50 protein-coding genes, 3 tRNA genes and 2 pseudogenes (1 of these 55 running past the window's edge) are annotated in these 57,671 nt (G+C 70.4%); 21 read left to right on the top strand and 34 right to left on the bottom strand.

Annotation, left to right across the window (positions count from 1 at the left end; genetic code table 11):
* The 4 genes from AB0B01_RS09050 to AB0B01_RS09035 all read right to left on the bottom strand — a co-directional run.
* Positions 1-787 carry the 5' portion of a DUF2252 domain-containing protein gene (locus AB0B01_RS09050; RefSeq protein WP_361714781.1) on the bottom strand. The gene continues 665 nt to the left of window position 1, outside the view, so only the first 787 of its 1,452 coding nucleotides appear in the window; it begins with the start codon at positions 785-787; the stop codon falls past the left edge of the window.
* 93 nt (positions 788-880) lie between these two features.
* The gene (locus AB0B01_RS09045) at positions 881-1,564 is read right to left on the bottom strand and encodes a response regulator transcription factor (protein ID WP_361714600.1); all 684 of its coding nucleotides are present in this window, start codon (positions 1,562-1,564) and stop codon (positions 881-883) included.
* An 8-nt stretch (positions 1,565-1,572) separates the two neighbouring features.
* Positions 1,573-3,258 (bottom strand): sensor histidine kinase, encoded by a 1,686-nt coding sequence (locus AB0B01_RS09040; RefSeq protein WP_361714598.1) that lies wholly within the window; start codon positions 3,256-3,258, stop codon positions 1,573-1,575.
* 328 nt (positions 3,259-3,586) lie between these two features.
* Positions 3,587-3,669, bottom strand: a tRNA-Leu gene (locus AB0B01_RS09035).
* Positions 3,670-3,962: 293 nt separating this feature from the next.
* Here AB0B01_RS09035 and AB0B01_RS09030 point away from each other — a divergent pair.
* The 6 genes from AB0B01_RS09030 (at position 3,963) to pknB (ending at position 12,014) form a co-directional block, all read left to right on the top strand.
* On the top strand, positions 3,963-4,778 hold the full coding sequence (locus AB0B01_RS09030) for a DUF3662 and FHA domain-containing protein (RefSeq protein ID WP_361714595.1): 816 nt from the start codon (positions 3,963-3,965) through the stop codon (positions 4,776-4,778).
* Positions 4,779-4,788: 10 nt separating this feature from the next.
* On the top strand, positions 4,789-5,289 hold the full coding sequence (locus AB0B01_RS09025; RefSeq protein WP_361714593.1) for an FHA domain-containing protein: 501 nt from the start codon (positions 4,789-4,791) through the stop codon (positions 5,287-5,289).
* A 144-nt stretch (positions 5,290-5,433) separates the two neighbouring features.
* The gene (locus AB0B01_RS09020; protein WP_361714590.1) at positions 5,434-6,897 is read left to right on the top strand and encodes a Stp1/IreP family PP2C-type Ser/Thr phosphatase; all 1,464 of its coding nucleotides are present in this window, start codon (positions 5,434-5,436) and stop codon (positions 6,895-6,897) included.
* 31 nt (positions 6,898-6,928) lie between these two features.
* Entirely contained in the window at positions 6,929-8,353 is a 1,425-nt protein-coding gene (locus tag AB0B01_RS09015) for an FtsW/RodA/SpoVE family cell cycle protein (RefSeq protein WP_361714587.1), read from the top strand.
* Positions 8,350-9,816, top strand: coding sequence for a penicillin-binding protein 2 (locus AB0B01_RS09010; protein WP_361714584.1), 1,467 nt, complete (start codon positions 8,350-8,352; stop codon positions 9,814-9,816). The genes AB0B01_RS09015 and AB0B01_RS09010 overlap by 4 nt, the downstream gene beginning before the upstream one ends.
* A 176-nt stretch (positions 9,817-9,992) precedes the next feature.
* Positions 9,993-12,014 (top strand): Stk1 family PASTA domain-containing Ser/Thr kinase, encoded by a 2,022-nt coding sequence (pknB, locus tag AB0B01_RS09005; RefSeq protein ID WP_361714581.1) that lies wholly within the window; start codon positions 9,993-9,995, stop codon positions 12,012-12,014.
* 105 nt (positions 12,015-12,119) lie between these two features.
* Here the strand turns inward: pknB and AB0B01_RS09000 are convergent, their stop codons facing one another.
* From AB0B01_RS09000 to AB0B01_RS08975, 6 genes and pseudogenes are all read right to left on the bottom strand, one after another.
* Positions 12,120-12,836, bottom strand: a complete 717-nt coding sequence (locus AB0B01_RS09000; RefSeq protein ID WP_361714578.1) for a class E sortase — start codon at positions 12,834-12,836, stop codon at positions 12,120-12,122.
* Between the two features lie 23 nt (positions 12,837-12,859).
* A pseudogene (locus AB0B01_RS08995) lies at positions 12,860-13,543 on the bottom strand (class E sortase); the annotation flags it as partial.
* Between the two features lie 161 nt (positions 13,544-13,704).
* Positions 13,705-14,343: an aminodeoxychorismate/anthranilate synthase component II gene (locus AB0B01_RS08990; protein WP_361714575.1), complete on the bottom strand. Its 639-nt coding sequence runs from the start codon at positions 14,341-14,343 to the stop codon at positions 13,705-13,707.
* The gene (locus tag AB0B01_RS08985; protein ID WP_356845661.1) at positions 14,340-14,516 is read right to left on the bottom strand and encodes a hypothetical protein; all 177 of its coding nucleotides are present in this window, start codon (positions 14,514-14,516) and stop codon (positions 14,340-14,342) included. The genes AB0B01_RS08990 and AB0B01_RS08985 overlap by 4 nt, the downstream gene beginning before the upstream one ends.
* 91 nt (positions 14,517-14,607) lie before the next feature.
* Positions 14,608-15,330, bottom strand: a complete 723-nt coding sequence (locus AB0B01_RS08980) for a class E sortase (RefSeq protein ID WP_361714778.1) — start codon at positions 15,328-15,330, stop codon at positions 14,608-14,610.
* Between the two features lie 7 nt (positions 15,331-15,337).
* On the bottom strand, positions 15,338-16,165 hold the full coding sequence (locus AB0B01_RS08975) for a DUF881 domain-containing protein (protein ID WP_361714571.1): 828 nt from the start codon (positions 16,163-16,165) through the stop codon (positions 15,338-15,340).
* A gap of 91 nt (positions 16,166-16,256) precedes the next feature.
* Between AB0B01_RS08975 and crgA the strand changes: the two genes are divergently transcribed.
* Complete coding sequence (crgA, locus tag AB0B01_RS08970; protein ID WP_361714568.1) at positions 16,257-16,511, top strand: cell division protein CrgA; 255 nt, start codon at positions 16,257-16,259, stop codon at positions 16,509-16,511.
* A 126-nt stretch (positions 16,512-16,637) separates the two neighbouring features.
* Here the strand turns inward: crgA and AB0B01_RS08965 are convergent, their stop codons facing one another.
* Together AB0B01_RS08965 and AB0B01_RS08960 are read right to left on the bottom strand one after the other, a co-directional pair.
* On the bottom strand, positions 16,638-17,513 hold the full coding sequence (locus AB0B01_RS08965; protein ID WP_361714565.1) for a rhomboid family intramembrane serine protease: 876 nt from the start codon (positions 17,511-17,513) through the stop codon (positions 16,638-16,640).
* 95 nt (positions 17,514-17,608) lie between these two features.
* A complete protein-coding gene (locus AB0B01_RS08960) occupies positions 17,609-18,136 on the bottom strand; it encodes a peptidylprolyl isomerase (protein ID WP_361714775.1) in 528 nt (175 codons plus the stop codon).
* Positions 18,137-18,314: 178 nt separating this feature from the next.
* On the opposite strand from AB0B01_RS08960, the gene AB0B01_RS08955 reads away from it, so the two are divergent.
* Complete coding sequence (locus tag AB0B01_RS08955) at positions 18,315-19,007, top strand: DUF5324 family protein (RefSeq protein WP_361714562.1); 693 nt, start codon at positions 18,315-18,317, stop codon at positions 19,005-19,007.
* A gap of 123 nt (positions 19,008-19,130) precedes the next feature.
* Here AB0B01_RS08955 and AB0B01_RS08950 read toward each other — a convergent pair whose 3' ends face one another.
* Positions 19,131-19,580 (bottom strand): LysM domain-containing protein, encoded by a 450-nt coding sequence (locus AB0B01_RS08950; RefSeq protein WP_361714559.1) that lies wholly within the window; start codon positions 19,578-19,580, stop codon positions 19,131-19,133.
* Between the two features lie 109 nt (positions 19,581-19,689).
* A complete protein-coding gene (locus AB0B01_RS08945; RefSeq protein ID WP_361714556.1) occupies positions 19,690-20,169 on the bottom strand; it encodes a MarR family winged helix-turn-helix transcriptional regulator in 480 nt (159 codons plus the stop codon).
* A 118-nt stretch (positions 20,170-20,287) separates the two neighbouring features.
* Between AB0B01_RS08945 and AB0B01_RS08940 the strand changes: the two genes are divergently transcribed.
* Entirely contained in the window at positions 20,288-21,781 is a 1,494-nt protein-coding gene (locus AB0B01_RS08940) for an MFS transporter (protein WP_361714553.1), read from the top strand.
* Positions 21,782-21,840: 59 nt separating this feature from the next.
* Here AB0B01_RS08940 and AB0B01_RS08935 read toward each other — a convergent pair.
* Positions 21,841-21,913, bottom strand: a tRNA-Ala gene (locus AB0B01_RS08935).
* Positions 21,914-22,076: 163 nt separating this feature from the next.
* Here AB0B01_RS08935 and AB0B01_RS08930 point away from each other — a divergent pair.
* The gene (locus AB0B01_RS08930; protein WP_361714550.1) at positions 22,077-22,625 is read left to right on the top strand and encodes a DNA-binding protein; all 549 of its coding nucleotides are present in this window, start codon (positions 22,077-22,079) and stop codon (positions 22,623-22,625) included.
* A 33-nt stretch (positions 22,626-22,658) separates the two neighbouring features.
* Positions 22,659-23,900, top strand: coding sequence for a serine/threonine-protein kinase (locus AB0B01_RS08925; protein WP_361714547.1), 1,242 nt, complete (start codon positions 22,659-22,661; stop codon positions 23,898-23,900).
* Positions 23,901-23,907: 7 nt separating this feature from the next.
* Here the strand turns inward: AB0B01_RS08925 and AB0B01_RS08920 are convergent, their stop codons facing one another.
* From AB0B01_RS08920 to dnaA, 11 genes are all read right to left on the bottom strand, one after another.
* Positions 23,908-25,212 carry a hypothetical protein gene (locus AB0B01_RS08920; protein ID WP_361714772.1) on the bottom strand — a complete coding sequence of 435 codons (1,305 nt, stop codon included), beginning with the start codon at positions 25,210-25,212 and terminating at the stop codon, positions 23,908-23,910.
* 122 nt (positions 25,213-25,334) lie between these two features.
* Positions 25,335-25,469: a DLW-39 family protein gene (locus tag AB0B01_RS08915; RefSeq protein ID WP_208809277.1), complete on the bottom strand. Its 135-nt coding sequence runs from the start codon at positions 25,467-25,469 to the stop codon at positions 25,335-25,337.
* A gap of 143 nt (positions 25,470-25,612) precedes the next feature.
* Positions 25,613-25,686, bottom strand: a tRNA-Ile gene (locus AB0B01_RS08910).
* A 94-nt stretch (positions 25,687-25,780) separates the two neighbouring features.
* Positions 25,781-26,446, bottom strand: coding sequence for a DUF3566 domain-containing protein (locus tag AB0B01_RS08905; protein ID WP_361714544.1), 666 nt, complete (start codon positions 26,444-26,446; stop codon positions 25,781-25,783).
* A gap of 3 nt (positions 26,447-26,449) precedes the next feature.
* Positions 26,450-29,044, bottom strand: a complete 2,595-nt coding sequence (gyrA, locus tag AB0B01_RS08900; RefSeq protein ID WP_361714541.1) for a DNA gyrase subunit A — start codon at positions 29,042-29,044, stop codon at positions 26,450-26,452.
* Positions 29,045-29,085: 41 nt separating this feature from the next.
* Positions 29,086-31,143 carry a DNA topoisomerase (ATP-hydrolyzing) subunit B gene (gene gyrB / locus AB0B01_RS08895; protein ID WP_361714539.1) on the bottom strand — a complete coding sequence of 686 codons (2,058 nt, stop codon included), beginning with the start codon at positions 31,141-31,143 and terminating at the stop codon, positions 29,086-29,088.
* A gap of 296 nt (positions 31,144-31,439) precedes the next feature.
* Entirely contained in the window at positions 31,440-31,928 is a 489-nt protein-coding gene (locus tag AB0B01_RS08890) for a DUF721 domain-containing protein (RefSeq protein WP_361714769.1), read from the bottom strand.
* Positions 31,929-31,987: 59 nt separating this feature from the next.
* Positions 31,988-33,124 carry a DNA replication/repair protein RecF gene (recF, locus tag AB0B01_RS08885; RefSeq protein WP_361714536.1) on the bottom strand — a complete coding sequence of 379 codons (1,137 nt, stop codon included), beginning with the start codon at positions 33,122-33,124 and terminating at the stop codon, positions 31,988-31,990.
* Between the two features lie 120 nt (positions 33,125-33,244).
* On the bottom strand, positions 33,245-34,120 hold the full coding sequence (gene gnd, locus AB0B01_RS08880) for a phosphogluconate dehydrogenase (NAD(+)-dependent, decarboxylating) (protein WP_361714533.1): 876 nt from the start codon (positions 34,118-34,120) through the stop codon (positions 33,245-33,247).
* A 177-nt stretch (positions 34,121-34,297) separates the two neighbouring features.
* Positions 34,298-35,428 carry a DNA polymerase III subunit beta gene (dnaN, locus tag AB0B01_RS08875; RefSeq protein WP_361714530.1) on the bottom strand — a complete coding sequence of 377 codons (1,131 nt, stop codon included), beginning with the start codon at positions 35,426-35,428 and terminating at the stop codon, positions 34,298-34,300.
* 864 nt (positions 35,429-36,292) lie between these two features.
* The gene (dnaA, locus tag AB0B01_RS08870; RefSeq protein ID WP_361714527.1) at positions 36,293-38,041 is read right to left on the bottom strand and encodes a chromosomal replication initiator protein DnaA; all 1,749 of its coding nucleotides are present in this window, start codon (positions 38,039-38,041) and stop codon (positions 36,293-36,295) included.
* A 355-nt stretch (positions 38,042-38,396) separates the two neighbouring features.
* On the opposite strand from dnaA, the gene rpmH reads away from it, so the two are divergent.
* From rpmH to AB0B01_RS08825, 9 genes and pseudogenes are all read left to right on the top strand, one after another.
* Positions 38,397-38,534 (top strand): 50S ribosomal protein L34, encoded by a 138-nt coding sequence (rpmH, locus tag AB0B01_RS08865; protein ID WP_018547628.1) that lies wholly within the window; start codon positions 38,397-38,399, stop codon positions 38,532-38,534.
* A 21-nt stretch (positions 38,535-38,555) separates the two neighbouring features.
* Positions 38,556-38,930: a ribonuclease P protein component gene (gene rnpA / locus AB0B01_RS08860; protein ID WP_361714524.1), complete on the top strand. Its 375-nt coding sequence runs from the start codon at positions 38,556-38,558 to the stop codon at positions 38,928-38,930.
* A pseudogene (gene yidD, locus AB0B01_RS08855) lies at positions 38,927-39,181 on the top strand (membrane protein insertion efficiency factor YidD); the annotation flags it as partial. The gene rnpA and the pseudogene yidD, both read left to right, overlap by 4 nt.
* Before the next feature lie 30 nt (positions 39,182-39,211).
* The gene (yidC, locus tag AB0B01_RS08850) at positions 39,212-40,315 is read left to right on the top strand and encodes a membrane protein insertase YidC (protein ID WP_361714521.1); all 1,104 of its coding nucleotides are present in this window, start codon (positions 39,212-39,214) and stop codon (positions 40,313-40,315) included.
* 15 nt (positions 40,316-40,330) lie between these two features.
* Positions 40,331-40,843, top strand: coding sequence for a R3H domain-containing nucleic acid-binding protein (locus AB0B01_RS08845; protein WP_030153171.1), 513 nt, complete (start codon positions 40,331-40,333; stop codon positions 40,841-40,843).
* A 113-nt stretch (positions 40,844-40,956) separates the two neighbouring features.
* Positions 40,957-41,697 (top strand): 16S rRNA (guanine(527)-N(7))-methyltransferase RsmG, encoded by a 741-nt coding sequence (rsmG, locus tag AB0B01_RS08840; protein ID WP_356845644.1) that lies wholly within the window; start codon positions 40,957-40,959, stop codon positions 41,695-41,697.
* Between the two features lie 288 nt (positions 41,698-41,985).
* Complete coding sequence (locus tag AB0B01_RS08835) at positions 41,986-43,101, top strand: ParA family protein (protein ID WP_361714517.1); 1,116 nt, start codon at positions 41,986-41,988, stop codon at positions 43,099-43,101.
* Positions 43,098-44,204: a ParB/RepB/Spo0J family partition protein gene (locus tag AB0B01_RS08830; RefSeq protein ID WP_361714514.1), complete on the top strand. Its 1,107-nt coding sequence runs from the start codon at positions 43,098-43,100 to the stop codon at positions 44,202-44,204. Before AB0B01_RS08835 ends, AB0B01_RS08830 begins: the two co-directional genes overlap by 4 nt.
* 128 nt (positions 44,205-44,332) lie before the next feature.
* Positions 44,333-44,950, top strand: coding sequence for a GNAT family N-acetyltransferase (locus AB0B01_RS08825; RefSeq protein ID WP_361714766.1), 618 nt, complete (start codon positions 44,333-44,335; stop codon positions 44,948-44,950).
* 91 nt (positions 44,951-45,041) lie between these two features.
* Here the strand turns inward: AB0B01_RS08825 and trxA are convergent, their stop codons facing one another.
* The 7 genes from trxA to AB0B01_RS08790 all read right to left on the bottom strand — a co-directional run bounded on the left by trxA (position 45,042) and on the right by AB0B01_RS08790 (position 54,592).
* Positions 45,042-45,383 carry a thioredoxin gene (trxA, locus tag AB0B01_RS08820; protein WP_356845641.1) on the bottom strand — a complete coding sequence of 114 codons (342 nt, stop codon included), beginning with the start codon at positions 45,381-45,383 and terminating at the stop codon, positions 45,042-45,044.
* Positions 45,384-45,451: 68 nt separating this feature from the next.
* Positions 45,452-46,411, bottom strand: a complete 960-nt coding sequence (trxB, locus tag AB0B01_RS08815; RefSeq protein ID WP_361714512.1) for a thioredoxin-disulfide reductase — start codon at positions 46,409-46,411, stop codon at positions 45,452-45,454.
* 124 nt (positions 46,412-46,535) lie between these two features.
* Complete coding sequence (locus AB0B01_RS08810; RefSeq protein WP_361714510.1) at positions 46,536-47,459, bottom strand: hypothetical protein; 924 nt, start codon at positions 47,457-47,459, stop codon at positions 46,536-46,538.
* A complete protein-coding gene (sigM, locus tag AB0B01_RS08805; RefSeq protein ID WP_361714507.1) occupies positions 47,456-48,157 on the bottom strand; it encodes an RNA polymerase sigma factor SigM in 702 nt (233 codons plus the stop codon). The genes AB0B01_RS08810 and sigM overlap by 4 nt, the downstream gene beginning before the upstream one ends.
* A gap of 101 nt (positions 48,158-48,258) precedes the next feature.
* Positions 48,259-49,980 carry a protein kinase family protein gene (locus AB0B01_RS08800; protein WP_361714504.1) on the bottom strand — a complete coding sequence of 574 codons (1,722 nt, stop codon included), beginning with the start codon at positions 49,978-49,980 and terminating at the stop codon, positions 48,259-48,261.
* A gap of 117 nt (positions 49,981-50,097) precedes the next feature.
* Positions 50,098-52,281 (bottom strand): murein biosynthesis integral membrane protein MurJ, encoded by a 2,184-nt coding sequence (murJ, locus tag AB0B01_RS08795; protein ID WP_361714501.1) that lies wholly within the window; start codon positions 52,279-52,281, stop codon positions 50,098-50,100.
* 46 nt (positions 52,282-52,327) lie between these two features.
* On the bottom strand, positions 52,328-54,592 hold the full coding sequence (locus AB0B01_RS08790; RefSeq protein ID WP_361714499.1) for a DUF6049 family protein: 2,265 nt from the start codon (positions 54,590-54,592) through the stop codon (positions 52,328-52,330).
* Positions 54,593-54,777: 185 nt separating this feature from the next.
* Here AB0B01_RS08790 and AB0B01_RS08785 point away from each other — a divergent pair, with 185 nt between their 5' ends.
* A complete protein-coding gene (locus tag AB0B01_RS08785; protein WP_361714496.1) occupies positions 54,778-56,244 on the top strand; it encodes a CCA tRNA nucleotidyltransferase in 1,467 nt (488 codons plus the stop codon).
* Between the two features lie 44 nt (positions 56,245-56,288).
* On the opposite strand, the gene AB0B01_RS08780 is transcribed toward AB0B01_RS08785, so the two are convergent.
* Positions 56,289-57,581, bottom strand: a complete 1,293-nt coding sequence (locus AB0B01_RS08780; protein ID WP_361714493.1) for an MFS transporter — start codon at positions 57,579-57,581, stop codon at positions 56,289-56,291.
* Positions 57,582-57,671 lie beyond the last annotated feature (90 nt).

The following is a 57,671-nucleotide window of genomic DNA, read 5'->3' as shown; positions in this document are numbered from 1 at the left end:
CGTCGACGAAGCGCCGGCCCCCGTCGGGACCGATCTCGGTCGACTTGGCGGCGAACCGGGCCGAGGTGTTGTTGCGGGCCTTCTCCGAGACCCGCTCCAGGGTGCCCAGCAGATCCCGCGCATCGGTGTGCGAGACGAGCTCCTCGTCCGCGATGGCGTTCCAGGCGTCCAGGGCCGGCAGCTTGGCCAGCAGCCGCATGGTCCGGCGGTACGCACCCACGGCGTCCAGCGCCGCGGCCCGGCAGGTGTCCTCGTCCGCGCCGGCCACCCGCCCTGCCAGGACCAAGGAGGTCGCCAGCCGCTTCAGGTCCCACTCCCAGGGGCCGAACACGGTCTCGTCGAAGTCGTTGAGGTCGATGACGAGCCGGCCGCGCGCATCCCCGTACAGCCCGAAGTTCGCCGCGTGCGCGTCACCGCAGATCTGCGCGCCGACGCCGGTCACCGGCCCGCCGGACAGGTCGTGTGCCATCAGCCCTGCCGAGCCGCGCAGGAACGCGAAGGGGTTCGCCGCCATCCGGCCCACCCGTATCGGCGCCAGCTCGGGGACCCGCCCGACGTTTGACTCCTCCACCGCGCGCACCGCGTCCGGCCGCCCGGCCGGAGCCTCGAAGTGTGCGTGGGCCGAGCGCGGTACCCGGGTGCGCAGCGCCTTGCCCGCCTCCTTGGGCGACCCGGCGACCACCCGGGGCGCGAAACCCTCGACGACGGGTATCCGCCTGCCACCCGCCGGTACCGGTGCCGGCGCCACCGCTCTCGCCGCCGCTGCCGCCACCGCGAGCTCGTCCATCACAGCCGCCATGCCCTGCCGACCCCCACCCTCGTGTTCCCGGCCAACACCGCCTGCATGATGGCCAACATCATCAATGCGGCCCGACGGTACCTAGAGCCCGGCGTCCCTGGCCAGCAGGGCGGCCTGTACCCGGTTCTCGCAGCCCAGCTTCGCCAGGATCCGGCTCACGTAGGTCTTCACCGTCGCCTCGCTCATGTGGAGGCGCCGGCCGGCGTCCGCGTTCGACAGCCCTTCCCCGAGCAGGGCCAGCACCCCGCGCTCGCGCTCGCTCAGCCCGGCGACCCGTGCCCTCGCCTCCGCGGGGGAGATCCCGTGCCGGGCCTCGCCGCGCACCGGGCCGTGCCCCGCGGCGAGCTGGTCCACCACGTGCCGGGTCGCCCCGGGCGAGAGGTACGCGTCGCCGTTCGCGGTGGCCCGGACCGCGCCGATCAGCTCGCCGGGTGCCGAATCCTTGAGCAGGAAGCCCGCACCGCCCTGCCGGAGCGCGCGCAGCACGTTCTCCTTCTCCCCGAACGTGGTGAGGATCAGCGTCCGTACCTCGGGAGCCGCCCGCCGCAACTCGTCGAGCGCGCTCAGCCCGTCCATCACCGGCATCTGGATGTCCAGCAGCACGACGTCCGGCGCGTGTCCGCGGGCCAGCTCGACGGCCTCGCGGCCGTTCGCCGCCTCCGCCACGACCTCGATGTCCGACGCGGAGGTCAGGATCATCCTGATCCCGGCCCGGATCAGCGGCTCGTCGTCCGCGATCACCACTCGGATCGCCTTGGCTGTCATCCGCGCTCCTACTGCTTGACCTCGTACGCCTGCTTGTCGACGAGCTTGCCGCCCTGGAAGCAGAACCGGAAAACGGTATCGGTGGACAGACCCGAGTCCTCGCTCGACAGCAGCGCCAGGCACTGCGCCCCCTGCGGCCGGTCCGGGCCCCGGCGTTCCATGCCGTTGGTCAGGAAGCCCTCGCCCTCGGGCAGCCGGGCGCGAACCGCCTCCTCCGACTCGCCCACCTGCACCCGGTCGTACTCGGCCCTGCTGATCATCGACTCGTTCACCGAGCCCACGAGCAGCACCAGGACCGCCCCGACCACGATCACCAGCAGCACCACCGCCGCCACCGCTATCCCGCAGCCGAGCGCCATCCCCCCGGTCCGGCTGCGCCGGCGTACGGCCAGCTCCCGGTCCACCGCCGCCCAGTCCATCGGCGGCCCGCCCGCATGCCCGGGCACCTGCGCCTGCGCCTGCTGCCCGAAGTCGTCGGCGACCACCTCCGCCCCGGCCGGCTCCGCCCCGTAGGGCAGCACCCCGGCCACCCGGAAGCCGCCGTCCTCGGTCGCGCCCGCGTGCACCATCCCGCCGACGAGCCGCGCCCGCTCCCGCAGCCCCGTCAGCCCCTGCCCGCCCGAGACCACCTCGCAGGGCCCCGTCCCCGGCCCCGGCCCGTTGGCGATCTCCACCACCAGCGAGTCGTCCTCGTACCGCAGCTCCACCGAGATCGACGACCCCGAAGCGTGCTTGTACGCGTTCGTCAGCGCCTCCTGCACGATCCGGTACGCCGCGTGGTCGCACGCGGCGACCAGCGGCCTCGGCTGCCCCGACGTGGTCATCCGTACGTCGGTCCCCGCGCTGCGCGCCGCATCGACGATCCCCGCGATCCCCGCCACACCCCGCGCCGCGGGTTGCGCCTCCTCCACGGGAGCCGGAGCCTCCACCCCGTCACGCAGGATCCCGACCACCTCGCGCAGCTCGTGCATGGCCGCGACCGAGGCCTGCCGCAGCACCCCCACCGCCTCCCGCTGCCGGTCGGTGAGCGCCGGATCCACCTCCAGGGCACCGGTGTGCACGGAGATCAGCGCGAGCTGGTGGCCGAGGCTGTCGTGCATGTCCTGGGCGATGCGCTGGCGCTCCCGCAGCCGGGCCTGCCCGGCGACCATCGCCCGCTCCCGCATCAGTTGGGCGTTGCGTTCCTGGAGCGCCCGCAGCAGGGTCCGGCGCTGCGACCAGTACCGGCTGGCCAGACCCGGCATCACCGCCGTCGCCAGGAACATCAGCGTCGAGAAGACGATCACCAGCACGGGCCGCATCTGCGCCCACTGCTGCACCACGCTGAGACCGACCTCTGCGAGGAAGGCCGCGGTGAAGGCCCCCAGCGCCCGGCCCACCCCGATGATCCGGCGCCCGGCCGACCAGCCCAACAGGCTCGTGACCAGCAGCGTCCCGGGCAGGAACGGGAACACTGCCGCGCCCACCACCAAGGTCACCACGGGCAGTCGGCGCCGCAGCAGCGTCAGCGCCGCCACGACCCCGGCGCTGGCCAGCATCCGCCGCACACCGCCGTGGTCGAGCTCCTCCACCCCCAGGCCGAGCAGCGCCAGCAGCCCGGCGATCGCCAGGTCCCCCGCCAGCATCCGCCGGGTCCAGGGCTCGGGCCCCCTCAGCCAGTCCCAGCCGGCCCGCGCTCTCGCCTTCGCATCCACGCGCCCGACCCTAGACACCAACCGTCCGACCCGGACACCTCTCTTTCGTCGCGGGCCTGCCGACGAAAGTCGTCCGGATGAGACCCACCTCACACCGGCGAACACGCCAACTCCGGGTCCGGCGCCCATGATCGGCGCCCCGGGCCGTCCGGCCGGGGTCAACCACCGCAGCCACAGCGGGGGATGACAGGGGACCGGCATCACGGAAGGAAAGAAAAAATCGCGGCCGGCCCCTGCGGGAACAGCACGGGAACGCCACGGCAAGGCGCGGGAACGCCAAAGCGAAACGGCCGCCACCGCTTTCGCGATGACGACCGTTTCGCCGATGTGGGCGAGGGGGGATTTGAACCCCCACGTCCCGAAGGACACTGGCACCTGAAGCCAGCGCGTCTGCCGTTCCGCCACTCGCCCGAGCAGCGTCCCAGTGGTTCTTCCCTTTCGGGCCGTTCCCCTGGCGACGTCGAAACATTAGCACGTCGCAGGGGGTGGAATCACATCGCTTTCCCCGCACTCCCCGGCCCCTCCCCGACAGGCCCCTCCCGCACCGCACTCCCGGTGCGGGACACTGTCCCCCGGGCGCCCCTACGATCCCTTGTGAGGACCAACACTCCTGCACACAGGACCTGTGGGGAACCAGCCGAATCCGCCACGCGTGGATACGATCAGTAAGCAGTACAGGGCGACAACGACGGAGGAGGTGCCCCATGGGAGTCCTGAAGCGTTTCGAGCAGCGACTCGAAGGTCTGGTGAACGGCACCTTCGCCAAGGTGTTCAAGTCCGAGGTCCAGCCCGTCGAGATCGCCGGCGCCCTCCAGCGCGAGTGCGACAACAACGCCACGATCTGGAACCGCGAGCGGACGGTCGTTCCCAACGACTTCATCGTCGAGCTCAGCACCGGTGACTACGAACGCCTCAGCCCGTACTCCGGCCAGCTCGGCGACGAGCTCGCGGGCCTCGTCCGCGACTACGCCAAGCAGCAGCGCTACAGCTTCATGGGCCCGATCAAGGTGCACCTGGAGAAGGCCGAGGACCTCGACACCGGTCTCTACCGGGTCCGCAGCCGCACCCTCGCCTCCAGCACCTCCCAGCCGCAGCCCCAGGCTCCCCCGGCCCCGCAGGGCCAGCAGGGCGGCTACGGATACCCGCCGGTCGCCGCTCCGCCCATGCCCGCCGGGCCGCCCCCGGGTCCGCCCGTGCGCCGGCCTGCCGGCAGCGGGCCGGCCCCGGCCGGCGGCGGCTCCCGGCGCCACTGGATCGAGATCAACGGCACCCGCCACCAGATTTCCCGCCCCACGCTCGTCCTCGGTCGAAGCACCGAGGCCGACGTGCGGATCGACGACCCCGGCGTATCCCGCCGGCACTGTGAGATCCGGACCGGAACGCCCTCGACGATCCAGGATCTCGGGTCCACCAACGGCATCGTGGTGGACGGGCAGCACACCACCCGCGCTACGCTCCGCGACGGCTCGCGGATCGTCGTGGGCAGCACCACCATCATTTACCGGCAAGCCGAAGGGTGAAGCGGGGGCAATGTCAGAGCTGACCCTGACGGTCATGCGGTTGGGTTTCCTGGCCGTTCTGTGGCTGTTCGTCATCGTGGCCGTCCAGGTCATCCGCAGCGACCTGTTCGGGACGCGCGTCACGCAGCGCGGCTCCCGCCGCGGCGGTGCCACCGGCACCCCGCAGCAGGGCGGCCGCCAGCAGGCCGCGCCCCCGCAGCAGCGACAGCGCCGCGGAGCGCCCACCAAGCTCGTGGTCTCCGAGGGCACCCTCACCGGCACGACGGTGGCCCTCGCCGGGCAGACGATCACGCTGGGACGCGCCCACGACTCCACGATCGTGCTGGACGACGACTACGCCTCCAGCCGCCATGCCAGGATCTACCCCGACCGTGACGGCCAGTGGATCGTCGAGGATCTCGGGTCCACCAACGGCACGTATCTCGACCGGACCCGGCTGACCACCCCGACGCCCATTCCGCCGGGCGCCCCGATCCGCATCGGCAAGACCGTCATCGAGCTGCGGAAGTAGTACGAGAATGAGCGAGCGGAGCGAGCGAGCCGCGGCAGTCCGTCCCCACCGGGAAACGGACCCGAGCGCGCTCCCGACCGGAGGGTGGGCAGTGTGGCTCGAGACCGGTTGTACCCGGAGTCAGCGGCGACAGGGCAGGTGCGCATGAGTCTGTCCCTGCGGTTCGCCGCCGGATCCCACAAGGGCATGATCCGGGAGGGCAACGAGGACTCCGGCTATGCCGGCCCCCGTCTCCTCGCGGTCGCCGACGGCATGGGCGGCCAGGCCGCAGGCGAGGTCGCCAGCTCCGAGGTGATCTCCTCGCTCGTGCAGCTCGACGACGACGTCCCGGGCTCCGACATCCTGACCTCCCTCGCCACCGCCGTGCAGCGCGCCAACGACCAGCTGCGCGTGATGGTCGAGGAGGACGCCCAGCTCGAAGGCATGGGCACCACCCTGACCGCCCTCCTGTGGACGGGCCAGCGCCTCGGCCTCGTGCACGTCGGCGACTCCCGCGCCTACCTGCTCCGCGACGGCGTCCTCACCCAGATCACCCAGGACCACACCTGGGTGCAGCGGCTCGTCGACGAGGGCCGCATCACCGAAGAGGAAGCCACCACCCACCCGCAGCGCTCCCTGCTGATGCGCGCGCTGGGCAGCGGCGACACCGTCGAGCCCGACCTCTCGATCCGCGAGGTCCGCGCCGGCGACCGTTACCTGATCTGCTCCGACGGGCTCTCCGGCGTGGTCTCCCACCAGACCCTGGAGGAGACCCTCGCCGACTACCACGGCCCGCACGAGACCGTGCAGGCCCTGATCCAGCTCGCCCTGCGCGGCGGCGGACCCGACAACATCACCTGCATCGTCGCCGACGTCCTCGACACCGACAGCGGGGACACCCTCGCCGCCCAGCTGAGCGACACCCCGGTCGTCGTCGGCGCGGTCGCCGAGAACCAGCACCAGCTCTTCGACGGCGGCAACGCCATGCAGACCCCGGCCGGCCGCGCCGCGGGTCTGGGCCGCCAGGTTCCCCCGCCCGCCGGTGCCTTCGGGCCCCCGGGCAGCGGCGAGGCCCCCGGCTACGGATACCCCGACCAGAGCCAGGGGGGCGGCGCGTACGGCAACTTCGGCGAACCCGACCCGTACGACGACGAGGCCCGCTTCGACGACACGTACGACAACCCCCGCAGGCGCCGCAGCAAAGGGCGCAAGTGGACCACCCGCACGCTGATCCTGCTGCTGGTGGCAGGGGTCGTCGGCGGCGGCCTCTACGCCGCCCACCGGTGGACCCAGACGCAGTACTACATCGGCGTCAAGGACAACCACGTCGCACTGTTCCGCGGCATCAGCCAGAAGCTCGGCCCGCTGGAGCTCTCCCAGGTGGAGACCGACCGCCCCGAGATCGAACTGAAGTACCTGCCGCCCTTCAAGCGCAAGCAGGTCGAGGCCACCATCAGCGAAACCAGCCTCGCCAACGCCCGCCAGAAGATCGACGAACTCGGCGTCCAGGTCTCGGCCTGCAAGAAGGACGAGGAGCGCCGGAACGCCGAGGCGCAGAACAGCCAGACACCCGGCCCCAGCCTGACTGCCGCAGAGCAGCAGCTGGTAGGCCAGTGCGAAAAGCAGTAGTCACACGCGGGCACAGGGGGCCTGCCACACCATGAGCGTTGTCACCAACACGACCACCATCGGCGCCATCGAGCTGCCGAGCCGGCGGAACACCGAGCTCCTGCTGCTCTGTTTCGCCGTGGTCATCCCGATCTTCGCCTACGCCAACGTGGGCCTGTCGATCCACGGCGAGCTGCCGCCCGGCATGGTCGCCTACGGCGGCGGCCTCGCCGTCCTCGCCGGCATCGCCCACCTCGTCGTACGGCGCTACGCCAAGTACGCCGACCCGCTGCTGCTGCCGATCGCCACCCTCCTGAACGGGCTCGGCTGCGTCCTGATCTGGCGGCTCGACCAGTCGCAGCGGCTCCAGAACCTGGCGAAGCGGCAGTTCGGCACGTTCTCCGAGTCCGCGCCCCGCCAGATGATGTACACGGCGCTGGCCATCGCCCTGTTCGCCGCCGTGCTGCTGCTGCTCAAGGACCACCGCACGCTCCAGCGGTTCACGTACATCTCCATGGCCGCCGCCCTGGTCCTGCTGATCCTCCCGGTGATCCCGGGCCTGGGTGCGGACGTCTTCGGCGCCAAGATCTGGATCAGCGTCGCCGGCTTCTCCATCCAGCCCGGCGAGTTCGCGAAGATCGTGATCGCGATCTTCTTCGCCGGCTACCTGATGGTGAAGCGCGACGCCCTGGCCCTGGCCAGCCGCCGCTTCATGGGCCTCTACCTGCCGCGCGGCCGCGACCTCGGCCCGATCCTGATGATCTGGGCGATGAGCCTGCTCGTCCTGGTCTTCGAGAACGACCTCGGCACCTCGCTGCTCTTCTTCGGCATGTTCGTGATCATGCTGTACGTGGCCACCGAGCGCACCAGCTGGATCGTCATCGGCCTGCTCATGAGCGTCGGCGGCGCGGCCGTCGTCGGCGCCACCGCCAGCCACGTCAAGGCCCGTGTCACCGCCTGGCTCGACCCCTTCGCCTGCTACTCCAAGTCGGGCGCCTGCGAGCAGGTCGGCCAGTCGATCATGAGCTTCGGTTCCGGCGGTGTCCTCGGCACCGGTTGGGGCCAGGGCAACTCCGACCTCATCGGCTTCGCCGCCAACTCCGACTTCATCTTCTCCACCGTCGGCGAAGAGCTCGGCCTCGCCGGGGTCATGGCCTTCCTGCTGCTCTACGGCCTGATCATCGAGCGCGGCGTGCGCACCGCCCTCGCCGCCCGCGACCCCTTCGGCAAACTGTTCGCGATCGGCCTCTCCGGCGCCTTCGCCCTCCAGATCTTCGTCGTCGCCGGCGGAGTCATGGGCCTCATCCCGCTCACCGGCATGACCATGCCCTTCCTCGCGTCCGGCGGCTCCTCCGTCCTCGCCAACTGGGCCCTCATCGGGATCCTCATCCGGATCAGCGACACCGCACGCCGCCCCGCACCGGCCCCGGCACCGTCCCCCGACTCCGAGATGACCCAGGTGGTCCGCCCGTCATGAACAAGCCCCTGCGCCGCATCTCTGTCTTCTGCGGGCTGCTCATCCTCGCGCTGCTGATCCGGACCAACTGGCTCCAGTACGTCCAGGCCCAGGAGCTCAGCACCCGCAAGGAGAACCGCCGGGTCCAGATCGCCCAGTACGCGACCCAGCGCGGCAACATCATCGTCGCCGGCGGGCAGGCCATCACGGGTTCCGCCGTCACCAACGGCAGCGACTACAAGTACAAGCGGACCTACGTCGACGGCCCCCTGTGGGCACCGGTGACGGGCTACGCCTCCCAGGCGTTCGGCTCCACCCAGCTCGAATCGCTCGAAGACCAGATCCTCACCGGCAACGACGACCGGCTCTTCTTCGACCGCACCATCGGCATGTTCACCGGCGAGAAGAAGGCCGGCGGCAACGTCGTCACCACGCTGATGCCCGAGGTACAGAAGGCCGCGTACGAGAACCTCGGCACCCGGAAGGGCGCCGTCGCGGCGATCGACCCGCGCACCGGCGCCATCCTCGCCCTGGTCAGCACCCCCTCGTACGACCCCTCCACCTTCGCCGGCAACTCCAAGACGGACGAGAAGGCCTGGGTCGCCCTGAAGGACAGCGAGGACAAGCAGCTCGTCAACCGCGCCCTGCGCGAGACCTACCCGCCCGGCTCCACCTTCAAGGTGGTCACCTCCGCGGCGGCCCTGGAGAACGGCGTCGTCACCGACATCAACGCGCCGACGGACACCCCCGAGCCGTACATCCTCCCGGGCACCAAGACGCCGATGGTCAACCACGCCAGCGGGTGCGAGAAGGCCAGCCTCAACGAGGCGCTGCGGGTCTCCTGCAACTCCGTCTTCGCGAACCTGGGCGACAAGGTGGGGCGGGACAACATGGTGAAGACCGCCGAGAAGTTCGGCTTCAACAACGACAAGATCGACACCCCGGTCCGCGCGTTCGCCAGCGTCTACGACAAGACGATGGGCAAGGACGGCAACGCCCAGAGCGCCATCGGCCAGTTCAACACCGCGGCCACCCCGCTCCAGATGGCCATGGTCACCGCCGCCATCGCCAACGACGGCAAGCTGATGAAGCCGTACATGGTCGACCAGCTGACGGCGCCCAACCTCGACGTGATCGAGAAACACGAGCCGCAGGAGATGAGCCGGCCGCTCTCCGCCGCCAACGCGCAGAAGATCCAGCAGATGATGGTCAACGTCGTCGAGAAGGGCACCGGCGCCAACGCCAAGATCAAGAACGTCACCGTCGGCGGCAAGACCGGCACCGCCCAGCACGGCGAGAAGAACGCCAAGCGTCCGTACGCCTGGTTCATCTCGTACGCCGAGAACCCCGACGGCACGTCCCCCGTCGCCGTCGCCGTCGTCATCGAGGACAGCAGCGCCGACCGCGAGGACATCAGCGGCGGCGGGCTCGCCGCCCCGGTCGCCAAGGCCGTGATGGAAGCCGTACTGAAGAACAAGGGCTGACGCGCACGTGACCCAGACCACTGTTCCCGCCCGGATCCGAGCGTACGGTACCGGTCCGGTATCAGGCTGTGGTCACGAACCGATCACCGACGATCGGCCGGTAGCCTTTGCGCGAACAGCACACCGCCGGACCACACACGGGTGCGGTCGGGACTGACGGAGAGGGCTGCAACGTTATGGAAGAGCCGCGTCGCCTCGGCGGCCGGTACGAGCTGAGCCACGTGCTCGGCCGCGGTGGCATGGCCGAGGTCTACCTCGCCCACGACACCCGGCTCGGCCGTACCGTCGCCGTCAAGACCCTGCGCGCCGACCTCGCCCGCGACCCGTCCTTCCAGGCCCGGTTCCGGCGCGAGGCCCAGTCGGCCGCCTCGCTCAACCACCCGGCGATCGTCGCGGTCTACGACACCGGCGAGGACTACGTCGACAACATCTCCATCCCGTACATCGTGATGGAGTACGTCGACGGCTCGACCCTGCGCGAGCTGCTGCACTCGGGCCGCAAGCTGCTGCCCGAGCGCACCCTGGAAATGACCATCGGCATCCTCCAGGCCCTTGAGTACTCGCACCGCGCCGGCATCGTGCACCGTGACATCAAGCCCGCCAACGTCATGCTCACGCGCACGGGCCAGGTCAAGGTCATGGACTTCGGCATCGCCCGCGCCATGGGCGACTCCGGCATGACCATGACGCAGACCGCGGCCGTCATCGGCACCGCCCAGTACCTCTCCCCGGAGCAGGCCAAGGGCGAGCAGGTCGACGCGCGCTCCGACCTCTACTCCGCGGGCTGCCTGCTGTACGAGCTCCTCTGCGTCCGGCCGCCGTTCATCGGCGACTCCCCGGTCGCCGTGGCGTACCAGCACGTGCGGGAAGAGCCCCAGCCGCCGTCGAACTTCGACCCCGAGATCACGCCCGAGATGGACGCGATCGTGCTGAAGGCCCTGGTCAAGGACCCGGACTACCGCTACCAGTCGGCCGACGAGATGCGCGCCGACATCGAGGCCTGCCTTGAGGGCCAGCCCGTCGCCGCGACCGCCGCCATGGGCGCCGCCGGCTACGGCTACCCCGACCAGGGCCACGGCTACGGCCACCCCGGCTACGACCAGCCCACCACCGCCCTGCGCGCCGCCGATTCCGGCGGCCAGACCTCCATGCTCCCGCCGATGCCCCCGGGCGACGGCGGATACGGGTACGGGGACCAGGGCCACGGCGGCTACGACCAGGGCCACGGCCGCCGCCAGAAGAAGAGCCGGGCCTCCACCATCCTGCTCGTCACGGCCGGCATCCTCGTGCTGGTGGGCGCGATCCTCATCGGCCGCTCCCTCTTCAGCGGCAGCGCCGACAACCGGCCCAACGTGCCGAGGCTCATCGGCCAGACCTTCGAGCAGGCGCAGAAGAGCGCCGACAACGTCGAGCTCAAGGTCACGAAGGGGCCGGACGAGCCCTGCGAGGACCAGCCCAAGGGCAACGTCTGCAAGCAGGACCCGGCGCCGGACACCAAGCTCGACAAGGGCTCCACGATCACGCTCACGATCTCCTCGGGCGCCCCCAGCGTGCCCATGATCAACGTGCTCAACCTGCAGTTCGACGAGGCGGAGAAGGCCCTCAAGGACAAGGGCTTCCAGGTCGAGCGGAAGAACCAGGAGTCCGACCGCCCGGCCGGCATCGTCCTCGACCAGAACCCCAAGAGCGGCCAGCAGGCCCAGAAGGGCTCCCTGGTCACCCTGACCGTCGCCAAGGAGCAGACCAAGGCCGAGGTCCCCAGCCTCCTCGGGAAGACCAAGGAGGAGGCGGTCAAGCTCCTCAACGACGCCAAGCTCAAGCTGGGCAGCACCACGGAGGTCGACTCCCCCGGCGCCCCGCCGAAGACGATCGTCCAGCAGCAGTACCAGCCGGGGGAGCAGGTCGCCCCGGGCACCACGGTCAACGTCTCCGTCGCCAAGGCCTCGCAGCAGACCCAGGTCCCGCAGCTGGCCACCAAGACGGTCGCCCAGGCCAAGGCCGAACTCGCCGCCAGAGGCCTGGTCTTCGGCGCGGTGCTGGGCGGCCCGACGGACGACAACGCGATCGTCATCGCCAGCGACCCGACCGCGAACTCGCCCGTCCCGACGGGCACGGTCGTCAACGTCCAGACGATCGCCAACCAGCAGGGCGGCCAGCAGGGCGGCATCTTCGGCGGCCTCACCGGCGGCCGCCGCTAGCCGCCGGCTGCAGCCGCCGCAGCCGCAGCCGCAGAGCACGGACAGGGCCCGGCTCCTCTCACCGAGAGGAGCCGGGCCCCGCCGTCTGCCCCGCAGGGACGACCGTCAGCGCAGCTCCGCCGGCGGCGTCCGCTTCGTGTCCACCTGCTGGGTGCGCACCAGCTCGCCCCACACGACGTAGCGGAACTTGGACGTGTAGACCGGGGTGCAGGTCGTCAGCGTGATGTAGCGGCCGGGTGTCGTCCGCCCCGACTCCTTCGGGACCGGGGCGAGCACGTCCACGTCGTACTTCGACGTCTGGCGCAGCTCCGCGAAGACCTTGTACACGTACCAGGTGTCCCGCGTCTCGAAGACGACGGCGTCGCCGTTCTTCACCTTGTCGATGTCGTGGAACTTCGCCCCGTGGCCGTCGCGGTGCGCGGCCAGCGAGAAGTTCCCCTGCCGGTCCCAGGGCAGGGCCGACTTCACGGGCTCCGTGTAGTACCCGGCCACGCCGTCGTTCAGGACCTCCGGCGTCGTGCCCCGCTTCACGAGCACCTCGCCGTTCTTCATCGCCGGTACGTGCAGGAAGCCGATGCCGCCCTGGGTGTCCAGCGCACCGGGCCCGGCCGACGCCCCCGGTGCCGGAGCCGTCAGCCACTGGCGGCGGACCTCGTCGCCCCGCGCCGACGCCTGCCGGTCCGCGAGCACGTTCGTCCACCACAGCGAGTACGCGACGAACAGGGCCAGCACCAGACCGGACGTGATCAGGACTTCGCCCAGCAGGCTCAGGAACCCGGCGAGCACACGGCTGTTGCGGGGCGGCGGCGCGGCACGTGACACTGCTGGTTCGTCCTTACGGCGGCTTACGGGCTGGCGAGCGCGGGCGGAACGCCCTGGCTGCGGGGGCGTTCGTCGATCATCCTGCCCCATACGATCATCCGGTACGTGCTCGTGAACTCCGGCGTGCAGGTCGTCAGCGTGATGTACCGGCCCGGGGAGGTGAAGCCCGACCCCTCCGGCACCGGCTTGATCACCGACACGTTCGTGGGGGACGTCTGCGGCAGCACCGAGGTCATCTCGTACGTGTAGTACGCGTCCCGCGTCTCGACCACGATCGGGTCGCCGGGCACCAGCCGGTTGATGTAGCGGAACGGTTCGCCGTGGGTGTTGCGGTGGCCCGCCAGGGCGAAGTTGCCCTGTTTGTCGGCCGGCATCGCCGTCTTCAGCGCCCCGTCCCCGTAGTGCCCGACCATTCCCTTGTCGAGCACCTTGGGCTTGCTGATCCCCTCGGCCACCGGCACCTTCACGTCCAGCTTGGGGATGTACAGGATCGCGAACCCCTGCCCCGGCTCGAAGGCCGAGACGGGCGGCGCGGCGGCCCCGCCCTGGTCGCTCTCCCAGGTCTGGCGCAGTGAGCCCGCCGCCCCGTCCGCCGTGCGCTGCGCCAGCACGTTCGTGTACCAGAGCTGGTAGGCGACGAAGAGCAGCATCACCACGCCCAGCGTGATGAACAGCTCGCCGGCCAGCCGGCTCGCCACGACCAGCGGGCCGCCCGACGCGGGCCGCCTGCGCCGCCGCCCGCCCGCCCGGCCCCCGGGCCGGCCTCCGGCCCGCCCGCCGCCTCGTCTCCGCGTGCGCTTCGCGGCCTCCTGAGCTGCCCTGCGCCGCGCGGCCCGGCCCTCCGTGGGCACGGACGGCGCGAGCGCCGTCACGCGACGGCCTTGCCCACCACCGGGGCCAGCCCCACCGACCGCTCGACCGCTCCCGCGTCGCCGCAGCGCACCAGCCAGTTCGCGAGCATCCGGTGCCCCCACTCGGTCAGCACGGACTCGGGGTGGAACTGCACACCCTCCACGTCGTGCTCCCGGTGCCGCAGGCCCATGATGATCCCGTCCTCGGTCCGCGCCGTGACCTGCAGGACGTCCGGCAGCGTCTGCGGTTCGGCCGCGAGCGAGTGGTAGCGGGTCGCGGTGAAGGGCGACGGCAGCCCCTCGAAGACGCCGAGGCCCTCGTGGACCACCGGCGAGGTCTTGCCGTGCAGCAGCTCCGGCGCCCGGCCCACCACCCCGCCGTACGCCACCGCCATCGACTGCATGCCCAGGCACACCCCGAAGACCGGGACGCCGGTGTCGGCGCAGTGGCGGACCATGTCGATGCAGACGCCCGCCTCTTCCGGGGTTCCCGGGCCCGGCGACAGCAGGACGCCGTCGAAGCCGTCCTGCGCGTGTGCGAGCTCGACCTCGTCGTTGCGCAGCACCTCGCACTCGGCACCGAGCTGGTACAGGTACTGGACCAGGTTGAAGACAAAGCTGTCGTAGTTGTCGACCACCAGAATGCGCGCGCTCACGGAGTGGCTCCCGATCCCTCGTCCACCGTCACGTCGTTGAAGGGAAGCAGCGGTTCGGCCCACGGGAAGACGTACTGGAACAGTACGAAGACCACCGCGAGGACCAGTACGAGACAGATCAGCCCGCGTACCCACGCGTTGCCCGGCAGATGCCGCCAGATCCAGCCGTACATGCCGCCCTGTTTCCTTTTCGTCCCACGTTCGTCCCATGCACCGCAAGGGCGGTACGCGAACAGACTAAAGCCAGCGGCCCGGCACGGAGGGTCAGCTCGGCAATCCCTCCGGCCGGCCCTGCCCGGCGGCGCGGGTCCCGGTCAGCTCCGCCCAGACGATCAGGCGGTGGCTGTGGCCCCATTCCGGATCGCAGGTCGTCAGCGTCAGGTACCGGCCCGAAGCCGTGAACGGCGACCGGGCGGGGACCGGGTCGATCACGCCGACCTCGGTGGGCAGGGTCCGCAGCGGCTCGGCCCGGACGGTGTACGTGTACCAGTGCGCCGCGTCCTTGAGGATCACGGCGTCCCCGGGGCGCAGCCGCGGGATGTCCTTGAAGGGGTCCCCGTACGTCCGCCGGTGGCCCGCCACCGCGAAGTTGCCGGGGCCGCCGAGCCGGGCCGTGCCCGCGTAGTGGCCCAGGCCCTTCTTCAGCAGCTCCGCGTCGGTGCCCTCCAGGACCGGCTTGTTCCAGTCCGGGCCGAAGCGCGGGATGTACATCTCGGCGAAGGCCTGCCCGGGCGGGTGTCCGGGGTCCGCCCCGGGGGCCGCTGAGGGGGCGGGGGAGGCCCCAGGAGGCCGTGTGGGCCGCGCCTCGGGCGCGGGGGCAGCGGCGGCCGCCCCGGCCGTCCAGCGGTCGCGCAGGCGGGCCACCTCGCCGTCCATGGCCCGGTCGGCCTTGACCCCCGTCCACAGCAGCACGTAGGCCACGAACAGGACGATCAGCGTGCCCGCGGTCAGGCACAGCTCGCTGAACGTCCGCAGCACCAGGCGCAGGACGGCGTCAGCGCGCGGTCGGCCCCGAGCCGGAGCTCGCACTTGAGCTTGAGCTCGGGGTCGTCGGGGATCCGTCCACCGGCTTCGCATAGTGGAGGTCCACTGTGCCGGAGTAGCCGGGGAGTTTCAGCTCCTTGTGCTCGTCCACTTTCCAGCCGAGGCCGTACGCCGCGACGTACAGCTGGTAGTTCTGCAGCGCGGGCGAGGCGCCGAGGGCCTTGCGCAGCGCGCCCGGGTCGCCGACCGCCGTCACCTTGTACGGGGGCGAGTACACCCGGCCCTGGAGGATCAGGGTGTTGCCCACGCAGCGCACCGCGCTGGTCGAGATCAGCCGCTGGTCCATGACCTGGATGCCCTGGGCGCCGCCCTGCCACAGGGCGTTCACCACGGCCTGGAGGTCCTGCTGGTGGATCACCAGGTCGTTGGGCTGCGGTTCGGGCACGTTGGGGATGCGGGCGGTGGCGTTGGGCGGGGCGTCGTTCAGGGTGACGGTGAGGCCCTTGCCGGACAGCTCGTCCGTGCCGGACGCGGTGCGCAGGGCGGCCAGCTTGGCGTCCTCGGCCTTGGTGCTGCCGTCGTCGCGCTCGGCGAGGGCGTCGACGCGGCTGCGCACGGCCGCGGTGCTCTGTTCCAGCTGCGCGTTGTTCTGGCTGCGCTCGTGGATCAGGTCGGACAGCTTGAGCAGCGAGGCGTCCGTGCGGATGTTCGTACCCTTGGACGTGTTGAAACTGGTGACGAAGATCAGGCCGGCCAGGGCGAAAACGGCGGCCGTCAGCAGCCGGACGGCACCGGCCCGGGGACGGGGACCCGCGGAGGAGTCGTCGGAATTGCTCAACGTACCCTTCTCCTTCAACGCCACAGGTCCACTACGCTAACGGACGCCCGGGGCAGGCAAGGTCCCCAGCGCATCGACAGGAGAGCCCCTCGTGCCGAAGTCACGTATCCGCAAGAAGGACGACTACACGCCGCCGCCGGCGAAGCAGGCGCAGGCCATCAGGCTGACGAACCGCAGCTGGGTCGCCCCGGTCATGCTGGCGTTGTTCCTGATCGGTCTCGCGTGGATCGTCGTCTTCTACGTGACCGACACGCAGCTGCCCGTGGAGTCCCTGGGCAACTGGAACATCGTGGTCGGATTCGGATTCATCGCGGCGGGATTCGGCGTTTCCACGCAGTGGAAGTAGGGGCTGCGTAGCGGGGCGGCCTCCGCCCCGCAAGCTCTCCCCATGAGTTATCCACAGCGTCATCCACACCTGAGGAAAAGACAGAAGATCTGTGGATAACCCTGTGGAGTGTTGACGCCGGTGTGATCAGGTGAGTTCGGCCGTACGCAGCAGGATCAGCCCCGCAGCCAGCAGGAATGCGGCCGCACAGGCCCCCCACTGGACCACCGCGCGGGCGCGGCCCGCCGGGGGCGCCACCATGCCCAGGCCGACCAGCACGCCGGTCACCAGACCGCCGACATGCGCCTGCCAGGACACCGACAGGCTCCCGCCGAAGGGCACGAAGGTCAGCACCAGCATGAGCACGACCATGGTCATCACCGGCCGCATGTCGTAGCGCAGGCGGCGCATCAGCACGACCGTGGCACCCAGCAGGCCGAAGACGGCGCCGGACGCCCCGAGGGTCGGCACGTTGGGCGGGGTCAGCAGGTAGACGAGGGCGCTTCCGCCCAGGCCGGACAGCAGGTACACGGCGAGATAGCGGACGCGGCCCAGAGCCGCCTCCAGGGGCCCGCCGATCACCCACACCGCCAGCAGGTTGCCCGCGATGTGCCACCACTCGGCATGCAGGAACACCGACGTCAGGAGCCGGTAAAACTCGCCGGTGGCCACCCCCTGGACCGGTGCGCCGAAGTACGCGGCGTACCGCCCGAGCAGCTCCAGCTGCACCACGAGCGGGGGCGCGAGCAGGCAGGCCAGGAACACCGCCGCATTGATCCCGATCAGGATCTTGGTGACGAGGTGCGGATCGCCGGAGACGACGCCGCCCGCGACCGTGCGCGGGGCGTTCGCCGCCGGGGCGTGGCCGGTGCCCGAGCCGCCGCGGACGCACTCCGGGCACTGGAAGCCGACCGAGGCGCTGATCATGCACTCGGGGCAGATGGGGCGCTCGCAGCGGGTGCAGCGGATGCCCGTGTCGCGGTCCGGGTGGCGGTAGCAGCCCGGCAGACGGTCGGTGTCCATCGGTCCCCTCGATCAGCGGCGGGGCCGGGGATGCGCCCCGCCGGTCCGGTACGTATCGAGGACGGACGGACGGGGCGGAAGGTTCCCGGGCCGGATCAGCGCCGCTCGACGACGACGGACTGGATGATCACGTCGTCCAGGGGCCGCTCGGTGCGCGGGTTGGTCGGCAGGCCCGCGATCGTGTCCACGACCTTCTGGCTGGCCTTGTCGGCGACCTCGCCGAAGATGGTGTGCTTGCGCGTCAGCCACGCGGTGGGGGCGACGGTGATGAAGAACTGGCAGCCGTTGGTGCCCGGGCCGGCGTTGGCCATGGCGAGCAGATAGGGCTTGGTGAAGGCGAGGTCGGGGTGGAACTCGTCGGCGAACTGGTAGCCGGGGCCGCCGGTGCCGTTCCCCAGCGGGTCGCCGCCCTGGATCATGAAGCCGCTGATGACGCGGTGGAAGACGGTGCCGTCGTACAGCGGGTCCGTGGTCTTCTGACCGTCCGTGGGACGGGTCCACTCGCGGGCCCCGGTGGCGAGCTCCACGAAATTGCGGACGGTCTTCGGCGCGTGGTTCGGCAGCAGCTCGATCTCGATGTCGCCGTGGTTCGTCTTCAGGGTGGCGTAGAGCTTCTCGGCCACGTCGGATCTGCCTTCCATAGTCATCACTGTCGGTTCCGAATCCTCCCACGCAGGGCTGTACACGGCTGAAATCCTCCACCCGTATGCCCTGTCGCGCATGCCGCGCGGCCCGGTGACAGGCATGATCCGAGAAAGGGTGGAAAGGTGAACTGTGTCCGCCACCGAGGAGGAGGATCCCGTGACCCGCAAGGACAGCGTGCGCCTGGCCGCCGAGAGCGCCAGGGACAGTGCCCGGCACGCAGCGGAAGTGGTGGCGCCGTACGCAGGTAACGCCAAGGACGCGATGGTGCATTACGCACACGAGGCGAATGTACGGCTCGCACCGAAGGTCTCCCATGCCGCCGGCCAGGCCTCGCGTCAGGCCCGCACGGCGTACGACGCGCATCTGCACCCCCGCATGAGGGCCGCCCGTCTGCACGTGCCGCCGAACGTCGACCGTGCGGCGACCACCGCGGCCAAGCAGACCCGGCGCGTGGCACGCCAGGCGGCGGACTACACCGGACCGCGGATCGAGAGCGCGCTCGCGGCGGCCCAGCCGATGGCGGAGGAGGCCGCGTCGCGGTCGGCCGCGGCGCTGGCGGCCCTGCGCGGCCAGGTGACGGCGAAGGAAGTGCAGAAGCTGGTGCGCCGCCACGAGCGGCGGGCCCGCACGGGCCGGTTCTTCAAGGGCGTCGCGGTGATCGGCCTCCTGGCGGGCGGCGCGTTCGCGGCCTGGAAGTGGTGGGACCAGCAGTCGAACCCGGACTGGCTGGTCGAGCCGCCGACGGCCACGGAGGTGTCGCGGGAGAGCGCCGCGGCCAGCTTCGACGACGAGCTGGCGGCGAAGGAGCGCGAGGCCTCGGACTCCGCCGCGGAGGACCAGCAGCCCTGACGCGCACCGGCCGATACGGCGAGGGCCCGGATCCGGTGGATCCGGGCCCTCGCCGTATCGCTCGCCGTGTCGGCCGCCGTCGGTGAGTGCGTCGGCGCCGGCGCCGGCGTCAGTGGGGCGGCGTCAGTGGGGGAGGGTGAGGACCTGGCCCGGCTGGATGAGCTCCGGGTTGGCGCCGACCACGCTCCGGTTCATGGCGTAGAGCTCGCGCCAGCGGGCCTCGTTGCCCAGTTCCCGGCGGGCGATCGAGGACAGCGTGTCACCGGCCTGGACGGTGTACGTACGCTTCACGGCGCTGATCGGCGGCTCGTACGTGGGCGCCGAGGGAACGGCCTTGTGGGCCGCGGACGCCGGGGTGGGGGTGCGGTGCGGCGGGTGGCCGGCCTCCGGGGGCTTCGGCGGCGCGGACGCGGCCTTGGGCGGGGCCATGGCGGCCATGCGCTCGGCGGCCGCCTTGGTGGCCGAGACGGCATCGGCGTACTTCGCCGCGTAGTCGGCGGACGCGCGCCCTGCCGCCTTCTCGGCGGCCGCGTGCTTCTTCTTGTCGGACTTCAGGAAGTTGAAGAGACCCATGTCTGTACGCCTCCGGCGTGGTGTCGCCCCCTGGCTCGCTGCCTCTACCCACTCTCGGCCAGCCGACGCCGCCCGGCCCCGCGACGGACCCGTCCGGGCGACGGGCGGCTCACTGACGGGCCCTGCGGGCCGGACGCGGGCTCTCCGCGGGCTCGGCCAACTCCCCCTCCGCGAGCTGCTTCAGGGCGCTCAGGAGGGCTTCGCGGTCAGCGGCGGCCAGGGAGGCGAGGGCCTCCGCGTGGACCCGGTCGACGATGCGCCGGCTCCGGGCGGCCACGGCCGCACCTTCCTCGGTGACGGCGATGACGCGGGCCCGCCGGTCCTTCGAGGACGGCCGGCGCTCGGCCAGTCCCGCCTTCTCCAGGGCGTCGACCGTGACGACCATCGTCGTCTTGTCCATGTCGCCGATCTCGGCGAGCTGGATCTGGGTGCGTTCCTCCTCCAACGCGTGCACGAGGACGCAGTGCATACGGGCGGTCAGCCCGATCTCGGCGAGGGCGGCCGCCATCCGGGTGCGCAGCACGTGGCTGGTGCGGTCCAGGAGGAAGGAGAGGTCGGGCTCGGTCCGGGTCGGTGCCATCGCAGTCATGGCCCCAGCGTACAACTCGATCCGAAATAAATCGTCTGTAACAAAACTATCTGCTACGGTCACATCAGTCGCCCCGCACGGAGCATGTCCTGCCCGTCCTCACCGACTGGAGAGACCGATGCCTGCCGCCACCCGCCCCGTACCCCCCTCGCCGCCCGCACCCCCTTCCGACCCCTCGGACCGGGCCCCCTCCGGGCAGCGCGGCCCTGCCGTCCGGCATCCGCGCTCCCGCTGGACCGCCCTCGCCGTGCTCTCCACCGGCATGCTGATGACGGTCCTCGACGGCAGCATCGTCACCGTTGCGATGCCCGCCATCCAGGGCGACCTCGGCTTCTCGCCCGCCGGCCTCAGCTGGGTCGTCAACGCCTACCTGATCGCCTTCGGCAGCCTGCTGCTCCTCGCGGGCAGGCTGGGCGACCTGATCGGCCGCAAGCGGATGTTCCTCGCCGGCGTCGCCGTCTTCACCATCGCCTCGGTGCTCGCGGGGTTCGCCACCTCTCCGGCGCTGCTGATCACCGCCCGCTTCCTCCAGGGCCTGGGCAGTGCCATGTCCTCGGCGGTGAGCCTCGGCATCCTGGTCACCCTGTTCACCGGGGCGCGGGAACGCGCCAGGGCGATCGCCGTGTTCTCCTTCACCGGCGCGGCCGGCGCCTCCCTCGGTCAGGTGCTCGGCGGCGTCCTCACCGACGCCCTCGACTGGCACTGGATCTTCTTCATCAACCTGCCCATCGGGCTCGCCGCGCTGCTGCTGGCCCTGGCCGTCCTCCCGGCCGACCGGGGACCGGGTCCGGGCGCGGGCGCCGACGTCTGGGGCGCCCTCCTGGTCACCGCCGGGTTGATGCTGGGCATCTCCACCGTGGTCGGGGTCGGGGAGCACGGCTGGACCTCCCTGCGGACCCTCGGCCTCGGGGCGCTCTCCCTGGTCCTGCTCGCCGGCTTCACCGTGCGCCAGGCCACGGCCCGTACCCCGCTGGTGCCGCTGCGGATCTTCCGGTCCCGCACCGTGGTCGGCGCGAACCTGGTCCAGGTGCTCATGGTGGCCGCGCTGTTCTCGTTCCAGGTCCTGATCGCCCTCTACCTCCAGAAGGTGCAGGGATACGGAGCCGCCGCGACCGGGCTGGCCATGCTCCCGGCCGCCGTGGCGATCGGCGCCGTCTCCCTCGGGGTCTCGGCCCGCCTGAACGCCCGCTTCGGGGAGCGCGCGGTCCTCCTGGCCGGACTCGCCCTGCTGGTCCTGGCGTTGGGCCTGCTGGTCCGGCTGCCGCTGCACGCCGCGTACGTCACCGACCTGCTCCCCGTCATGCTGCTGGCCTCCGGCTTCGGCCTGGCCCTGCCGGCCCTGACCACGCTGGCCATGTCCGGCGCCGGCGAGCAGGACGCGGGACTCGCCTCGGGCCTTTTCAACACCACCCAGCAGATCGGCATGGCGCTCGGGGTGGCCGCCCTGTCCACCCTCGCCGCGTCCCGGACCCGCTCCCTGGGCCTCGCGGGCCGCTCCACCGCCGAGGCGCTCACCGGCGGCTACCACCTGGCCTTCGCCGCCGGCGCCGGCCTGCTCCTGGCCGCCGCCGTGCTCGCCGCCGCCTTGCCGCAAAGCCCCCTCAGCCGCTGAGGCGCGTACGCAAAAAGCTCCCCTGACCCGCGTTTCCGCAGGTCAGGGGAGCTTCGATGTGGAGCTTAGGAGATTCGAACTCCTGACATCTGCCTTGCAAAGGCAGCGCTCTACCAACTGAGCTAAAGCCCCGAAAAGGTGGACGCGGCCGTCCCTCCGTGAAGGAGTGGCCGTTCCGCAGAACAGAGTACCGGGTGTACCCCCTCATCCCGCAAAAATGATAGGGACTCCCGCCCCGCGACCACTCTCCGTAAGATGCTCGCGAGGTTCGCACCAGCGAAGGGGAGTAGTGAGCGTGGACGCAGTACAGCAAGAGGCCACGGCCAGAGCCAGAGAACTTCAGCGCAGTTGGTACGGGGAGCCGCTCGGCGCGCTCTTCCGTCGGCTCATAGATGACCTCGGCTTGAACCAGGCCCGCCTCGCTGCCGTCCTCGGACTGTCGGCGCCCATGCTCTCCCAGCTGATGAGCGGCCAGCGCGCCAAGATCGGGAACCCGGCCGTGGTCCAGCGGGTCCAAGCCCTGCAGGACCTGGCGGGCCAGGTGGCGGACGGCAGTGTCAGCGCCGCCGAGGCCACCGACCGGATGGACGAGATCAAGAAGACCCAGGGAGGCTCCGTCCTCAGCAACAGCGGCCAGTCCACCACCACCTCGGGCGCACCCACCGTCAAGCGCGTCGTCCGCGAGATCCAGTCGCTGCTGCGCTCGGTCTCGGCGGCCGGCGACATCATCGACGCGGCGGACTCCCTCGCCCCGAGCCATCCCGAGCTGGCAGAGTTCCTCCGGGTGTACGGCGCGGGCCGCACCGCCGACGCGGTGGCCCACTACGAGGCCCACCAGAACTGATGGTGTGACGGGGGACGGGGGACGGGCACAGCGATGGGTGAGGTCTTCGCCGGTCGGTACGAGCTGATCGACCCGATCGGGCGCGGGGGTGCGGGAGCGGTCTGGCGGGCCTGGGACCACCGCCGCCGCCGCTACGTCGCCGCCAAGGTCCTGCTCCAGAGCGACGCCCACATGCTCCTGCGGTTCGTGCGCGAGCAGGCGCTGCGCATCGACCATCCGCACGTACTGGCCCCCGCCAGCTGGGCGGCGGACGACGACAAGGTCCTGTTCACCATGGACCTCGTCGCCGGGGGCTCCCTCGGTCACGTGATCGGGGACTACGGGCCGCTGCCGCCCCGCTTCGTGTGCACCCTGCTCGACCAGCTCCTGTCGGGGCTGGCGGCGGTGCACGCGGAGGGTGTCGTCCACCGCGACATCAAACCGGCCAACCTCCTGATGGAGGCCACCGGTAAAGGGCGGCCGCACCTGCGGCTGTCCGACTTCGGCATCGCGATGCGCAAGGGCGAGCCCCGCCTCACCGAGACCGACCACGTGATGGGCACGCCCGGTTATTTCGCCCCGGAGCAACTACTCGGTGCCGAACCCGACTTCCCCGCCGACCTCTTCGCCGTGGGGCTCGTCGCCCTGTACCTGCTGCAGGGCCGCAAACCCGACTCCCGGGCCCTGGTGGAGCACTTCCTCGCCCACGGCACCCCCGGCGCCCCCGAGGGCGTCCCTGCGCCCCTGTGGGGCGTCATCGCGAACCTCCTCCAGCCCGACCCGCAGAGCCGGTTCAAGACGGCCACGGGGGCCCGCAAGGCCCTTGCCGAGGCCGTGGAGCTGCTGCCGCCGCCCGCCCCGGACGAGGAGCCCGTGGAGGTCTTCGACCAAATCGGCCCGCTCCCCCCGACCTTCGGCCCCCAGGGCCCCCGGAACCCCCGGGACACGGCAGCGGCGGCCCCGCCGGCGACCGCCTCCCGGACCGGGAGCTTCCACCTGGCACCCCCCGCGCAGCCCGCCCCCGTCTCCGTCACGCAGCCCGGGCATCCCGGGCATCCCGCCGCGGCGGAGCCGGCCACCTCGCCGGGTCCGGCCGCCTCCCCGTACGCGGCCGCCTCGCCGTACCCGGGCGCCTCGCCGTACGGGCCCACCTCCCCGTACCCGGTGACGCCGCCCCCGCCGCCGCCCGTCCGTACGGGCGGGCTCGCCCCGCCGCCGCCGAAGGTCACCGCCGCCTTGCTCGTCGCCGCGCTGCTGTGCTTCGCCGTGGGCGTCTGGGCCCTGACCCGGACCTGACCCGGCCTCAAGGCCCCGGGCGGCGCCGGGTCAGCAGCATCCAGCCGCCGAGCACCAGCAGCAGCACGGTCCCCGTGCCGAAGCCCGCGCCGGCCACCCCCTGCATCACGGAGCGGGTCTCGGCCGCCTCGGCGGCCTCCGGGGCGGTGAGCCCTGCCCTGGCCGCGGTCCGGTCGTCGGCGCCGACCCCGAAGCCCGCCGCGGTCAGACTCTCCTTGTACACCGGCGCCTTGGCCGTCGTACCGCCCACGTCCACGCGCAGGGTCAGCGGCACCGGGCTGGCGTCCTGGGTGAACTCGCCGACCTTCCGTCCCATGGTCACCGCGATGTAGTACCAGCCCGCCACGCCGGTGGCCTGCACGTCCTTGGCGTGCGAGAAGCGGTTCCCGTACGCCACCGGCGCCGTCTGCGGCAGGGCGGCCCCGGCCTGCTTCCCGTCGTACGGGACGCCCTTGGACCCGATCAGGCCCCGGTAGGGGCTGTAGAGGGAGACGGTGAGTCCGTCCGAGGCGCTGCCGTACTGCTTGGTCAGCACCGCCGCGGAGAGCTCCGCGCCGACGGCGAGTTGCTGCCCCCAGTCGAGCGGGACCCGGTAGTAGCGGGTCTGGCCGGGCCGCAGGTCGTCGCTCCACACGCCCCCGCCCAGGGCCCGTGCGTCGTTGAAGCCGGTCCCGCCGGAGCGGGCCGCCGGCTCGGTGCCGGGGAGGGTCGGGGAGGCCGAGGGAGCCGCGCTCGGCGCGGGGCCGGCGGCGCTGCCGGCGACGAGGCCGGGCTCGCGCTGGACCCGTAGCTCCAGCGGCCAGGCGGCCGGGCCCGAGTCCTTGGGCGCCTCGCGGGTGACCTTGGCGTAGTAGACGCCGGCCTGCTGGCACTCGGCGTCCTCCTGCAGCTGGCGGACGCCGACCGCGCTGATCGGGACGGGGTCGTCACCGAAGCGGGCCCGGCCGGGGTTGCCGGGACAGGGCCGCCCGTCGGTGGTCATGATCTCGACTTCGAGGTCGTCGCTGTAGGAGACCTTGGCTCCGGCCGGGGGCTGGACGACGGCCGAGACGTACACGGTGGACTTCTCGTCGAGGACGAGCCGGTAGACGCGTTCTCCGGGGGCGAGGTCGTCCCGGTAGACCGAGCCGGCCTCCAGCAGCGGGGCCCCGGCCGTGGAGGGCTTGCCCTCGATCCTCTTCGCGCCCTCGGCTCCGCGGTACGCAGGCACCGGCTGCGGAGCGCCCGTGGCGGCGTGCCCGACCCCGGTCAGCCCGGCCGCCACGAGCAGGGCCGCCGCCCCCGCCGGCACCGCTTTCCCCACCCGCACCATCACGCCCACCCCGATTTTGCTAGCGCAAGCCAAATCTTTGCATAACGCAACTTTTTGTCACAGAACAGCACAAAGCCCCGGCCGCAGCGGCAGCCGGGGCTTCATGGATCAGCCTTCGGGTCTCACACGCCGGAACCAGAGGGCACGGAGTCGGTTGCCTCCGTCCACAGGTCCTGCTCGGCGCGGTCCGCCTGGATCTGGCGGTACACGAGGAGCCCGCCGATGGCGGCCAGTGCGACCAGGAGCAGCTTCTTCACCGCGCGACCTCGTCTTTCGTTGACGTTGGGTACTTCTGACGGCCAACAATACACACGGACCGATACCGTTCGGTGACCTGGGAACCCCCGACCGGGCCCACGACAAAGACCCCCAGGCCGTGGCCTGGGGGTCTTCGACACTGTGGGGCTAACAGGATTTGAACCTGTGGCCTCATCCTTATCAGGGATGCGCTCTAACCAACTGAGCTATAGCCCCATCCGCGCTGCGCGCTGACTCCTGAAGATTAGCGCACAGACACGGTCACGCCAAAATCCGTTCCCCGCGGGCGTCCCCGCAGGTCATCCGTCGGTCATTCGTCCTCGGCGAGCGTGAGCTCCACACCGCCGACGAAGCCCGCCGACAGGTTGTAGATGAACGCGCCCAGCGTCGCCAGCGCAGTCGCCAGCACCACGTCGATGACCGCGATCACCGAAGTGAAGATCAGCACGCGCGGCAGCGACAGGAACGACTGGAGGTCGAACCCGTTGCTCTCGTTCGAGCCCGTCGCCTCGCTGATCGTGCCGCCGACGGTCGAGAAGACGCCCATGGCGTCCATGACCATCCACAGCACCGCCGCCGCCACGATCGTGCACACGCCGAGCGCGATCGACAGCAGGAAGCTCACCTTCATCACCGACCACGGGTCGGCCTTGGCCACCCGCAGCCGCGCCTTGCGGGTCCTCGGCGTCGTACGGACCGGCGTACGCGGCTTGCGCTGCGTACCGGCCTCCGCAGACCCCCGGGGGGCACCCGGGCCCGCCGGGGCCGCGTAGGCCTGCGGCGGGTGGTAGGGCCCCGGGCCGGGCTGGCCGGCGGCCGGCGCCGTCGCGGGCGCCTGCGCGGCGGCCTGCGGGGCGCCCTGCTGCGGCTGTGGGTCGCGGTCGTCCGTCACAGTGCTCCCCTGGGAGTCCGCGGCGGGGCCACGGGCACCGCTGTCTCCAGTCTTGGCCGGTCCGGCGCCCGTGGCTCCACTCACGACTTACTCCTCGCGCTCCCCAGCCGAGGGCTGCGTGCCCTCGGCGGCCTCGGCGGCCTGTCCTTCGGCTGCTTCGGTCTCATCGACCTCGTCGGCTTCCGGGCCGGCCTCGGCGTTACGGGCGATGCCTACCACGGCATCGCGCTTGCCCAGGTTGATCAGCTGGACGCCCATGGTGTCACGGCCGGTCTCCCTGACTTCATTGACGCGCGTACGAATCACACCACCGCCGAGCGTGATGGCGAGAATCTCGTCCGTTTCGTGCACCACGAGCGCCCCGACGAGCGACCCGCGGTCCTCGACGATCTTCGCGGCCTTGATGCCCAGGCCACCGCGGCCCTGGACGCGGTACTCGTCCACCGCCGTGCGCTTGGCGTAGCCGCCGTCGGTGGCGGTGAAGACGAACGTACCGGGCCGGACCACGCTCATGGAGAGCAGTTCGTCGCCCTCGCGGAAGCTCATGCCCTTCACGCCCGAGGTCGCGCGGCCCATCGGCCGCAGTGCCTCGTCGGTTGCCGTGAAGCGGATCGACTGCGCCTTCTTGCTGATCAGCAGCAGGTCGTCCTCGGCGGACACCAGCTCCGCGCCGATCAGCTCGTCGTCGCTGCCGTCCTCCGTCTCCCGGAGGTTGATGGCGATGACACCACCCGAACGGGGCGAGTCGTAGTCCTTGAGCGCCGTCTTCTTCACCAGGCCGCCCTTGGTGGCCAGGATCAGGTACGGCGCGGCCTCGTAGTCGCGGATCGCGAGGATCTGGGCGATCTTCTCGTCCGGCTGGAAGGCCAGCAGGTTCGCGACGTGCTGCCCGCGCGCGTCGCGCCCGGCGTCCGGGAGCTCGTACGCCTTGGACCGGTAGACGCGGCCCTTGTTCGTGAAGAACAGCAGCCAGTGGTGGGTGGTGGACACGAAGAAGTGGTCGACCAGGTCGTCCTGCTTCAGCTTCGTGCCGCGCACGCCCTTGCCGCCGCGCTTCTGCGAGCGGTAGTCCTCGGTCTTGGTGCGCTTGACGTACCCGCCGTGGGTGATCGTGACGACGATGTCCTCTTCGGCGATCAGGTCCTCCATGGACATGTCGCCGTCGAAGGGCACCAGCTTGGAACGCCGGTCGTCGCCGAACTTCTCGACGATCGCGCCCAGTTCCTCGCTGACGATCGAGCGCTGCTTCTCCGGCGAGGCCAGGATCGCGTTGTACTCGTCGATCTTGGCCTGGAGCTCGTCGTGCTCGGCGACGATCTTCTGCCGCTCCAGGGCCGCCAGGCGACGCAGCTGCATCTCCAGGATCGCGTTCGCCTGGATCTCGTCGATCTCCAGCAGGCCCATCAGGCCCTCGCGCGCGATCTCGACCGTGTTGCTGCGCCGGATCAGCGCGATGACCTCGTCGATCGCGTCCAGCGCCTTGAGCAGACCGCGCAGGATGTGCGCGCGCTCCTCCGCCTTGCGCAGGCGGAACTTCGTACGCCGGACGATGACCTCGATCTGGTGCTGCACCCAGTGGCGGATGAACGCGTCGATCGACAGCGTCCGCGGCACGCCGTCCACCAGCGCCAGCATGTTCGCGCCGAAGTTCGTCTGCAGGTCGGTGTGCTTGTACAGGTTGTTCAGCACGACCTTGGCGACCGCGTCGCGCTTGAGCACGATCACCAGGCGCTGCCCGGTCCGGGACGAGGTCTCGTCACGGACGTCGGCGATGCCGCCGATCTTGCCGTCCTTCACCAGGTCGGCGATCTTCTGCGCCAGGTTGTCCGGGTTGGTCTGGTACGGGAGCTCCGTGACCACCAGGCACTGGCGGTTCTGGATCTCCTCGACCTCGACCACCGCGCGCATCGTGATCGAGCCGCGACCGGTCCGGTACGCCTCCTCGATGCCCTTGCGGCCCACGACGAGCGCGCCGGAGGGGAAGTCGGGGCCCTTGATCCGCTCCAGGAGCGCCTCCAGGAGCTCGTCGTGCGAGGCCTCCGGGTGCTCCAGCGCCCACTGCGCGCCCGCCGCGACCTCGCGGAGGTTGTGCGGCGGGATGTTGGTGGCCATACCGACGGCGATACCGGCACTGCCGTTGACCAGCAGGTTCGGGAAGCGCGCCGGCAGGACCGTCGGCTCCTGGTTGCGGCCGTCGTAGTTGTCCGTGAAGTCGACGGTCTCCTCGTCGATGTCGCGGAGCATCTCCATGGCCTGCGGCATCAGCTTGCACTCGGTGTAACGCATCGCGGCGGCCGGGTCGTTGCCCGGGGAGCCGAAGTTGCCGTTCGAGTCCACCAGCGGCATGCGCATCGACCACGGCTGGGCCAGGCGCACCAGGGCGTCGTAGATCGAGCTGTCACCGTGCGGGTGGTAGGTGCCCATGACGTCGCCGACGACACGGGCACACTTGTAGAAGCCCTTCTCGGGCCGGTAACCGCCGTCGTACATCGCGTACAGCACGCGCCGGTGGACCGGCTTGAGGCCGTCCCGCACGTCCGGCAGGGCACGCGAGACGATGACGGACATCGCGTAGTCGAGGTACGAACGCTGCATCTCCGTCTCAAGCCCCACGGGCTCGATGCGCAGCTGCGGACCTTCTTCTTCGATGTTCTCGGCGGTGGGAGTGGTTTCGTCGGCCATTGCTGGTCAGAAGTCCTTTCAGGCGGTCAGCGGAGGCCGACTCAGATGTCGAGGAAGCGAACGTCCTTGGCGTTGCGCTGGATGAAGGAGCGCCGCGCCTCGACGTCCTCACCCATCAGCACCGAGAACAGGTCGTCGGCCTGAGCCGCGTCGTCCAGCGTGACCTGGCCGAGCACGCGGTGGTCCACGTCCATGGTGGTGACGCGCAGTTCCTCGGCGTTCATCTCGCCCAGACCCTTGAAGCGCTGGATCGAGTCTTCCTTGATCCGCTTGCCGTTCTGCTTGCCGAGCTCCACGAGGGCGTCGCGCTCGCGGTCGGAGTACGCGTACTCGAAGTCGTCCCGGCCCCACTTGATCTTGTACAGCGGCGGGCGGGACAGGTACACGTGCCCGGCCTCGACCAGCGGCCGCATGAAACGGAACAGGAAGGTCAGCAGCAGGGTGTTGATGTGCTGGCCGTCGACGTCGGCGTCCGCCATCAGGATGATCTTGTGATAGCGGAGCTTCTCGATGTCGAAGTCCTCGTGCACGCCCGTGCCGAAGGCGCTGATCAGCGCCTGGACCTCGGTGTTCTGGAGGATCTTGTCGATCCGGGCCTTCTCGACGTTCAGGATCTTGCCGCGGATGGGCAGGATGGCCTGGTACATGGGGTTGCGGCCGGACTTGGCCGAGCCGCCGGCGGAGTCGCCCTCGACGATGAAGATCTCGCACTTGGTCGGGTCGTTCGACTGGCAGTCGGAGAGCTTGCCCGGCAGCGAGGCGCTCTCCAGCAGGCCCTTGCGGCGGGTCAGGTCACGGGCCTTGCGGGCCGCGACGCGCGCCGTGGCCGCTTGGATGGCCTTGCGGACGATGTCCGCCGCCTCGACCGGGTTGCGGTCGAACCAGTCGTTGAGGTGCTCGTGGACGACCTTCTGCACGAAGGTCTTGGCCTCCGTGTTGCCCAGCTTGGTCTTGGTCTGGCCCTCGAACTGCGGCTCGCCCAGCTTCACCGAGATGATCGCGGTCAGACCCTCGCGGATGTCCTCGCCCGCGAGGTTGTCGTCCTTCTCGCGCAGCAGCTTCTTGTCGCGCGCGTAGCGGTTGACCAGACCGGTCAGCGCCGCACGGAAGCCCTCCTCGTGCGTACCGCCCTCGTGCGTGTGGATCGTGTTCGCGAAGGAGTAGACGCCCTCCGTGTACTGCGAGTTCCACTGCATCGCGATCTCGACCGAGAGCATCCGCTCCTTGTCCTCGGCCTCGATGTCGATGACGGTCGGGTGGATCAGCTCGCCCTTGCGCGAGTTCAGGTACTTCACGAAGTCGACGATGCCGCCCTCGTAGTAGTACTTGACCGTCCGCGCCGGGGGCTCCTCGACCTCTTCCGCGCTGTCCGCGCCCATGGTCGCCTTCGCCGACTCGCGCTCGTCGGTCAGCGAGATCGTGAGGCCCTTGTTGAGGAAGGCCATCTCCTGGAAGCGGCGCGACAGCGTCTCGAAGGAGTACTCGGTCGTCTCGAAGATGTCCCCGTCGGCCCAGAACGTCACCGACGTGCCGTGCTCGTCGGTCTCCTCGTTCTGCGCCAGCGGGGCCGTCGGCACGCCCAGCTTGTAGTCCTGGGTCCAGCGGTGGCCGTCCGTCTTGACCTCGACCGCGACCTTGGTCGACAGGGCGTTCACTACGGACACACCGACGCCGTGCAGACCGCCGGAGACGGCGTAGCCGCCGCCACCGAACTTGCCGCCCGCGTGCAGGACCGTCAGGACGACCTCGACGGCCGGCTTCCCCTCGGACGGCACGATGCCGACCGGGATACCGCGGCCGTTGTCGACCACGCGCACCCCGCCGTCGGCGAGGATCGTCACGTCGATGGTGTCCGCGTGCCCGGCCAGGGCCTCGTCGACGGAGTTGTCGACGACCTCGTACACGAGGTGGTGCAGACCGCGCTCACCGGTCGACCCGATGTACATGCCGGGCCGCTTGCGGACCGCGTCCAGGCCCTCCAGGACCTGGATCGCACTGGCGTCGTACGAGGAGGTGGCCTCGCCGTTCTCGCCGGCTGTGGACTGGTTGTCGTTGGGGTTGCCGGAATCGGCCACGAAGCGCCCTTTCTGGCACAGCACAGGCCGAACTCCGGGCCAGCAGGCATGCAAGCAGGAGCGGCTGCGTCGATCTGCGTTGTCAGCGTTTGTCAGCGTGATCCCGCGAGCGGGCGGGATTCGCTTCAGTCTACCGGTACCACGGACATGAATGGGGGTTTGCCGGTACCTGAGTCCGCATGTGCCGCCCTGAACCCGCACTCTCCGACTCCCCATATCCGGGAAGGGGCTCAAAGAGGCTCACGCGGGCATTGAGCGCTTCGGCCTGTCAACCTCCCGCTACCGTGAGGGACGCCACCCGCGACCACGCGCCGGAAGGGCTACCCGTAGGTATCCCCGGGGCCCGTGCTGCCCGGCGCACGCCAGGGCCCGTACCCCTTGGGCCGGCCGCCCGGCCCCTGCACCTTGATCAACCGGACGGTGCCCTGCCCCAGGTCCGCGTTCAGCCGCGCCACCAGCTGCGGGGCCAGCAGCTTGAGCTGCGCCGCCCAGGCCGAGGAATCGCACCGCACGACCAGTTCACGGTCCTCGTAGCGCTCCGGTTCACAGTGCGCCGCGATCTCCGGCCCGACGATCTGCGGCCAGCGCTCCATCACACCGGCCACCGCCATCGGCATCTCCCAGCCGCGTTCCGTGCGCAGCCGGTCCAGCGCAGCCATGAGCGGCATCGGATCCCGTCCGTCGGCGCGCGCGCCCGAGCGCAGCCCGGGGTGCCGGGCGCCCTTCCGGCCGCCCGCGGCGTTGCCGCGCGCCCGGGCCTGCTCCCGCGCCGCCGCCAGGGCCTGGCGGGCGAGGTCCACGCCGGACATCTCGGGTGCCTTGCGCGGCGCGGACGCCTCGCGCGGCTCCTTCCCCTGGTCCTGTTCGCTCACAGCCGGGTCACCTCACCGCCGGAGACCCCGAACCGCGCACCCGCCAACACATCCGGAACGTCATCGTCCACAGCCGCGGTCACGAGCACCTGCTCGCCCGGGGCCACCAGCTCCGCCAGCCGCTCCCGGCGCCGCGCGTCCAGCTCCGCGAAGACGTCGTCCAGGATCAGCACCGGCTCGCTGCCCTCCGAGCGCAGCAGCTCGTACGAGGCCAGCCGCAGGGCCAGCGCGTACGACCAGGATTCGCCGTGGCTCGCGTACCCCTTCGCCGGCAGCTCCCCCAGCCGCAGCAGGACGTCGTCCCGGTGCGGGCCCACCAGGGTCACGCCCCGCTCGATCTCCTGCTTGCGCACCCCGCCGAGCGCCGCCAGCAGCGCCTCGTACAGTGCCTCGCGGGTGCGCGCCGCGCCGCTGTCCACCGCCTCGCCCGCCGAGGAGCGGTACGCCAGCCCCAGCGGGCCGCCGCCGGGCGCGAGCTGCTCGTACGCCTTGTCCGCCAAGGGCAGCAGCGCCGCGATCAGGTCGAGACGCTGAGCCAGCAGCTCCGCGCCCGCACGCGCGAGGTGCTGGTCCCACACGTCGAGGGTGGACAGGTCCATCGAGCGGCCGCCGTGCCGGCGCGCCATCGCCGCCGACTTCAGCAGGGTGTTGCGCTGCTTGAGCACCCGCTCGTAGTCCGAGCGGACCCCCGCCATCCGCGGGGAACGGGCGGTGACGAGCTCGTCCAGGAAGCGCCGGCGCTCGCCCGGGTCGCCCTTCACCAAGGCCAGGTCCTCCGGCGCGAACAGCACGGTCCGTACGATGCCCAGCACGTCCCGGGGCCTGACCTGCGAGGACCGGTTGATCCGGGCCCGGTTGGCCCGGCCGGGATTGAGTTCCAGCTCCACCAGCTGCCGGCGCTCGCCCTGCGTGACGGCGGCCCGGATGACGGCCCGTTCCGCTCCCATGCGGACCAGCGGGGCGTCGGAGGAGACCCGGTGGCTGCCCAGGGTCGCCAGGTAGCCGATGGCCTCGACCAGGTTCGTCTTGCCCTGGCCGTTGGGACCCACGAAAGCCGTGACGCCCGGGTCGAGGGGAACCTCGGCCCGGGCGTACGAGCGGAAGTCGGCCAACGAGAGATGCGTAACGTGCATACGGCGCCGACCTCCCCCGGCTTCCTGCTGTTTTCGTCCTGCTGTCGTGCTGCTTGCTGTTTGCTCTGCCCGGAGAGCCGTCCTGCTCTGCTGCGGTCCTGCCCGTGCTGCTGTGGGCGGCTACTTCTTCTCCACCGCGTGGCCGCCGAACTGGTTGCGCAGCGCGGCGATCATCTTCATCTGCGGCGAGTCGTCCTGCCGGGACGCGAACCGCGCGAAGAGGGAAGCGGTGATCGCGGGCAGCGGCACGGCGTTGTCGATCGCCGCCTCCACCGTCCAGCGGCCCTCGCCCGAGTCCTGCGCGAAGCCCTTCAGCTGCTCCAGGTGCTCGTCCTCGTCGAGGGCGTTCACCGCGAGGTCCAGCAGCCAGGAGCGGATGACCGTGCCCTCCTGCCAGGACCGGAACACCTCGCGGACGTCGGTGACCGAGTCCACCTTCTCCAGCAGCTCCCAGCCCTCGGCGTAGGCCTGCATCATGGCGTACTCGATGCCGTTGTGGACCATCTTCGCGAAGTGGCCCGCCCCGACCTTGCCGGCGTGCACCGCGCCGAACTCGCCCTCCGGCTTCAGTGCGTCGAAGATCGGCTGGACAGCGGCGACGTGCTCCTTCTCGCCGCCGTACATCAGCGCGTAGCCGTTCTCCAGGCCCCAGACCCCGCCGGAGACACCGCAGTCGACGAAGCCGATGCCCTTGGCCGCCAGCTCCTCGGCGTGCTTCTCGTCGTCCGTCCAGCGCGAGTTGCCGCCGTCCACGACGATGTCGCCGGGTGCGAGCAGCTCCCCGAGCTCGTCGACGGTGGACTGGGTCGCCGCACCGGCCGGAACCATCACCCACACCACGCGGGGGGCCTGCAGGCTGTCCACAAGTTCCGAGAGGCTGTGGACATCGGCGAGGTCCGGGTTGCGGTCGTATCCGATGACGGTGTGGCCTGCGCGGCGAATGCGCTCGCGCATGTTGCCGCCCATCTTGCCGAGACCGACGAGACCAAGCTCCATCAGGTGCTTCCTTAAGCGTTGTGGCCGTCTGTGCCGGGCCCCCGACTGCCGGGGCGCCCAGCCTCCGAGCCTACGCCGGGCCGTGCCGCACGGCCCAAGGGCGCTCCGCTCACGGGACGGGCGAACGCCGTCGGGCCCGGCCCGCAGTCTGCGAGACCGGGCCCGGTGCAGACGGTGTCAGCCGGACAGCCGGACCGGCATGATCAGGTACTTGTACGCCTCGTCGGCCTCGGCGTCGACCGCGGGGCGGCCGCTGAGCAGCGCCGGCTTGGTCGAGGTGGTGAAGCTCAGCTGCGCGGCCGGGGAGTCGATCGCGCTCAGGCCGTCCAGCAGGAAGGTCGGGTTGAAGGCGATCGAGATGTCGTCGCCCTCCAGCGTCGCGTCGACACGTTCCACAGCCTGTGCATCGTCGCTGGAGCCGGCCTCCAGGATCAGCACGCCCTGCTCGAAGCTGAGGCGGACCGGGGTGTTGCGCTCGGCGACGAGGGCCACGCGCTTGACGGCCTCGACGAACGGGGCCGTCTCGATCACGGCGATGGAGTTGAACTCCGTCGGGAACAGCGTGCGGTACTTCGGCAGGTCGCCTTCGAGCAGACGGGTCGTGGTGCGGCGGCCGGCGCCCTCGAAGCCGATGAGGCCCTCGCCCGCGCCGGACCCCGACAGCGCCAGGGTGACGGTGTCACCGCTGGTCAGGGACTTGGCGGTGTCCAGGAGCGTCTTGGCGGGCACCAGGGCCACGGCCGAGGCGTCCGGGTTCTCCGGCTTCCACAGGAACTCGCGGACCGCGAAGCGGTAGCGGTCGGTCGAGGCCAGGGTGACGCGGTCGCCCTCGATCTCGATGCGGACACCGGTCAGCACGGGCAGCGTGTCGTCGCGGCCGGCGGCGATGGCGACCTGGGCGGCGGCCGAGGCGAAGACCTCGCCGGGCACGGTGCCGGTCGCGGTCGGCATCTGGGGCAGCGCCGGGTACTCCTCCACAGGCAGGGTGTGGAGGGTGAACCGGGAGGAGCCGCAGACCACGGTCGCCCGTACACCGTCTGTGGAAATCTCCACGGGGCGGTTGGGGAGGGCGCGGCAGATGTCGGCCAGCAGGCGGCCGGAGACCAGGACGGTGCCGTCCTCCTCGACGTCCGCCTCGACCGAGACGCGGGCCGAGACCTCGTAGTCGAAGCCGGAGAGGGACAGCATCCCGTCCTCCGCCTTCAGCAGCAGGCCCGCGAGGACGGGCACCGGCGGCCGGGCCGGGAGGCTGCGGGCCGCCCAAGCCACCGCCTCCGCGAGTACGTCGCGTTCCACCCGGATCTTCACCGGAACCGCCTCCTGCTGTCGCTCGCTCGTCTGCCGGCCTGTCGTCGTCGGCCTCGGTGTCTCGATGGCTCGCTGCCGTCGGGGCCTCGATGCCGGGGACCAGTCTGACGTACGGCGCCGACAGTCGGTGCTGCTGGCGGTCAAATCGGGAGCAGGGCTTCGGGGCGGGCTTCCGGCGAGTTGTGCACAGGACCCGCTTGAAAACCGAAACCGGCCTCTCTCTCCATGGGGGTAGTAGTAGGGCCTGTGGAAACGGTGGATAACCCCGTTCCCGCAGGTCAGACCCCGTTTTTTATCCACCGGCCCTGTGGGCGGCACCGGTGGACAACCCAGGGGTGCTGTGGAGAAACAAAAGTTCTGCACAGGCCGTCCCCAGGTGACCCGCACTACTCCACAGGTGTGTCCCCAGCTTTCCCCAAGTACTCCACAGCCCAAACGTCGACTTCCGTGTGACCGCTTTCACTCGGGGCGGTGAGAGGGGGTGGCCGGTTGCCGAACAGTGGACAAGGGTGTGGGTAAGTCGTCGCATCCTGTGCACAGGATGCGGGAACCTGTGGGTCGACGGTGGACAACGGCGTGGACAGCCCTGTGGACGGAAGTTCTGTCCACAGGCTGTGGATAGTGGTTGCGCACAAATACACAGCCGACTGACCAGGGCTGATGGTGCCTCAACCGGCAGCCCTGTGGACAGATTGTGGGTGACGGAACCCGTCCCCAGGGTGTGGACGGAAGAAAGTCCGTGAATCTGTGGATGAGTTGCTCTCCAGGGGGCGTATTCGAACAGGTCAGGGGCGCGCGAACGAAAGAGGGCGCCCCCGGAGTGACCCGGGAGCGCCCTCTGAAAGCGTGCGGAGGAGCGGTGGCTCAGCCGTTCTTGATGCGGTTGGTGAGCTCGGTGACCTGGTTGTAGATGGAGCGCCGCTCCGCCATCAGGGCCCGGATCTTGCGGTCCGCGTGCATGACGGTGGTGTGGTCGCGGCCGCCGAACTGCGCCCCGATCTTGGGCAGGGACAGGTCCGTGAGCTCCCGGCACAGGTACATGGCGATCTGCCGGGCGGTGACCAGCACACGGCTGCGTGAGGAGCCGCACAGGTCGTCCACGGTGAGGCCGAAGTAGTCGGCGGTGGCCGCCATGATGTCCGAGGCGGTGATCTCGGGTGCGGAGTCCTCGCCGCCCGGGATCAGGTTCTTGAGGACGTCCTCGGTCAGGCCGAGGTCGACCGGCTGCCGGTTCAGGCTCGCGAAGGCGGTGACCCGGATCAGCGCCCCCTCCAGCTCCCGGATGTTGCGGGAGATCCGGGAGGCGATGAACTCCAGTACCTCCGGCGGGGCGTTGAGCTGCTCCTGGACGGCCTTCTTGCGCAGGATCGCGATACGGGTCTCCAGCTCGGGCGGCTGGACGTCGGTGATCAGGCCCCACTCGAAGCGGTTGCGGAGCCGGTCCTCCAGGGTGACGAGCTGCTTGGGCGGCCGGTCGGAGGACAGCACGATCTGCTTGTTGGCGTTGTGGAGCGTGTTGAAGGTGTGGAAGAACTCCTCCTGCGTCGACTCCTTGCTCGCGAGGAACTGGATGTCGTCGACCAGCAGGATGTCCATCTCGCGGTAGCGCTTGCGGAAGGCGTCGCCCTTGCCGTCGCGGATCGAGTTGATGAACTCGTTGGTGAACTCCTCGGAGCTCACGTAGCGCACGCGGGTGCCGGGGTACAGGCTCCGCGCGTAGTGCCCGATGGCGTGCAGCAGATGCGTTTTGCCAAGTCCCGACTCCCCATAGATGAAGAGGGGGTTGTACGCCTTCGCGGGCGCCTCGGCGACGGCCACCGCGGCGGCGTGCGCGAAGCGGTTGGACGCGCCGATGACGAAGGTGTCGAAGAGGTACTTGGGGTTGAGCCGCGCGGTCGGCTCCAGTGGGCCCGAGGTCGAGCCGCCGGAGGGGGCGGGCGGCGACGGCCGGCCGGGGGCCGGGCGCGGGGCGGACTGCTGCTCGTACTGGTGGGTCTTCTGGGAGTCGTACGGGGACTGCTCGTACTGCTGCTGCTCGTAGGAGCCCTGGTCGTAGCCGCCGCTCTCGGGCTGCTGGAGGTACCCGGGCTGCGGGGAGGCGTACGGATCGCGTTCGGGGAAGCCGCCGAGGCGCTGCTGCTGCCAGCCGTAGTCCTCCTGCTGGCCGCCGCGGGGCCAGGAGCCGGGCTCGGGGCGCGACTGCTGGTAGTCCGGGTAGGCGGGGCGGGCCGAAGGGAGCTGGTCGTCGGGGCCGCCGTGGCCGCCGGGACGCTGGCCGCCGTAGCCGTCGTACGCGTCGCCGCCGCGCTGCGGGGCGGGGGCGGGCGGGGCGGGCTCGCCGGCGGAGTCGTCGACGGTGATGGCGATACGGATCGGGCGGCCGCACTCACGGCTGAGCGCGTCGCTGATCAGGGGCGCGAGGCGGCCTTCGAGGACTCGCTTGCCGTACTCGTTGGGGACGGCAAGGAGCGCCGTGTCGGCGACGAGGGCCAGCGGCTGGCAGCGCTCGACCCACTGCTTGTCCTTCGGCTCGATGGCCTGCTGCCCCTCCCCGAGGAGCTTTTCGAGCACCCTTGGCCACACTGCGGCAAGATCGGCAGGTACGTCAGCCACAGAGCACGCTCTCTCACAGGGGTCCCACGAATGTGTGGTTCTTTGGGACGGTCGGGACAAAAAATCCAGGGTCAGACAACGGTAGTCAGCCCAACGGGTACGGTTCAAGTCGTTGTCCACAGCCTGTGCACAGCGCGGGGCGCTGCCGCCTCGGTTTGACCGGATGGCGTAGCCGCGCGTACCGTAACGAGGTCGAGTTGTCGATGGCTGCTGCCGCCTGCCTACCGATGGGCGAAGATCACTGATCGTGATCGTTTAGCGGTGCCACTCGGGCGAACACGCGAGTTTCCTCGTGGGCGCACGGTGACAGCCAGGCGATGTCCCGCCACAACGATTCATTCTCTGGAGCCCCCGAGTGAGCAAGCGCACCTTCCAGCCGAACAACCGCCGTCGTGCCAAGACCCACGGCTTCCGCCTGCGGATGCGTACCCGTGCCGGTCGCGCGATCCTGGCGAACCGCCGCAGCAAGGGCCGCGCCGCCCTCTCCGCGTAACAACGCGCAGGTCGTGACGTCGTGCTGTCTCCCGAAAATCGGCTGAGGCGGCGCGAGGACTTCGCGAGCGCGGTGCGCCGAGGGCGCCGGGCCGGTCGCCCGCTCCTCGTCGTCCACCTACGTACAAGCGGTGCAACGGACCCGCACGGGCCGGGGGAGACTCATCCCTCGACGCGTGCGGGTTTCGTCGTCAGCAAGGCTGTCGGCGGCGCGGTTGTACGCAACCGGGTCAAGCGTCGTCTGCGTCACCTCGTACGCGAGCGGCTCTCCGGGCTGCCCGCCGGTAGCCTGGTGGTGGTGCGGGCGTTGCCCGGTGCGGGTGAGGCCGGCGTCGACGAATTGGCCCGGGACCTGGACGCCGCTTTGCTGCGGCTCCTGGGAGGCGCGGCTCGATGAAGTACCCGCTGCTCGCTTTGATCAAGCTGTACCAGTGGACGATCAGTCCGCTGCTCGGGCCGGTGTGCCGTTATTACCCCTCGTGCTCGCACTACGGGTTCACGGCCATCGACCGGCATGGTGCGGTGAAGGGGACGGTTCTGACCGCCTGGCGGATCCTGCGGTGCAATCCGTGGTCCGCCGGTGGGGTTGATCATGTCCCACCTCGTAAACGCCCGCGTTGGCACGAGCAGCTGCGCAGTGCGTTGCGTAGATCTCGCAATGCTCAAGGAGCCTGATTAGTGGACACGATTGCCAGTCTGTTCAGCTTTATCACCACGCCCGTCTCGTGGATCATCGTCCAGTTCCACAGCCTGTACGGCGCGATCTTCGGCGCGGACAGCGGGTGGGCCTGGGGCCTGTCCATCGTGTCCCTGGTGATCTTGATCCGTATCTGCCTGATCCCGCTCTTCGTGAAGCAGATCAAGGCGACGCGCGGCATGCAGGCGCTCCAGCCGAAGATGAAGGCGATCCAGGAGCGCTACAAGAACGACAAGCAGCGTCAGTCCGAAGAGATGATGAAGCTGTACAAGGAGACGGGTACCAACCCGCTGTCCTCGTGCCTTCCCATCCTGGCGCAGTCCCCGTTCTTCTTCGCGCTGTACCACGTGCTCGCCGGCATCGCGAACGGCAAGCCGATCGGTGAGATCGACGGCCCACTGCTGGAGAGCGCGCGCAAGGCGCACATCTTCGGCGCCCCGCTGGCCGCGAAGTTCATGGACAGCGAGGAGAAGGTCGCGGCGCTCAACGCCTCGCTGACCGACGTCCGGATCGTGACCGCGGTCATGATCATCCTGATGTCGCTGTCGCAGTTCTACACCCAGCGTCAGCTGATGCAGAAGAACGTCGACCTCTCGGTCAAGACGCCGTTCATGCAGCAGCAGAAGATGCTGATGTACATCTTCCCGCTGATCTTCGCGTTCATGGGCATCAACTTCCCCGTGGGTGTCCTCGTCTACTGGCTGACCACCAACGTGTGGACCATGGGCCAGCAGATGTACGTGATCAACCAGAACCCGACGCCGGGCAGCAAGGCGCAGGACCAGTACCTGACCCGCCTGCTGAAGCACGTCAGCACGCACGGCGACGTCAAGGGGCGGGGCAAGAAGAAGATCGTCGCGGCGATCGTGGCCAAGGGTCCGGACCGCAACGACAACGAGCGCAAGTTCATCACGTCTCTGACGAAGCAGGGGCTGGCCGCCCAGCCGGACGGTTCTGTGATCAAGAGCGTCGTGGCCACGGCCGACGCGGACTCGGCGAGCGGCAGTGCGCCCAAGCGGCAGCAGCCGAAGCGGCAGACGAAGGCGCAGCGCCAGACGCCCCCCAAGCCCTCTTCCAAGAAGTAAGAAGGAGTCCCTCCCGTGACGGAAGGCACCACCACCGCCGCCGCTGAGAGTGGCGACACCCTGACCCGCCTTGAGCAGGAGGGTGAGATCGCGGCCGACTACCTTGAGGGTCTGCTGGACATCGCCGACCTGGACGGTGACATCGACATGGACGTCGAGGCCGACCGGGCCGCGGTGTCGATCGTCAGCGACTCCGCCAGCCGTGATCTCCAGAAGCTCGTGGGTCGCGACGGAGAGGTGCTGGAGGCTCTGCAGGAGCTGACGCGCCTCGCCGTGCACCGCGAGACCGGGGACCGCAGCAGGCTGATGCTGGACATCGCCGGCTTCCGGGCGAAGAAGCGCGAGGAGCTGGCGGCCCTGGGCGCCCAGGCCGCGGCGGACGTGAAGGCGTCCGGCGAGCCGCTGAAGCTGGCGCCGATGACGCCGTTCGAGCGCAAGGTCGTCCACGACGCCGTGGCGGCCGCCGGTCTGAAGAGCGAGTCCGAGGGCGAGGAGCCGCAGCGCTTCGTCGTTGTGCTCCCGGCCTGACCGCACGTCTGAGTGTTCGGCCCCGTCTGTCTCGCAGGCGGGGCCGATGTTTGTCAGCCTGACAGTGCCGGTTCGGGCGGTGTCAGGCAGAGCAGTGCCCTTTTTCACGATCCATGCGGTACGGAAGGACGGTCCCCGTGACGGAGGCAGCGGAGCTTCCCCCGGCGCCTGAGGAGGCGCGCGCGGTATTCGGCGAGTTTTTCCCGGAAGCTGTGCGGTACGCGGAGCTGCTGGCGGACGCGGGGGTCAAGCGCGGCCTGATCGGGCCGCGTGAGGTACCGCGACTGTGGGAGCGGCACCTGTTGAACTGTGCGGTGCTCTCGGAGGTGGTGCCCGAGGGCGTCACCGTGTGCGATGTGGGTTCGGGCGCCGGCCTGCCCGGTATTCCGCTGGCCCTGGTGCGTCGGGATCTGAAGATCACGCTGCTGGAGCCGCTGCTCCGGCGGACGACGTTCCTCCAGGAGGCTGTGGAACTGCTCGGGCTGGACCATGTCACGGTGGTGCGTGGTCGGGCCGAGGAGGTACTCGGCAAGGTGCAGCCGGTGCACGTGGTGACGGCGCGGGCGGTGGCCCCGCTGGACCGGCTGGCCGGCTGGGGTGTACCGCTGCTGCGTCCCTACGGGGAGATGCTGGCGCTGAAGGGCGACACCGCCGAGGAGGAGCTGGTGGCGGCGAAGGTCGCTCTGGCGAAGCTCGGTGTGGTGAAGACCTCGGTCCTCCAGGTGGGCGAGGGTGTGGTGGATCCGCTGTCCACCGTGGTCCGCGTGGAGGTCGGGGAGAGCCCCGGCGGGGTGCGGTTCGCGGCGAAGCGTGCCAAGGCGGCCAGGGTGGGGCGTACGCGCAGGCGTCGTTGATCCTCGGCTCTTCGGTCTTCGGCCCTTCGCCTCCAGTGATCCCCGGCCTGCCTTTTCGGGGGCGTTGGGCCCTATAGGTATGGATTTCGGAGTGTCGTAGCGGCCCCGAGACCCCGTCCGGGCATCGTGTTTCACGTGAAACGTCGCTCTCTGCTGCACGGAATCATCAGCCGCGGTCGTGCGGCTGCGTCCCCGCTTCACCGGAAGGAGGAAGGGGGGACGGAGTTGTCCACATCGGTGGATTCATCCACAGGAGTACGGGCCCCGCTGGTTCGCGACCCCGGTGCCATGGCAGGCTCTGTTCATCGCGAGCCTGATGTCGAGGAGAGTGACACCGTGCGGTCCGACGCCAACCTCGCGGGGCCGATGGCCGACCCGGTCCCCGGTCCCCGCTCTGCATTGACGGATGTGGACGTCCCACCAGGGGCATCCCCAGCGGTGGCTGGGGGAGAAACACCGCCCCCGCCCCTAGTGGACAACGACACGCCCATCGGCCGTGCCGCCCAGATGGCGGTGGAAGCCCTCGGACGCGCCGGTGACGGGCTGCCCCGACCGGCCCAGACGCGGGTCATCGTGGTGGCCAACCAGAAGGGCGGCGTAGGGAAGACCACGACGACCGTGAACCTGGCGGCCTCCCTGGCCCTGCACGGCGCTCGGGTCCTCGTGATCGACCTGGATCCGCAGGGCAATGCCTCGACGGCCCTGGGCATCGATCACCACGCGGATGTCCCGTCGATCTATGACGTGCTCGTGGACAGCCGACCGCTGCTGGAGGTCGTCCAGCCTGTGGTGGACGTGGAGGGGCTCTTCTGTGCGCCGGCCACGATCGATCTGGCCGGCGCGGAGATCGAGCTGGTGTCGCTGGTGGCGCGTGAGAGCAGGCTCCAGCGAGCGATCCAGGCGTACGAGCAGCCGCTGGACTACATCCTGATCGACTGCCCGCCCTCGCTGGGACTGCTCACGGTGAACGCCCTGGTGGCCGGAGCCGAGGTACTGATCCCCATCCAGTGCGAGTACTACGCCCTGGAGGGGCTGGGCCAGCTGCTGCGTAATGTGGACCTGGTCCGGGCCCACCTGAATCCGACGCTGCACGTCTCGACGATCTTGCTGACGATGTACGACGGCAGGACCAGGCTGGCCTCGCAGGTGGCCGAGGAGGTGCGCACGCACTTCGGCAACGAGGTGCTGCGGACGAGCATCCCGAGGTCGGTGCGGATTTCCGAGGCACCGAGCTACGGGCAGACGGTGCTCACCTATGACCCGGGTTCCAGCGGTTCCCTCTCCTACCTGGAAGCGGCACGGGAGATCGCGCTGCGAGGGGCCGGAATTCATTACGACGCCCAGCGCGCCCACACGGGCGCGGGCATGAACAGCACGCAGAGCATGGCGGAGGGGATCCAGTGAGTGAGCGACGTAGGGGTCTGGGGCGGGGGCTCGGCGCGTTGATCCCCGCGGCGCCGCAGGAGAAGACGCCGGCGGTGGCCGTTTCGGGGTCGACGTCCCCGTCGGCGGTGCCCGTGTTGACGTCGGAGCGAGGGATCGCGGCGGCGAAGCTGGCTGCGCTCGCGCAGGCCGGATCGGCGGTAGCGGGCGATGTTTCACGTGAAACATCGGCGGTTGCGGTGGTGGCCGAGCCGGAGAAGGCCGAGTCCGACACCAACAGCGTGGCGGGAGCGACCTTCGCCGAGCTGCCCATGGACGCGATCACGCCCAACCCGCGGCAGCCCCGAGAAGTGTTCGACGAGGACGCACTGGCGGAGCTGGTCACCTCCATTCAGGAAGTCGGTCTGCTCCAGCCGGTGGTGGTGCGGCAGTCGTCTCCCGGCCGCTATGAACTGATCATGGGTGAGCGCCGGTGGCGGGCGTGCCGGGAGGCCGGACTGGAGCGCATCCCGGCGATCATCCGGGCGACGGACGACGAGAAGCTGCTGCTGGACGCCCTGCTGGAGAACCTGCACCGGGCCCAGCTGAACCCCCTGGAGGAGGCGGCCGCCTACGACCAGCTGCTCCAGGACTTCAATTGCACCCACGACCAGCTGGCAGACCGGATCGGGCGATCGCGTCCGCAGGTGTCGAACACCCTGCGCCTGCTGAAGCTGTCGCCGTCGGTGCAGCGGCGGGTGGCTGCCGGTGTCCTGTCGGCGGGGCACGCGCGGGCGCTGCTGTCGGTGGAGGAGTCCGAGGTCCAGGATCGCCTGGCACACCGGATCGTCGCCGAGGGACTGTCGGTGCGGGCGGTCGAGGAGATCGTCTCCCTGATGGGCTCCGAGAACTCGGTGGCGGTCAAGCCGAGGGGCCCTCGGGCCGGAGCCCGCGTGGCCCCGGCGCTCAGTGAGCTCGCAACCCGGTTGTCGGACCGCTTCGAAACCAGGGTGAAGGTGGACCTGGGTCAGAAGAAGGGCAAGATCACCGTCGAGTTCGCCTCGATGGAGGACCTGGAGCGGATTCTGGGAACCCTGGCACCGGGTGAGGGCCGGGTGCTGGAACAGGGACTGTCCGGGGAGTAGAGCCCAGGGGCACCGAGGGGCGGGTCATGCCGGTGGAAGCCGGCGCGGCCCGCCTCCTCGTTTGCAGGGGGCCGGCACCGTCTCATTGTGCGCTCGAAGAACGAATCGCCTGTGGATACCATGCGGTCATGGGGCGTCGGTTGGTACCACTCACGCTGGACAACCTCCAAGACCTGCCTCCGCGTTGCAGGTCCTGTGTGTTCTGGGAGCTGGATCCGGTCACCGGGGAAACCGCCGTCAAGGCGGGGAACTCGGCGCTGGAAAAGGAGGCGTGGATCTCGGCCGTCCTGCTGGAGTGGGGTTCATGCGGCCGGGTGGTCTACGTGGACGACGTCCCCGTGGGGTTCGTCTTGTACGCACCGCCCGCTTATGTGCCGCGGTCCACGGCCTTTCCCACCAGCCCGGTGTCTCCGGATGCGGTGCAGCTGATCACTGCGTGGATCATGCCCGGATACCAGGGTCAGGGGCTGGGACGGGTGATGGTCCAGACGGTGGCGAAGGATCTGCTGCGGCGGGGTTTCCGTGCCATCGAGGCGTTCGGTGATGCCCGGTGGGAGCGGCCGGCCTGTCTGCTGCCGGCGGATCACCTGCTCGCGGTCGGCTTCAAGACGGTGCGTCCGCATCCGGTGCACCCACGGCTGCGGCTCGAACTGCGTTCGACGCTGTCGTGGAAGGAAGACGTGGAGATGGCGCTGGACCGGCTGCTGGGTGCGGCGCGGAAGGAGCCCGCGCTGCGACCGCTGTGAGCTGCCGGGTACGGGAACGGGGCCGCCCCTTGAAGGGGCGGCCCCGTTTCACGTGAAACATTCCCGGCCACCGCCGGGTGGGCTCCGACCGTCAGGCGGTCTTGACCTCGATGAAGCCGTCCAGGTCGCGCAGGATGGCAGCCTTCGGCTTGGCGCCGACGATGGTCTTCGCGACCTCGCCGCCCTGGTAGACGTTCAGCGTCGGGATGGACATGACGCCGTACTTGGCAGCCGTGGCCGGGTTCTCGTCGATGTTGAGCTTGACGATCTCGATCTGGTCGCCGTACTCGGCCGCAATGGCCTCAAGCGAGGGAGCGATCTGGCGGCACGGACCGCACCAGGCTGCCCAGAAGTCCACCAGTACGGGCTTCTCGCTCCTGAGGACTTCGGCGTCGAAGTCGGCGTCGGTCACGTTCTTGAGGGTGCCGGCCACAGCGGCCTCCTAATTCTTCCTGCGGGGTGTGGGGTTGTGCGGTGGGGGGGGTGTCTGAGGGTCTCGGATCAGACCGTCGCGTGGGCCTTCTCGGCGTCCGCGAGGGCGGCGAGGAAGCGCTCGGCGTCGAGGGCAGAGGCGCAGCCGGTGCCCGCAGCGGTGATGGCCTGACGGTACGTGTGGTCCACGACGTCGCCGGCGCCAAACACGCCGGTGAGGTTGGTCCGCGTGGAGGGTGCCTCGACCTTGAGGTAGCCCTCCTCGTCCAGCGCGAGCTGGTCCTTGAACAGCTCGGTGCGCGGGTCGTGGCCGACGGCGATGAAGAGGCCGGTCACGGGCAGCTCGGAGGTCTCACCGGTCTTGGTGTTGCGCAGGGTGAGGCCGGTGAGCTTCTGCTCGCCGTGGATCTCGGCGACCTCGCTGTCCCAGGCGAACTTGATCTTCGGGTCGGCGAAGGCGCGGTCCTGCATGGCCTTGGAGGCGCGCAGCGTGTCGCGGCGGTGGACGATGGTGACGGACTTGGCGAACCGGGAGAGGAAGGTGGCTTCCTCGATCGCGGTGTCGCCACCGCCGACGACGGCGATGTCCTGGTCCTTGAAGAAGAACCCGTCACAGGTCGCGCACCAGGAGACGCCGCGGCCGGAGAGCGCGTCCTCGTTGGGCAGCCCCAGCTTGCGGTGCTGCGAACCGGTGGCCACGATGACGGCCTTGGCGTGGTGGACGGTGCCCGCGGTGTCCGTGACGGTCTTGATCTCACCGGTGAGGTCCACGGCCACGATGTCGTCGGGGACGAGCTCGGCGCCGAAGCGCTCGGCCTGGCCGCGCATGTTGTCCATGAGGTCGGGGCCCATGATGCCGTCCTGGAAGCCGGGGAAGTTCTCGACTTCGGTGGTGTTCATCAGCGCGCCACCGGCGGTGACGGCGCCTTCGAAGACCAGCGGCTTGAGCGAAGCGCGTGCGGTGTACAGGGCGGCGGTGTAACCGGCCGGCCCGGAGCCGATGATGATCACGTTTCGTACGTCGCTCACGGGTTTCTTCCTCGTCTCTGTGGACTGCGCGCTGCTTGCCGGGGGCCGGTGTGGAGTCCCACCCGACCCAACGGATCCTACGGCGCATGCATTCCCGGCCCGTCCCGGTACGGACCCCAAGCTGTCAGCTTCGGGGGTAGGTCCTGGTCAGCAGCAGCTTGCCGGGGGCGGCCGCCGCCGAGTCCCGGCAGCCTGCGTCCACGAGGTAGGCGTCGACCCGGGCGGGCTCGCCGGGGTGCGGCAGAACGAGCAGATAGACGGGCGTGCCTTGGTAGTTGCCCTGTTCGGTGGCGAGTGGGTGGTCCGGGCGGCCGGTGGCGTCCTGGACACAGGACGGGACCGGTTCGGCGGCGGCCCGGTCGCCGGGGGCGAGCCCCGGGCCGGGGCTGGTGGTGTCCGTCCCGTACGTGTTGTTCTCGCCGGGTGCCGTCTTCGCGGTCTGCCCGGGCGTGAGGAGGCGGTGGACGCTCTCCTTCAGGCTCTGGGCGGTATAGCCACCGCCGACGGGAGCCTCCGCGGATGAACTGGTGCCGGAGTTGCGTGCGGCGGTGTCCGGCTCGTTCGGGCCGAGCAGGTTGCCGGCCAGGAAGATTCCGAGCGCACACACGGCGGCCCCGGCGAGGCCGGTGAGGACGGCGATCCTGCGGCGGGCCCGACGGCGGCCGGGGCCGGTTGCGCCGACCGGGTGACCGGCCGGGCGCGGGGTGGCCGGACCCGCGGGCGCTGCGGATGTTTCACGTGAAACATCGCGCGGGGCTCGGGGAGCGTCGGCGGGGGCGGGCCGGGGAGTGGTGGAGTCGAGCAGCGCCTCGGCGGCGAGGGCGGCGTCGATGCGTCCCGAGACGTCGGCGGGCATACGGGGCGGCCCGGGCAGGGTGCCGAGGAGGGCGCGGATCTCCTCCAGGGACGCGAGGACGTCGGCGCACAGGTCGCACTCGGCGAGGTGGCGCCGGACTTCGGCGGTCCGGACCGGGGAGAGGAGTCCTTCGGTCAGGTCGGAGATCTCCGAGACCTCCGGGTGCCGGATCGTGCCGGTCGTGGGAGTCACGTTCGTCCACCTCCGCCCTTCACCGTGTCTGCGTCTGGCGCTGCCTGACTGGGGTCTGCCGCTGGTGGGACGGCTGCCCCCGGCGTCCGGTTCCTTCCCCGCTCGGCGTCGCTGTTATCCACGGCATTCGAGCGCAGATGAGTGACCAGCGGGACCAGTTTGGCCCGGCCGCGTGCGCATCGGCTCTTCACCGTGCCAGGGGGGACGTCGAGGATGCGGGCGGCTTCGGCGACGGGGTATCCCTGCATGTCGACGAGGACCAGAGCGGCCCGCTGGTCCGCCGGGAGGGTGCTGAGGGCGGCGAGGAGCTGGCGGTGGAGGTCATGGCGTTCCGCGGGCGCCTCGGCGGACTCGTGGGGCTCCAGGAGGTGCTCCAGGCGGTCCGTGTCGTCCAGGGGCGCAGTCCGGCGGGAGGCGGCCTTGCGGGCCCGGTCGATGCAGGCGTTCACGGTGATGCGGTGCAGCCAGGTGGTGACGGCGGATTCGCCGCGGAAGGTGTGGGCGGACCGGTAGGCGGAGACGAGTGCGTCCTGCACGGCGTCGGCGGCTTCCTCCCGGTCGCCGAGGGTGCGCAGCGCAACGGCCCACAGCCGGTCCCGGTGGCGGCGTACGAGCTCCCCGAAGGCCTCCGGATCTCCGGCCACATGCCGGGCCAGCAACTCCTGGTCGCTGTCCCCGCTGGTCGTCGCGTCGTGCATCACACCTCCCCTCCGGAAGGGAGAGTACGGGTCGGGCGGGACGAATACGAGGGCCCGCCGCGTCGGCGGCGCAGCGGGCCCGGCGGTGTCGCGGTCCGGTCTTATTCGGCCGTACCGAGCACCTTGATCTCGTTGATGCCGCCGCGGTAGCTGTCGCCGCCCTCGGAGGGCAGGGCCGTGATGTGGATCAGCAGGTAGCGGGTCTTCACCGGGGTCTGCAGGGTCGTCTTCAGGTCCTTCCCCGTGTTGCCCAGCTTGACGATCTCGTGCGGGAAGTCCGAGAGGGAGCGCGCCGAGGCGGCTTCCGGGGAGGCGGCCCGCACCTCGATCTTCTGCCCCGCCGCATACAGGCCGACCTCAAGGCCGGCCACTTCCTGGGCACTGCCGAGGTCGACGATGATGCCGCTGCCGTCGTCGTAGCTGGGCAGGTTGCCGAAGTTGGGGTAGCCGCGGAAGTGCAGGGTGACCCAGGCGGTCTCGGCGTCGCCGTCGACGGCCTTGCCCACGTCGCCTGCCTTGATCGGATCCTTTCCGAAGACCGTGGCGTTGCCGATGGGCAGCGGCTTGCCCGGCTTGATTTCCTTGGGGGCGTCGTCGGGCTTGGTCTGCGGGTTGGAGCCGCTGTTGCCGGAGCCCCCGTTGTTGCGGTCGAGAAGTGTGTCGGCGAGCTGCCAACTGCCCAGACCCAGGGCGGCGATCAGCAGTGCCGCGACAGCCCACTTGAGGGCCTTGCCGGTGCGGCTCTGCAGCGGTGGCGGGGGTGTGACGGCGACGGTCTGGGTGGCGGGCATGCCTGCGGGCATGGGCCGGCCGTAACTGCCCTGCTGGTAGGTGGTGTGCTGGTACTCGGGGGGCGGGGTGAACGCGGGCTCCGGCGGCCGGATGCGGGGCATCGCGGCGACGGCCTTGGCCAGTTCCTCCGGAGTGGTGCAGGGCGGCTCCTGGCGGGAGGCCGTGGCGCCGTCGTTGGCGAGGGCGCGCATCGCCAGCTCTCCCAGGCCCCGGTGGACGCCGGCGCGGACCTGGTCGGGGGCGAGGAGACCGACGCCCTTGGGCAGGCCGGTGAGACCGTAGGCGTCGTTCTCGTACGGCCAGCGCTGGGTGAGCGCGGCGTAGAGCAGGGCGCCGATGGCCTCGGTGTCCGTGCGCTGCGGGGTGTCACTGGTGATCCCGCGCAGGGCCGCGTTCACGGCGAGGCCGCGGATGCGGTATTGGCCGGTGGAGGTGCGCAGTATCGCGCTGGGGGTCAGGCGCAGATGGGCCAGGCCCTCTCGGTGCGCGGCGGCCATGGCCTGGGAGACCTGGCTGACGAGCTGGTAGGCCTCGTGGGCTTCGAGGGGACCGGAGGCGAGGAGGGTGGTCAGTTCGGTGGCGTCGGGCAGCCACTCGTGGACCACGTAGACGAGGTCGTTCTCCTCGACGGCGTCGAGGACGTGGACGAAGCGTGGGTCGCCGAGCAGGGCGGAGGAGCGCGCGGCGGCCAGGACGGCGCGGGCCCGCGGGTGGTCGGCGGGGAGCAGGTGGACGCCCACGGCCCGGCGCAGCTTCTCGTCCATGGCGCGCCAGCTGCTGAATCCGTCCAGACGGGTGACGCACTCTTCCAGGCGGTAGCGCCTGGCGAGCTTGTGGCCGCTGTGGAGTTCGGGTACGGCTGCGGGGGCCGTTTTTCTGCGTTCGCCGTCCTTGTCGGGCATGGATCCGTCCGCGGCTCGTCCGTTCTGGGTGTCCACCCCGTCGGCCGTGGCCTTCGCCGCATCTGCGGCCAGCGGCTTGTCGCCGCTGTTGTCGGCCACGTCGACGGCAGCCGTGCTACGTTCCGCCACCGTCGTTCCTGCCTCCCCATCCGTTACGCGCTGTCGGCCAGTCTGCGAAGCCATGCCAATTGTGCCCACAGTCCGGCCCTATGCACGACACGCGAAAGGGTCCGACGGTTGTGCGCATCAGCGCCCCAGGCGTCCACGGACCATGCCGACCATGGCGTTGAGCTCTTCGATCCGCATCCGCTTGGCCGCGACGAGGAACACGACGGCCAGAGCGACGCCTCCGGCGGCCAGCGCGGCAAGGGAACCGGTGACTCCGCTGCCGAGCCACTGCGTGACCGCGTAGGCCGCGGCGCCCGCCACGGCGGCGGCGGGGACGCACGCGCCGGTGAGGCGGGCGTAGGTGCGCATGACGTGGGCACCGTCCAGGTCGCCGCCGAGCCTGTTGCGCAGACGGCGCCAGGCGACACCGACGCCGACGGTGTAGCCGAGGCCGTAGGCGGCGGCCATGCCGACCACGGCCCAGCGGGCGGGCAGCACGAAGAACGCGGCAGTGGAGACGGCTGCGTTGACGCCGGCGACGATGACGGTGTTGTAGAAGGGCGTACGGGTGTCCTCGTAGGCGTAGAAGCCGCGCAGGACGACGTACTGGACCGAGTAGGGGATCAGGCCGAGGCCGAAGGCCATCAGGACGTAGCCGATGTTGCGGGCGCCCGCGCCCGAGCCGGCGTAGAGCAGGGTGGCCATCGGGACGCCGAGGGCGAGGAACGCGAAGGCGCAGGGCACGATCGCGACGGCCGAGGTCCGCAGGCCGTAGGAGATGTCGTCGCGGACCGCGGCGGCGTCACCGTCGTGCGCCGAGCGGGAGATGCGGGGCAGCACGGCCGTCATGACGGAGACGGTGATGATGGCTTGCGGCATCTGCCACAGCAGGAGCGCGTAGTTGTAGGCGGTGATGCCGGTGCCCGGGTGGCCCTGCTTCTCGGCGACGGATCCGGCCCAGGTCGCGAGCTGGGTCACGACGACCAGGCCGACCTGGTTGGCCAGGACGAAGAAGAACGTCCACTTCGCCAGGCGGGCGGCCTTGCCGAGGCCGTGGCCCCTCCAGTCGAAGCGCAGCCGCGGGGTGAACCCGGCTTCGCGCAGGTAGGGCAGCATCGCGAGGGCCTGGACGGTCAGGCCCAGCAGGGTGCCGATACCGAGGAGGCGGATGCCGTCGGCGGTCACGGTGGTGGCGCTCACCCCGGAGGTGGTGAAGCCTCCGAACGCCCAGATGAAGGCGCCGAACGTCGCGATGACGACGATGTTGTTGAGGACGGGGGTCCACATCATCGCGCCGAAGCGGCCGCGGGCGTTGAGGATCTGACCGAGGACCACGTGGACGCCCATGAAGAACATGGTGGGCAGGCAGTAGCGGGCGAAGGCGACCGCCACGTCCATCTGGTGGGGGTCGGAGGCGATCTTCGGCGACATCATGGTGATGAACACCGGTGCGGCGAGGACGCAGAGGGTGGTGATGGCGGCCAGGAGGACGACGACCAGGGTCAGGAGCCGGTTGGCGTAGGCCTCACCCCCGTCGCTGTCGTTCTTCATGGCCCGGACGAGCTGCGGGATGAAGACGGCGTTGAGGGCGCCGCCGCCGACCAGCACGTAGATCATCGTGGGCAGGGTGTTGGCGATCTGGTACGTGTCGTTGAACGTGCCGACGCCGATGGCTCCGGCGATGACCAGGGTCCGCAGGAAGCCGGTGATGCGGGAGACGATGGTGCCGGCGGCCATCAGGGCGCTGGACTTGAGCAGGCTGGAAGCGCGCCCTGCGGGCTTGCTCGGCGCCGGGACGGCGAGCGGGGGCTCGTCGGCGGGCGTGCCGGGCGTCGCCTGCTGGTCCCGGTAGAGGTGGGCGAAGGCGTCGGGCTCGGGCTCGGGTTCCTCATCCTCCGCCGCCTGGCTGACCAGGGAGTCCACGCCGACGAACTGCGTGGTGGCGGGGCGGTCGCCGTAGGGCAGGTGGCGGGAGGGTCCGTCGGGCTCGGGCGGCGGGGTCTGGGCCCATACGCGGGGGTCGGGGGCGTGGGCGGGCGTCTGCGGCGCCCCGTAGAGCGGACCGGGCTCCTGGTAGGTGCCGGGTGGCGGCGGGGGGTGTGAGGCCCGGTCGTAGAGCACCTCGGCGACGGGGTCCTGGGCCGACAGGTCCTGCGAACGGTACGGGTCGTGCTCGTAGGCGTCCTGGAGGTACGGGTCGCGGTCCGGCGCCGGCGAAGGCACGGGAACCTGCCCGGGCACGGGGGTGCCCGGGGCAGTGCCCTGGGAGGGCGCGGGCCCGCCAGTGCCCTGCGCGCGGTCACCGTCGTACGGCGCGTTCATCGAAACCCCACCTCATCGTCCCCAGGCCGACCGGCCACGGCATCGCTCAACGGTCCACTGTCTCACCCGGGCCGGACGTGCCGGTGCTTTGCGGTCCGGTGTCCGGGGTCCCGTCACTCGGCTGCGTGCTCTCCTCGGCGGCCGCGCGGGCCGCGATCCGCTTGCGGCTGGCGTACATCTTGATGCCCGCCAGAACGAGGAGGAGGACGCCGCCCGCGATGACCAGCATCACGGTGGGGGTGATCTCGGTGGCCTCGACGGTGAACTTGCGTTCCTTGCCGTAGGGCACGCCGTCCTTGGTGAAGAGCTGCGCGGTGACCTCGACAGGGCCGCTCGCGGTGGCGTTGGCGGTGAACTTTACCGTCTGGCTGTGACCGCCCTGGACGGTCACCTCCTGCTCTGCCTGCCCGCTGTCGCCGAACATCAGGCGGGTGGGGTTGGCGGACTTCACGCGCAGGACCAGACCGTGCACGTCCTGGACGAGGCTGTTCTGGACGCTGACCGGGATGGTCGCGCTGTGCCCGGAGAGGGTGGCGTCCGACTTGGGGACGACCTTGACCTTCTCGGTGAGGCCGATCAGGTAGTCCTGCACCTGGTCCCGGTAGGGCCGGGCCTCCTCGGGACGGCCGCGCCAGGACGTGGACATCTCCCGGTTGGTGGTGTTGCCGAAGGGGATCTCGACGCGGTCGGGCGCCGTCAGGATCACCTTGAAATGGTCCAGGGTGTTCTGGGTGGTGCGGATCTTCTCGAACGCCGAGACCGGCAGTTCCGTCTTGTGGAGGGCCTCGGGGTACTGCCCGGCTCCCGGGACCTGCGTGTTCACGCCGGTGTCGGGCTTGGCGGCGGCTGCCGCGTCGAGGTCGGCCGGCTGGGTCCAGCGGCCGGCCTGCAGGCCCCGCAGCGCCTCCGCCATCGTCTGGGCCTGGCTGGCGGACGGCATCCGCTGCGGGGTCACGACGAAGCTGCGCTGGTTGTCGGTCTTCTGCAGGTTCAGGGCGAGGCTGTGGGCGAGGAACTGCTGCACGGCCAGGGTGGAGCTCGCTGCGCTCAGCATGTCGCCTTCGAAGGCGGTGGAGAGCTCGGCGTCGGCGACGACGGCCGTGGCCCCCGCGCCGATGGGGCGGGCTGCCGAGGGCGTGTAGCCGAGGGCACCCGTCTCCTGGAGGCTGTCGCTGCGGGTGAGGACGTTGTGGGCGCCGGCCGAGGTGGCGACATTGACGATCGCCGGGTCGATGGCGCCGTCCAGGGGCCAGGCGAAGTCGGTGGACGGAGTGACGTGCAGGACGGTCTCCACGGCCTGCTTCGCCTTGTCGGTGGCGGGCCGGAGCTGGCCCAGGGTGCCCGAGACGTCCTTGCCCTGGTGGGCGAGGGAGGCGATGTCCGGGTCGGCGAACGGCAGGGCGACGACCTTCTTGCCCTGGACGGCCGCCTCCAGGGAGCTCAGCCACTGCTCGGCGACGGCCTTGTTCTTGCCCTGGACGATCCTCCCGTCGGGGGTCCGGTAGCGGTACCCCTTGGTCATGGCGTCGACCGTGTAGAGCAGGTCCGGGTCGATGACCCACGTGACGGGCAGTTCCTTGCCGAGCGAGACCATCCGCTCCAGGCGGCCGCCGGTCCCGAGCTCGGCGGCGAGGGAGTCGTCGAGGAAGACGGGGGTCTGCACCTCGTCAGAGCCGGTCTCCGCGGTCAGGTGCGTGGTGGAGATCAGCGGCCACAGGTAGGTGAGCTGGGAGCGCTTGGCGGCCTGCTCCGGCTGCCAGGGCAGGAAGGTCCGCCTGATGCCGAGGACCTGCTCGTAGGGGCGGCTCTCGGTCTCCCCGGACACGGAGACACCGAGCTGGTACACGCCGTCCTTGTCCAGCTCCAGCTTGGCCACCGGGACCCGCAGGGTGAACTCCTGGCCGGCCTTCGAGGGCAGCGAGGCGATCTTCACGGAGTAGGCCTGGTCGATCTCCGCGGGGTCCGTGCCCGCCCGGAAGCCGCTGCGCTCCGCCGCCTCGTCGATGGAGGACCGGTCCCCCAGCGCAGGACCGACCCGCAGCCCCACGTGGGCGCCGTTGATCGTTTCGCGGCCGGTGTTGACCACGGTGCCGGAGATGGTGAGGGTGTCGCCCTTCACCGGGGCGGTGGGGCTCAGGCCGGTCAGCTGGACGTCGACCGAGGACGTCTCGGCGGCCTGGGCCAGGGGGGCGGGAGAGTAGACCAAAGCGGCGAGCAGAGGTGTCCCGGCCAGCAGGACGATGGTGCGCCGCAGCCAGCGGCGCCGGGCAGGTGCGGGGGAGGTCCCCTGGATGTCTGCCGCCTCGGCCACGCGCTAGCCCGTCCCTCGAAGTGTCAGTGGTCGTCGTCTGTGCGTCCCCGCATGGTAACGAGACCTGCTGTGCGCGAGTGCCGCGCCTTGCTCCACATGATCGGGTCCGGCTCCGGGGCGCCGGAGGGCGGGGTGGCCACAAACAGGGAAGCTCTCGCCGGGCCGGGCACGTACCCTTTTCTGTTGTGCCGAACGCCAACGAAGACAATCCCAGTGCCCTGAGTCAGGTGCAGCGCCGCGCGGTCAGTGAACTGCTGCGGGTCGCCCCTGTCGCCGACGAGCTCGGCCGCCGTTTCCAGGAGGCGGGTTTCCGCCTCGCCCTGGTCGGCGGGTCCGTCCGCGATGCGCTGCTGGAGCGTCTCGGCAACGACCTCGACTTCACCACCGACGCCCGCCCCGAGGACGTCTTGAAGATCGTCCGGCCGTGGGCCGACTCGGTGTGGGACATCGGCATCGCCTTCGGCACGGTCGGAGCCCAGAAGGAAGCCCGCGTCGGAGACGTTGACCGCACCTTCCAGATCGAGATCACCACGTACCGCTCCGAGGCGTACGACCGCACCTCGCGCAAGCCGGAGGTCTCCTACGGCGACTCGATCGAGGAGGACCTGGTCCGCCGTGACTTCACGGTGAACGCGATGGCGGTCGCGCTGCCGGAGAAGGAGTTCGTGGATCCGCACGGCGGTCTGAAGGATCTCCAGGCCGGCGTGCTGCGCACCCCCGGGACCCCGGAGGACTCGTTCTCCGACGACCCGCTGCGGATGCTGCGGGCGGCCCGGTTCGCCGCTCAGCTCGACTTCGAGGTGGCCCCCGAGGTGGTGGCCGCGATGCAGGCGATGTCCGACCGGATCGAGATCGTCTCGGCGGAGCGGGTGCAGGGCGAGCTGAACAAGCTGCTCCTGTCCGCGCACCCCCGCAAGGGCCTGGGGCTCCTCGTGGACACCGGGCTCGCCGCCCACGTCCTGCCCGAGCTGCCCGCGCTGCGGCTGGAGAGCGACGAGCACCACCGGCACAAGGACGTCTACGAGCACTCGCTGATCGTCCTGGAGCAGGCCATCGCGCTGGAGGAGGACGGCCCCGACCTGGTGCTGCGCCTGGCCGCCCTGCTGCACGACATCGGCAAGCCCCGCACGCGCCGGTTCGAGAGCGACGGCCGGGTTTCCTTCCACCACCACGAGGTGGTGGGTGCCAAGATGACCAAGAAGCGCATGACCGCGCTGAAGTACTCCAACGACATGGTCAAGGACGTCTCCCGGCTGGTGGAGCTGCACCTGCGCTTCCACGGGTACGGGGAGGGGGAGTGGACCGACTCCGCGGTGCGCCGCTACGTCCGGGACGCCGGCCCGCTGCTGGAGCGCCTGCACAAGCTCACCCGGTCCGACTGCACCACGCGGAACAAGCGCAAGGCCAATGCCCTCTCCCGTACCTACGACGGTCTGGAGGAGCGCATTGCGCAGCTCAAGGAGCAGGAGGAGCTGGATGCGATCCGGCCCGACCTGGACGGCAACGAGATCATGCAGGTCCTGGGCGTCGGTCCCGGTCCGGTGATCGGCAAGGCCTACGCGTTCCTGCTCGACCTGCGGCTGGAGAACGGGCCCATGGGACAGGACGAGGCGATCGCCGCCCTCAAGCAGTGGTGGGCCGCGCAGGACTGACGGCCGGGCCGTCCGCGCGGGGACTGCCCGCGCGGACGGCCGACTCAGCCTTCGGTCCGGGGGGATGTTTCACGTGAAACATCGCGCTGCCGGGCGAGGAGGACCACGGTCAGGGCGTAGAGCGCGCCGACGCTCACGATCAGCGCGACGGACCGCCCGTCGGGGGGAAGCATCAGCGCGGCCACGGCGGCGGCCCCTACGAAGGCGACGTTGACCAGCACGTCGTAGACGGAGAAGACCCGGCCCCGGTACGCGTCGTCCACACGGAACTGCACGACCGTATCGGTGGAGATCTTGGCTCCCTGGGTGGCGAGTCCGAGGACGAAGGCAGCGACCAACATCGGGCCCGGTGCGAAGAACAGGCCGAGCGCGGGAACCAGGACCGCGGCTCCGCCGGCGCAGGCCATGGTCCAGCCCCGGGTGCCCAGCCTGCCCACCAGCCAGGGGGTGACCACGGCGGCGGCGAAGAAGCCGGCCCCGGAGGCGCCGACGGCGACGCCCAGGAGGGCGAGGCCGTCGGACTCGCTCTCCGACCAGGAGTAGCGGCAGAGCATCAGCAGGGCGACGGTCAGCGCCCCGTAGCAGAACCGCATCATCGTCATCGCGGTGAGTGCCTGGGCGGCGTCCCGCCGCCGGTGCAGGTGTCTCAGCCCCTCGGCCATCCCCCGGACGGTGAGGGCGACTGCTTCCAGGGCCGACGGGTGGGCCGCACCGGGCGGGTGGCCGGGCCCGAGGAGCCCGGCGGCCAGCCTCATGGAGACGAGGGCCGCGCACAGGTAGAAGGCGGCACCGAGCAGGACGACGAGGGCGTTGGAGCCGGAGGCCAGCAGCCGCAGGAGGAAGGCCAGCCCCCCGCCGGCGGTGGCGGCCAGGGTTCCGGCGGTGGGGGACAGGGCGTTCGCGGTGACGAGCTGGTCGGGGGCCACGACGCGCGGCAGGGAGGCCGCGAGCCCGGCCAGCACGAAGCGGTTGACCGCGGTCACGGAGAGCGCAGAGGCGTAGAAGAGCCAGTCGGGAACGTGCGCGACGATCAGGACGGCCGTGACGCAGGCGAGGAAGGCGCGCAGGAGATTGCCGTAGAGCAAGACCTGGCGGCGGCGCCAGCGGTCGAGCAGTACCCCGGCGAAGGGGCCGATCGCCGAGTAGGGCAGCAGCAGGACCGCCATCGCCGAGGCGATGGCCGCGGGCGAGGTCTGCTTTTCCGGGGAGAAGACCACATAGGTGGCGAGCGCCACCTGATAGACGCCGTCGGCGGCCTGGGAGAGCAGCCGTACGGCGAGCAGGTTGCGGAAATCCCTCAGGCGCAGGAGTACGCGCAGATCACGTACGACAGGCATGAGGGCAAGGGTCACACACGCGGAGGGTCCCCGGGGCTATTTCCCCGGGGCCCGCCCCGGGAGTACAGTCGAATACCAAGTGTGGCTTTA

Source organism: Streptomyces sp. NPDC044571, assembly GCF_040647115.1.
Lineage (GTDB): Bacteria > Actinomycetota > Actinomycetes > Streptomycetales > Streptomycetaceae > Streptomyces.
This window is presented reverse-complemented; position numbering and strand designations above follow the sequence as displayed.

Coding starts and splice junctions, on each gene's coding strand:
- AB0B01_RS09045 (WP_361714600.1), bottom strand. CDS start 1,564: ATGACAGCCAAGGCGATCCGAGTGGTGATCGCGGACGACGAGCCGCTG.
- AB0B01_RS09030 (WP_361714595.1), top strand. CDS start 3,963: ATGGGAGTCCTGAAGCGTTTCGAGCAGCGACTCGAAGGTCTGGTGAAC.
- AB0B01_RS09025 (WP_361714593.1), top strand. CDS start 4,789: ATGTCAGAGCTGACCCTGACGGTCATGCGGTTGGGTTTCCTGGCCGTT.
- AB0B01_RS09020 (WP_361714590.1), top strand. CDS start 5,434: ATGAGTCTGTCCCTGCGGTTCGCCGCCGGATCCCACAAGGGCATGATC.
- AB0B01_RS09015 (WP_361714587.1), top strand. CDS start 6,929: ATGAGCGTTGTCACCAACACGACCACCATCGGCGCCATCGAGCTGCCG.
- AB0B01_RS09010 (WP_361714584.1), top strand. CDS start 8,350: ATGAACAAGCCCCTGCGCCGCATCTCTGTCTTCTGCGGGCTGCTCATC.
- pknB (WP_361714581.1), top strand. CDS start 9,993: ATGGAAGAGCCGCGTCGCCTCGGCGGCCGGTACGAGCTGAGCCACGTG.
- AB0B01_RS08985 (WP_356845661.1), bottom strand. CDS start 14,516: ATGTACGGCTGGATCTGGCGGCATCTGCCGGGCAACGCGTGGGTACGC.
- AB0B01_RS08965 (WP_361714565.1), bottom strand. CDS start 17,513: ATGGACACCGACCGTCTGCCGGGCTGCTACCGCCACCCGGACCGCGAC.
- AB0B01_RS08950 (WP_361714559.1), bottom strand. CDS start 19,580: ATGGGTCTCTTCAACTTCCTGAAGTCCGACAAGAAGAAGCACGCGGCC.
- AB0B01_RS08945 (WP_361714556.1), bottom strand. CDS start 20,169: ATGACTGCGATGGCACCGACCCGGACCGAGCCCGACCTCTCCTTCCTC.
- AB0B01_RS08940 (WP_361714553.1), top strand. CDS start 20,288: ATGCCTGCCGCCACCCGCCCCGTACCCCCCTCGCCGCCCGCACCCCCT.
- AB0B01_RS08925 (WP_361714547.1), top strand. CDS start 22,659: ATGGGTGAGGTCTTCGCCGGTCGGTACGAGCTGATCGACCCGATCGGG.
- AB0B01_RS08920 (WP_361714772.1), bottom strand. CDS start 25,212: ATGGTGCGGGTGGGGAAAGCGGTGCCGGCGGGGGCGGCGGCCCTGCTC.
- gyrA (WP_361714541.1), bottom strand. CDS start 29,044: ATGGCCGACGAAACCACTCCCACCGCCGAGAACATCGAAGAAGAAGGT.
- AB0B01_RS08890 (WP_361714769.1), bottom strand. CDS start 31,928: ATGTCCGGCGTGGACCTCGCCCGCCAGGCCCTGGCGGCGGCGCGGGAG.
- recF (WP_361714536.1), bottom strand. CDS start 33,124: ATGCACGTTACGCATCTCTCGTTGGCCGACTTCCGCTCGTACGCCCGG.
- gnd (WP_361714533.1), bottom strand. CDS start 34,120: ATGGAGCTTGGTCTCGTCGGTCTCGGCAAGATGGGCGGCAACATGCGC.
- rsmG (WP_356845644.1), top strand. CDS start 40,957: ATGCGGTACGGAAGGACGGTCCCCGTGACGGAGGCAGCGGAGCTTCCC.
- AB0B01_RS08835 (WP_361714517.1), top strand. CDS start 41,986: ATGGCAGGCTCTGTTCATCGCGAGCCTGATGTCGAGGAGAGTGACACC.
- AB0B01_RS08825 (WP_361714766.1), top strand. CDS start 44,333: ATGGGGCGTCGGTTGGTACCACTCACGCTGGACAACCTCCAAGACCTG.
- sigM (WP_361714507.1), bottom strand. CDS start 48,157: ATGCACGACGCGACGACCAGCGGGGACAGCGACCAGGAGTTGCTGGCC.
- murJ (WP_361714501.1), bottom strand. CDS start 52,281: ATGAACGCGCCGTACGACGGTGACCGCGCGCAGGGCACTGGCGGGCCC.
- AB0B01_RS08780 (WP_361714493.1), bottom strand. CDS start 57,581: ATGCCTGTCGTACGTGATCTGCGCGTACTCCTGCGCCTGAGGGATTTC.